Source organism: Streptomyces sp. NPDC107538, from assembly GCF_055657445.1.
This window is the reverse complement of sequence record NZ_JBVKAY010000005.1, coordinates 57672-99985: the sequence shown is the minus strand read 5'-3', so window position 1 is coordinate 99985 and position 42314 is coordinate 57672. Positions and strand designations below refer to the sequence as shown.

33 protein-coding genes, 1 tRNA gene, 1 pseudogene and 1 riboswitch (1 of these 36 only partly in view) are annotated in these 42314 nt (G+C 72.1%); of the genes and pseudogenes, 21 read left to right on the top strand and 14 right to left on the bottom strand.

The window, feature by feature from the left end:
- Nucleotides 1-187: 187 nt before the first annotated feature.
- The 10 genes from ACZ7MG_RS18835 (at nucleotide 188) to ACZ7MG_RS18790 (ending at nucleotide 12304) form a co-directional block, all read left to right on the top strand.
- Entirely contained in the window at nucleotides 188-1207 is a 1020-nt protein-coding gene (locus tag ACZ7MG_RS18835; RefSeq protein WP_471394894.1) for a nucleoside triphosphate pyrophosphohydrolase, read from the top strand.
- 89 nt (nucleotides 1208-1296) lie between these two features.
- A complete protein-coding gene (locus ACZ7MG_RS18830; protein WP_471394892.1) occupies nucleotides 1297-2700 on the top strand; it encodes a cytochrome P450 family protein in 1404 nt (467 codons plus the stop codon).
- Between the two features lie 126 nt (nucleotides 2701-2826).
- A complete protein-coding gene (locus ACZ7MG_RS18825) occupies nucleotides 2827-3894 on the top strand; it encodes a LysM peptidoglycan-binding domain-containing protein (RefSeq protein ID WP_471394889.1) in 1068 nt (355 codons plus the stop codon).
- Nucleotides 3895-4076: 182 nt separating this feature from the next.
- Nucleotides 4077-4258: riboswitch (cyclic di-AMP (ydaO/yuaA leader) on the top strand.
- A gap of 4 nt (nucleotides 4259-4262) precedes the next feature.
- On the top strand, nucleotides 4263-4970 hold the full coding sequence (locus ACZ7MG_RS18820; RefSeq protein ID WP_471394886.1) for a transglycosylase family protein: 708 nt from the start codon (nucleotides 4263-4265) through the stop codon (nucleotides 4968-4970).
- A 360-nt stretch (nucleotides 4971-5330) separates the two neighbouring features.
- On the top strand, nucleotides 5331-6611 hold the full coding sequence (gene eno, locus ACZ7MG_RS18815) for a phosphopyruvate hydratase (protein WP_471395037.1): 1281 nt from the start codon (nucleotides 5331-5333) through the stop codon (nucleotides 6609-6611).
- Between the two features lie 122 nt (nucleotides 6612-6733).
- On the top strand, nucleotides 6734-7231 hold the full coding sequence (locus ACZ7MG_RS18810) for an FtsB family cell division protein (protein WP_471394884.1): 498 nt from the start codon (nucleotides 6734-6736) through the stop codon (nucleotides 7229-7231).
- A gap of 70 nt (nucleotides 7232-7301) precedes the next feature.
- Nucleotides 7302-7853 (top strand): DUF501 domain-containing protein, encoded by a 552-nt coding sequence (locus tag ACZ7MG_RS18805; protein WP_471394882.1) that lies wholly within the window; start codon nucleotides 7302-7304, stop codon nucleotides 7851-7853.
- Nucleotides 7850-8791: a Ppx/GppA phosphatase family protein gene (locus ACZ7MG_RS18800; protein WP_471394879.1), complete on the top strand. Its 942-nt coding sequence runs from the start codon at nucleotides 7850-7852 to the stop codon at nucleotides 8789-8791. The genes ACZ7MG_RS18805 and ACZ7MG_RS18800 overlap by 4 nt, the downstream gene beginning before the upstream one ends.
- Before the next feature lie 482 nt (nucleotides 8792-9273).
- A complete protein-coding gene (locus ACZ7MG_RS18795; RefSeq protein ID WP_471394876.1) occupies nucleotides 9274-10656 on the top strand; it encodes an NAD(P)/FAD-dependent oxidoreductase in 1383 nt (460 codons plus the stop codon).
- Nucleotides 10657-11002: 346 nt separating this feature from the next.
- On the top strand, nucleotides 11003-12304 hold the full coding sequence (locus ACZ7MG_RS18790; protein ID WP_471394873.1) for a class I SAM-dependent methyltransferase: 1302 nt from the start codon (nucleotides 11003-11005) through the stop codon (nucleotides 12302-12304).
- A 71-nt stretch (nucleotides 12305-12375) separates the two neighbouring features.
- Here ACZ7MG_RS18790 and ACZ7MG_RS18785 read toward each other — a convergent pair whose 3' ends face one another.
- Together ACZ7MG_RS18785 and ACZ7MG_RS18780 are read right to left on the bottom strand one after the other, a co-directional pair.
- A complete protein-coding gene (locus ACZ7MG_RS18785) occupies nucleotides 12376-14916 on the bottom strand; it encodes an ABC transporter permease (protein WP_471394871.1) in 2541 nt (846 codons plus the stop codon).
- Between the two features lie 89 nt (nucleotides 14917-15005).
- Nucleotides 15006-15776 (bottom strand): ABC transporter ATP-binding protein, encoded by a 771-nt coding sequence (locus ACZ7MG_RS18780; protein WP_471394868.1) that lies wholly within the window; start codon nucleotides 15774-15776, stop codon nucleotides 15006-15008.
- A 421-nt stretch (nucleotides 15777-16197) separates the two neighbouring features.
- Between ACZ7MG_RS18780 and ACZ7MG_RS18775 the strand changes: the two genes are divergently transcribed.
- Both ACZ7MG_RS18775 and ACZ7MG_RS18770 read left to right on the top strand, forming a co-directional pair.
- Nucleotides 16198-16280: transfer RNA gene (locus tag ACZ7MG_RS18775), tRNA-Leu, on the top strand.
- 214 nt (nucleotides 16281-16494) lie between these two features.
- Nucleotides 16495-17376, top strand: coding sequence for a Bax inhibitor-1/YccA family protein (locus ACZ7MG_RS18770; protein WP_471394865.1), 882 nt, complete (start codon nucleotides 16495-16497; stop codon nucleotides 17374-17376).
- An 87-nt stretch (nucleotides 17377-17463) separates the two neighbouring features.
- Here the strand turns inward: ACZ7MG_RS18770 and ACZ7MG_RS18765 are convergent, their stop codons facing one another.
- Nucleotides 17464-17694 carry a DUF4287 domain-containing protein gene (locus tag ACZ7MG_RS18765; protein ID WP_033524870.1) on the bottom strand — a complete coding sequence of 77 codons (231 nt, stop codon included), beginning with the start codon at nucleotides 17692-17694 and terminating at the stop codon, nucleotides 17464-17466.
- A gap of 104 nt (nucleotides 17695-17798) precedes the next feature.
- Here ACZ7MG_RS18765 and ACZ7MG_RS18760 point away from each other — a divergent pair, with 104 nt between their 5' ends.
- The gene (locus ACZ7MG_RS18760; RefSeq protein WP_471394862.1) at nucleotides 17799-18110 is read left to right on the top strand and encodes a hypothetical protein; all 312 of its coding nucleotides are present in this window, start codon (nucleotides 17799-17801) and stop codon (nucleotides 18108-18110) included.
- 148 nt (nucleotides 18111-18258) lie between these two features.
- Here ACZ7MG_RS18760 and ACZ7MG_RS18755 read toward each other — a convergent pair whose 3' ends face one another.
- The 3 genes from ACZ7MG_RS18755 to ACZ7MG_RS18745 form a co-directional block, all read right to left on the bottom strand.
- Entirely contained in the window at nucleotides 18259-19041 is a 783-nt protein-coding gene (locus ACZ7MG_RS18755) for a hypothetical protein (protein WP_471395035.1), read from the bottom strand.
- Between the two features lie 258 nt (nucleotides 19042-19299).
- Nucleotides 19300-20517, bottom strand: a complete 1218-nt coding sequence (locus tag ACZ7MG_RS18750) for an acetyl-CoA C-acetyltransferase (protein WP_471394860.1) — start codon at nucleotides 20515-20517, stop codon at nucleotides 19300-19302.
- A 364-nt stretch (nucleotides 20518-20881) separates the two neighbouring features.
- Entirely contained in the window at nucleotides 20882-21976 is a 1095-nt protein-coding gene (locus tag ACZ7MG_RS18745) for an SGNH/GDSL hydrolase family protein (protein ID WP_471394857.1), read from the bottom strand.
- 158 nt (nucleotides 21977-22134) lie between these two features.
- On the opposite strand from ACZ7MG_RS18745, the gene ACZ7MG_RS18740 reads away from it, so the two are divergent.
- Complete coding sequence (locus tag ACZ7MG_RS18740) at nucleotides 22135-23529, top strand: cystathionine beta-synthase (protein ID WP_471394854.1); 1395 nt, start codon at nucleotides 22135-22137, stop codon at nucleotides 23527-23529.
- A 367-nt stretch (nucleotides 23530-23896) separates the two neighbouring features.
- On the opposite strand, the gene ACZ7MG_RS18735 is transcribed toward ACZ7MG_RS18740, so the two are convergent.
- The gene (locus tag ACZ7MG_RS18735; RefSeq protein WP_471395033.1) at nucleotides 23897-24337 is read right to left on the bottom strand and encodes a hypothetical protein; all 441 of its coding nucleotides are present in this window, start codon (nucleotides 24335-24337) and stop codon (nucleotides 23897-23899) included.
- Nucleotides 24338-24552: 215 nt separating this feature from the next.
- Between ACZ7MG_RS18735 and ACZ7MG_RS18730 the strand changes: the two genes are divergently transcribed.
- The 3 genes from ACZ7MG_RS18730 (at nucleotide 24553) to ACZ7MG_RS18720 (ending at nucleotide 27827) form a co-directional block, all read left to right on the top strand.
- Entirely contained in the window at nucleotides 24553-26136 is a 1584-nt protein-coding gene (locus tag ACZ7MG_RS18730) for an aromatic amino acid ammonia-lyase (protein WP_471394851.1), read from the top strand.
- Nucleotides 26133-27119, top strand: coding sequence for a MurR/RpiR family transcriptional regulator (locus tag ACZ7MG_RS18725; protein ID WP_471394848.1), 987 nt, complete (start codon nucleotides 26133-26135; stop codon nucleotides 27117-27119). The genes ACZ7MG_RS18730 and ACZ7MG_RS18725 overlap by 4 nt, the downstream gene beginning before the upstream one ends.
- A gap of 135 nt (nucleotides 27120-27254) precedes the next feature.
- Entirely contained in the window at nucleotides 27255-27827 is a 573-nt protein-coding gene (locus ACZ7MG_RS18720) for a hypothetical protein (RefSeq protein ID WP_471394845.1), read from the top strand.
- Nucleotides 27828-28171: 344 nt separating this feature from the next.
- On the opposite strand, the gene ACZ7MG_RS18715 is transcribed toward ACZ7MG_RS18720, so the two are convergent.
- The 6 genes and pseudogenes from ACZ7MG_RS18715 to ACZ7MG_RS18690 all read right to left on the bottom strand — a co-directional run bounded on the left by ACZ7MG_RS18715 (nucleotide 28172) and on the right by ACZ7MG_RS18690 (nucleotide 33855).
- Nucleotides 28172-28885, bottom strand: a complete 714-nt coding sequence (locus ACZ7MG_RS18715; protein WP_471395031.1) for a lipoprotein — start codon at nucleotides 28883-28885, stop codon at nucleotides 28172-28174.
- Nucleotides 28886-29016: 131 nt separating this feature from the next.
- A complete protein-coding gene (locus tag ACZ7MG_RS18710; RefSeq protein WP_005485738.1) occupies nucleotides 29017-29391 on the bottom strand; it encodes a roadblock/LC7 domain-containing protein in 375 nt (124 codons plus the stop codon).
- Between the two features lie 16 nt (nucleotides 29392-29407).
- A complete protein-coding gene (locus ACZ7MG_RS18705; protein WP_471394841.1) occupies nucleotides 29408-30055 on the bottom strand; it encodes a roadblock/LC7 domain-containing protein in 648 nt (215 codons plus the stop codon).
- 808 nt (nucleotides 30056-30863) lie between these two features.
- Nucleotides 30864-31616 (bottom strand): annotated as a pseudogene (locus tag ACZ7MG_RS18700) (hypothetical protein); the annotation flags it as partial.
- On the bottom strand, nucleotides 31613-32011 hold the full coding sequence (locus ACZ7MG_RS18695; protein ID WP_159768310.1) for a hypothetical protein: 399 nt from the start codon (nucleotides 32009-32011) through the stop codon (nucleotides 31613-31615). The gene ACZ7MG_RS18695 and the pseudogene ACZ7MG_RS18700, both read right to left, overlap by 4 nt.
- 410 nt (nucleotides 32012-32421) lie before the next feature.
- Nucleotides 32422-33855: a type III PLP-dependent enzyme domain-containing protein gene (locus tag ACZ7MG_RS18690; protein WP_471394839.1), complete on the bottom strand. Its 1434-nt coding sequence runs from the start codon at nucleotides 33853-33855 to the stop codon at nucleotides 32422-32424.
- Nucleotides 33856-34036: 181 nt separating this feature from the next.
- On the opposite strand from ACZ7MG_RS18690, the gene hutU reads away from it, so the two are divergent.
- From hutU to hutI, 4 genes are all read left to right on the top strand, one after another.
- Nucleotides 34037-35725 (top strand): urocanate hydratase, encoded by a 1689-nt coding sequence (gene hutU / locus ACZ7MG_RS18685; RefSeq protein WP_471394837.1) that lies wholly within the window; start codon nucleotides 34037-34039, stop codon nucleotides 35723-35725.
- Nucleotides 35726-35802: 77 nt separating this feature from the next.
- Nucleotides 35803-37017 carry an allantoate amidohydrolase gene (locus tag ACZ7MG_RS18680; RefSeq protein ID WP_471395030.1) on the top strand — a complete coding sequence of 405 codons (1215 nt, stop codon included), beginning with the start codon at nucleotides 35803-35805 and terminating at the stop codon, nucleotides 37015-37017.
- Entirely contained in the window at nucleotides 37014-38369 is a 1356-nt protein-coding gene (locus ACZ7MG_RS18675; protein WP_471394834.1) for a formimidoylglutamate deiminase, read from the top strand. The genes ACZ7MG_RS18680 and ACZ7MG_RS18675 overlap by 4 nt, the downstream gene beginning before the upstream one ends.
- Nucleotides 38366-39673, top strand: coding sequence for an imidazolonepropionase (hutI, locus tag ACZ7MG_RS18670; RefSeq protein ID WP_471394831.1), 1308 nt, complete (start codon nucleotides 38366-38368; stop codon nucleotides 39671-39673). Before ACZ7MG_RS18675 ends, hutI begins: the two co-directional genes overlap by 4 nt.
- A 24-nt stretch (nucleotides 39674-39697) precedes the next feature.
- Here hutI and ACZ7MG_RS18665 read toward each other — a convergent pair whose 3' ends face one another.
- Nucleotides 39698-42314: the 3' portion of a ricin-type beta-trefoil lectin domain protein gene (locus tag ACZ7MG_RS18665; RefSeq protein ID WP_471394828.1), read on the bottom strand. It continues 425 nt past the right edge of the window; the window shows 2617 of its 3042 coding nt (coding positions 426-3042); its start codon lies off the right edge, out of view; it ends in the stop codon at nucleotides 39698-39700.

Genomic DNA, 42314 nt, shown 5'->3' with positions numbered 1-42314 from the left:
GTCACGACGACCCAGCAAAAGCCGGCGTAGCGGGCAAGCCCGCCCGGCCTGTGGAAGGGGGCGCGCGCGTCGCGGTTTGCGGAGCCGGGGGATTCAGCCCTCCCCGGTCCGTGGGCACGCGGACGGTCGCATCCCCGGCCTGTGGATAACTTCGGGGGTCGTCCGTGGCGTGGGTTACGTTCGTCGTGTGAACGCACATCGCCCCGACGGCGCCCCCGCCCCCACGGCCCCCGAGACCTCACCCCCCTCTCCGGGCCGAGTCGTCCTGCTCACCACCAGCCACCGGGTCGCGCCCGGCCTGCTCTCGTGGCCGGCCTGGCAGGCGCTGCACGGTGCGGATCGCGTCCTCTGCGCGGACGAGGCACATCCCCAGCTGCCCTATCTCCGCGAGGCGGGCATAGCGGTGGAGCAGGCGACCCCGACGGCCGAGGAACTGGTCGACGCCTGCGCCGGCGACCGCACCGTGGTCGTCGTGGCCACCGCCGAGGGTGAACCCCGCCTCACCGACGGCCTCGCCCGCCTCGCCGGCTCCGGCCGCGTCCGGATGCCGTCCCTGGAGCTGCTCCCCGCCTCCTACGACCTCCCCGGCGCCCGCCTCCTCGACCTCGTCCAGGTCATGGACCGCATCCGCGCCGAATGCCCCTGGTCCTCCCAGCAGACACACAAGGGCCTCACCAAGTACGGCATCGAGGAGGCGTACGAACTCGTCGAGGCCATCGAGGAGGGCGACCGCGACGAGCTCCGCGAGGAACTGGGCGACGTCCTCCTCCAGGTCGTCTTCCACGCCCGCATCGCCGAGGACGACCCCGACGCCCCCTTCTCCGTCGACGACGTCGCCGCCGGCATCGTCACCAAGCTCATCCACCGCCACCCCCACGTCTTCGGCGACGCCACGGCCACGACCCCGGAGGAGGTCAAGGCCCACTGGCTCCGCACGAAGGCCATAGAGAAACGCCGCGAGTCCGTGACCGACGGCATCCCCCTCGGCCAGCCCGGCCTCGCCCTCGCCGCCAAACTCTCCTCCCGCGTCCGCACCGCCGGCCTCACCGTCCCGCTGCCCCCCGCCGACGACATCGGCCACAGACTCCTCGCCCTCGCCGCCCAGGCCGAATCCGAAGGCACCGACCCGGAAGCCGCCCTACGCGCGGCGGCCCGCACCTACCGCGACGCGATCCGGACCGCGGAAGGGCTCGGCACCACCGAGTAACACCTGCACGACGAGGTCGAGGGGGAAGCAGCAGAGGGAGGAGCAGCAGACGGAGGGAGGGGCACCGAAAGGCCGGATACCGTCGACTAGTGACCAACCTGCCCGCACCTCCTCCCACCGGCACCCCCGAAGGCACCCCCACCGGCGATCCCGGCGGCACCCCCACGGGAGCCGCCGCCCCCGCGCTCTTCACCTGGGAGTTCGCCACCGATCCGTATCCGGCGTACGCCTGGCTCCGGGAGCACGCGCCCGTGCATCGGACGCGGCTGCCCAGTGGCGTGGAGGCCTGGCTGGTGACGCGGTACGGCGATGCCAAGCAGGCGCTGGCCGACGGGCGGTTGTCCAAGAACCCGGCGCATCACGACGAGCCCGCGCACGCCAAGGGCAAGACCGGTATCCCCGGTGAGCGCAAGGCCGAGTTGATGACGCATCTGCTGAACATCGATCCGCCGGACCACACCCGGCTGCGCCGTCTCGTCTCCAAGGCGTTCACCCCCCGCCGGGTCGCCGAGTTCGCCTCCCGGGTCCAGGAGTTGACCGATCAGCTCATCGACCGGTTCGAGGAGAAGGGCGAGGCCGATCTCATCCACGAGTTCGCCTTCCCCCTGCCCATCTACGCGATCTGCGACATGCTCGGCGTCCCCCGGGAGGACCAGGACGACTTCCGGGACTGGGCGGGGATGATGATCCGGCACGGCGGTGGGCCCCGGGGCGGCGTCGCCCGGTCGGTCAAGAAGATGCGCGGCTATCTCGCCGACCTGATCCACCGCAAGCGCGAGAGTCTCACCGAGCACCCCGCCCCCGGCGAGGACCTCATCTCCGCACTCATCCGCGCCTCCGACCACGGCGAACACCTCACCGAGAACGAGGCCGCGGCGATGGCGTTCATCCTGCTGTTCGCCGGGTTCGAGACCACCGTCAACCTCATCGGCAACGGCACCTACGCCCTCCTCACCCACCCCGAGCAGCGCGCCCGCCTCCAGGCCTCGCTGGCCGCCCAGGAGACCGAGCTGCTCGAAACCGGCGTAGAGGAACTCCTCCGCTACGACGGCCCCGTCGAACTCGCCACCTGGCGCTTCGCGACCCAGCCCCTCACCATCGGCGGCCAGGACATCGCCCCCGGCGACCCCGTCCTCGTCGTCCTCGCCGCGGCCGACCGCGACCCGGCCCGCTTCGACGACCCCGACACCCTCGACCTCTCCCGCCGTGACAACCAGCACCTCGGTTACGGCCACGGCATCCACTACTGCCTCGGCGCCCCCCTCGCCCGCCTCGAAGGTCAGACCGCGCTGGCGACACTCCTCACCCGTCTCCCCGACCTGCGACTCGCGGTGGATTCGGCCGATCTGCGATGGCGAGGAGGGCTCATCATGCGGGGATTGCGCACGCTTCCGGTCGAATTCACCCCGCGGCAGCGGCCCCTGGGAGCCCGTGAGCGACCCGTAGCACTACCCCATTCCGCGGCAGAAGATGACGCTCCCTCAAGTCTGTGATCTTCACGTGATCTGCGCTGCATTAACTTGTGACAACTGATCGACTGCGGCTACGTTCACACGTCAGTGCGAAGGGGGCACCACACCCTTCGCACGGGTCACTGCTGTCGTGTGAAAGGCAACCGCATGCTCTCCGGGAACGGTCGTCACCGTCGCCCCCGTCAGGCTCCGGCCCTGCTCGTCGCGGCCGGAGTGACCGGATCGGCCATCGCCATCCCCCTCCTCGGCGCCACCGGCGCGAGCGCGGCCAGCGGAACCACCTGGGACCAGGTCGCGGAGTGCGAGAGCGGCGGCTCATGGAGCGCGGACACCGGGAACGGACGCTACGGCGGCCTCCAGTTGACCCAGGCCAACTGGGAGAAGTACGGCGGTCTCGACTACGCGACGACCGCCGACCAGGCCAGCCGCTCCCAGCAGATCGCGGTCGCCGAGAAGGCGCTCGCCGACCAGGGCGTCGGCGTCTGGGCCACCTGCGGACTGCTCCACAATCTCGGCGGCGACTCCGGTTCCGCCGACGTGGACACGGGCGTGACCGACGGCTCGACGAAGGCGGACGGTTCGTCCGACGGGTCCGACACCGCAGGTACCTCCGGTACTTCCGATTCGTCCCCCTCGGCCGACGAAAGCGGCAAGACCGGCGAGACCGACAAGACCGGCAAGGCCGACGGAACCGACTCGGCCAAGTCCACCGATGCGGACGCGTCGGCCGATTCGGCCGATTCGACCGACTCCAGCGCGAACGCCGAGGGCGCCGAGGGCTCTGACGGTTCCATCAAGGTCGAAACCGGAACGAACTCGGGCAAGTCGTCACAGAACGACAGCTCTTCGACCGCCGACGACAGTGACGGCGGCACCGGCCGCCACCGTGGCGCCAGCGCCGACGAGAGCTCCGAAGCCGGCACAGAGACCGGCACCGGCACCGGCACGGACGCGGCCGGCGACGACTCCCGCTCCGCCGACTCCAAGTCCTCCGGCCGCCACGCCTCCCGCGGCGCCGACGCGGCGCGCGAGGCCGTCGACGGCGCGTACACCGTCCAGGCGGGCGACAGTCTGACGGGCATCGTGAACTCGCTCGGCCTGGACGGCGGGTGGCGCGGGCTGTACGCGGAGAACGAGGACACGGTCGGAACTGACCCGGACCTTATCCTTCCCGGTCAGACCCTCGAAGTCGGTGCCGAAACGGGCGAAAAGTAGCGACAGTTCAGGTCATGGTTCGCACCTGAATGCCCGTTTTGATCTATGTGGGAGATGAATCACAGACCCCGTGATCGTCTTTGAAATTCGGGCAATCACCTGTTTACGGTCGTGACCGCTCGCCACAGCGGGCCCCTGCGGTCGTACGCCGAATCCTGCCAACGGCCGTGAGGGAACAGTCGTCGCGTCAAGCGCCGTAGGCAGGAGCGGGGGACCCAAGGTAAGTGCCGGGCCCAGCGGTTCACGCTGGACCGGCTCGGGGTGAAGCCGCGTGATGCGAGCCGAAAGGCGAGCGTCCCGCGGCCGGGCAACTCAACCGGCCCGAACCCGACAGCTCACCTCGCAGGCGTCGGTGAGGGGATCTCTCCATGCTGTTCTCCAGCAAGGGCAAGCACCGTCGCCCGTCCAAGGCCGCTCGCGCCATCGCCGTCGCCGGTGTCACCGGCGCCGCCGCCATCGCCGCCCCGCTGATGGCCGCCGGCAGCGCCTCCGCCGCCACCGCCTCCGAGTGGGACACCGTCGCCCAGTGCGAGTCCGGCGGCAACTGGTCCATCAACACCGGCAACGGCTACTACGGCGGCCTGCAGTTCTCCGCCTCCACCTGGGCCGCCTACGGCGGTACGCAGTACGCCTCCACCGCCGACCAGGCGAGCAAGGCCCAGCAGATCGCGGTCGCCGAGAAGGTCCTCGCGGGCCAGGGCAAGGGTGCCTGGCCGGTCTGCGGCACCGGCCTGTCCAGCGCCTCGTACGACGGCGCCGCCGCCTCCAGCGGCAACTCGAACTCCGGCTCCTCCACGCAGCAGAACACGCAGAAGAGCACCCAGGAGAGCACTCAGAAGAGCACCGAGGACACCCGCGCCTCCCGCTCCTCCGAGCGCGCCACCGTCGAGACCCCGACCGGCAAGAAGGTCAAGAAGGGCGACGGCGAGTACAAGGTCGTCAAGGGCGACACCCTCAGCGCCATCGCCGAGAAGGAGAACGTCAAGGGTGGCTGGGAGAAGCTCTTCGAGCTGAACAAGGACATCATCGACGACGCCGACTTCATCTTCCCGGGCCAGCAGCTCCACCTGAGCTGACCCGTCGCAGCCCGGTGGGACGGGTCAGGCTGGGCCGAAAAATCCGGCCGCTCCCCAGCTGAACCACAGCCCGCTCACATCCGTGTCCTCCATAGTGAAGACCTCGTGAGGGCCGTCCCCCCGTCCCCACGGGCTCCCCGCCTCGGTGCGCATTCCCCCGTACGCACCGGGGCGGGGCTTTTCTTTGTTCTGTTCACTTTCTCGCCCACCCCCCCTTTGTTCCGGACTGAAACAATGGGTACCGTCTGTCTGTCCACGGGACGGTCGGTCGGCTGCCGACGGCCCGGGGGCGGTTAGGCTCTAGTCGCAAGGCCCGCGGGCCCCGCACTTTCAGCGTCACATTCCATGAAGGAGATGCTCGTGCCGTCCATCGACGTCGTCGTAGCCCGGGAAATCCTCGACTCGCGAGGCAACCCCACCGTCGAGGTCGAGGTCGGCCTCGACGACGGCAGCACGGGTCGTGCCGCCGTTCCGTCCGGCGCCTCCACCGGTGCCTTCGAGGCCATCGAGCTGCGTGACGGTGACCCGAACCGCTACCTCGGCAAGGGCGTCGAGAAGGCCGTCCTCGCGGTCATCGAGCAGATCGGCCCGGAGCTCGTCGGCTACGACGCCACCGAGCAGCGCCTGATCGACCAGGCGATGTTCGACCTGGACGCCACCGACAACAAGGGCTCCCTCGGCGCCAACGCCATCCTCGGCGTCTCCCTCGCCGTCGCCCACGCCGCCTCCGAGGCCAGCGACCTCCCGCTCTTCCGCTACCTGGGCGGCCCGAACGCGCACCTGCTGCCCGTTCCGATGATGAACATCCTGAACGGCGGCTCGCACGCCGACTCCAACGTGGACATCCAGGAGTTCATGATCGCCCCGATCGGCGCGGAGTCCTTCTCCGAGGCCCTGCGCTGGGGCGCCGAGGTCTACCACACCCTCAAGAAGGTGCTGAAGACCAAGGGCCTGTCCACGGGCCTCGGCGACGAGGGCGGCTTCGCCCCGAACCTGGAGTCCAACCGCGCCGCCCTCGACCTCATCATCGAGGCCATCAAGGAGGCCGGTTACACCCCCGGCGAGCAGATCGCCCTCGCCCTCGACGTCGCCGCCTCCGAGTTCTACAAGGACGGCGTCTACACCTTCGAGGGCAAGGAGCGCTCCGCCGCCGAGATGACGGAGTACTACGCCGACCTCGTCGCGGCCTACCCGCTCGTCTCCATCGAGGACCCGCTGTTCGAGGACGACTGGGCCGGCTGGAACACCATCACCGAGAAGCTCGGCGACAAGGTCCAGATCGTCGGCGACGACCTCTTCGTCACCAACCCCGAGCGTCTCGCCCGCGGCATCGAGGAGGGCTCGGCCAACGCCCTGCTCGTCAAGGTCAACCAGATCGGCTCGCTGACCGAGACCCTGGACGCCGTCGAGATGGCCCAGCGCAACGGCTTCAAGTGCATGATGTCCCACCGCTCCGGCGAGACCGAGGACGTCACCATCGCCGACCTCGCCGTCGCCGTGAACTGCGGTCAGATCAAGACCGGCGCCCCGGCCCGCTCGGACCGCGTCGCCAAGTACAACCAACTGCTGCGCATCGAGGAGATCCTCGACGACGCCGCGGTCTACGCCGGCCGCAGCGCCTTCCCCCGCTTCAAGGGCTGACTCCCGGCGGTCGGCAAGTAGGAAGCGTCGTACGTACGTCCCCGTACTCGGTCCCGTACCGTGTGCGGGGACGTACGCACATGCGCGCAGGAGACAGGCAGAGGCGGAAGGGGAAGCGGGACATGGCCGTGAAGGACCGGGACCGGGACCGTTTCTCCACCGCGACCCGGCTGAAGGTGCTCGGTGAGCAGACGGCCGCCCGGGTCTACCGCTCCCAGGCCAAGCGCCAGGTCCGCCGCTCCCGGCTGACCGGCCGGGCCGCGCTGCTCGCCCTCGTCCTCTGCTCGATGATCGTGGCGCTCGCCTATCCCATAAGGCAGTACGTCTCCCAGCGCGCCGAGATCGCCGACGTACGGCGGGAGCGCCAGGAGGCGCGCGAGCGCGTCGAGGAGTTGCGCGACCTCAAGGCGCGCTGGCAGGACGACGCGTACGCCGAGCAGCGCATCCGGGAGCGGCTGCACTATGTGATGCCGGGCGAGACCGGCTACACCATGATCGACCCGGACGCGGCGAAGCAGTCCCGTACGACGCAGGGGGCGGCCGACCGTCCCTGGTACACCAATGTCTGGGACGGGGTCGACAAGGCCGACGCCGCCGACAGCCGAACGGTCACCCCGTGACCGTCAGGCCGTGACCGTCACCCCGTGACCGTGAACCGATCAGCCACACCGAGGACTTGAGTAGCAGGTTATGCAGACCCCTCCGCCGCCCACCGAGCGCACCGAGCCGACCGACGCCGATGTCGAGGCCTTCCAGCAGCAGTTGGGCCGCCCGCCGCGCGGGCTGCGCGCGATCGCGCACCGCTGCCCCTGCGGACAGCCGGACGTCGTCGAGACGGCGCCGCGCCTGCCGGACGGGACGCCCTTCCCCACGACGTACTACCTGACGTGCCCGCGCGCCGCCTCCGCGATCGGCACGCTGGAGGCGAACGGCGTGATGAAGGAGATGACGGAACGCCTGGCGACGGACCCCGAACTGGCCGCCGCCTACCGGGCCGCGCACGAGGACTACATCGCCCGCCGCGACGAGATCGAGGTCCTGGAGGGCTTTCCCAGCGCGGGCGGCATGCCGGACCGGGTGAAGTGCCTGCACGTCCTCGTCGGCCACTCGCTGGCCGCCGGCCCCGGCGTCAACCCGCTGGGCGACGAGGCGATCGCGATGCTGCCGGAGTGGTGGGCCAAGGGCCCGTGCGTGGTGCCGGCGTCGGCGCCCGAGAAGACCGGGCAGGAGGACGCCCGGTGACCCGGGTCGCCGCCGTCGACTGCGGTACGAACTCCATCCGGCTCCTCGTCGCCGACGCGGACCCGGCCACCGGTGAACTCGTCGAGCTGGACCGGCGGATGACCATCGTCCGGCTCGGCCAGGGCGTCGACCGTACGGGCAGACTGGCCCCCGAGGCGCTGCAGCGGACCTTCGCGGCCTGCCGGGAGTACGCGGCCGTCATCAAGGAACTGGGCGCCGAGCGGGTCCGCTTCGTCGCCACCTCCGCCTCCCGCGACGCCGAGAACCGGGACGAGTTCGTGCGTGGGGTGTTCGACATCCTCGGCGTCGAGCCCGAGGTGATCTCCGGTGACCAGGAGGCCGAGTTCTCCTTCACCGGCGCCACCAAGGAGCTGACCGGGCGCACCGACCTGACCCGGCCGTATCTGGTCGTGGACATCGGCGGCGGCTCCACCGAGTTCGTCGTCGGCGACGACCACGTGCGCGCCGCCCGTTCCGTGGACATCGGCTGCGTCCGGCTGACCGAGCGGCACCTCGTCCGGGACGGCGTGGTCGTCGACCCGCCCGCGCCGGAGCAGATCGCGGCGATCCGCGCCGACATCGAGGCCGCGCTCGACCTCGCCGAGCGGAGCGTGCCGCTGCGCGAGGCGCACACCCTGGTCGGGCTCGCCGGATCGGTCACCACCCTGTCCTCGATCGCCCAGGGCCTGCCCGCGTACGACTCGGTGGCCATCCACCACTCCCGGATCTCCCACGACAAGGTCCGCGAGATCACCGAGTGGCTGCTGCGCTCCACCCACGCCGAGCGGGAGGCGGTCCCGTCGATGCACCCGGGCCGGGTGGACGTGATCGCCGCCGGGGCCCTCGTGCTCCTCTCGATCATGGAGCGGATCGGGGCGGCGGAGGTCGTGGTGAGCGAACACGACATTCTGGACGGCATCGCCTGGTCCATGGCGTAGCTCGCGGGTGGCTGCCGGGGGTCCTCCCGGCGGCCCGCGGGCGCTTGTGAGCAAGTGTTAACTACTCGTCGGTAGCCTCGCTTGAGCTGTTCGGATAACGTATGAGCGCGTCCGAGGGGCGCTCCGGCACCTCTCGCCGACCCCGCGTCGAGAAACTTCGTGAAGTTCTTCACAAGAGAATCGCCCCTGTTGAGCGATGTTTTGAGGCTCCGCAGAGCGTTCCGGGGCTCCGGGAAGTCAACAGGGCGTCCCCGAAGGGTTTTCGCGGGGGTCTCGTCCGTGTGAAACCGGAGGGTGGTCCAGGGCCCTCAAGAGGCCGGAACGGCAGTTCACGCGGCCTTGACAACGGTCAAACCCCCCGGCTGGTTCCCTGGTGAGGTGTGGGTCCGGTCAAAGGGGTCGCGCAGTGTAGCAGAGGGTGTGAAGAAGCTTGTGAAGGGGCGCACGAGCGACCCCCGTATGGCGGGTACATACTCGATGGCATGAGCACCACGGAGCGTCCCAGGATCCTCGTAGTAGGCGGTGGGTACGTAGGCCTGTACGCAGCTCGGCGCATCCTCAAGAAGATGCGCTACGGAGAGGCGACCGTCACGGTCGTCGACCCCCGGTCGTACATGACCTACCAGCCCTTCCTCCCCGAAGCCGCCGCCGGCAGCATCTCCCCCCGGCATGTCGTCGTCCCGCTGCGACGCGTGCTGCCGAAGGCGGAGGTTCTCACCGGTCGGGTCACCACCATCGACCAGGACCGCAAGGTCGCCACGATCGCCCCGCTGGTCGGCGAGGCGTACGAGCTGCCCTTCGACTACCTGGTGATCGCGCTCGGCGCGGTCTCCCGCACCTTCCCGATCCCCGGCCTCGCCGAACAGGGCATCGGTATGAAGGGCATCGAGGAGGCCATCGGCCTGCGCAACCACGTCCTTGAGCAGCTCGACAAGGCCGACTCCACGACCGACGAGGACGTCCGCCGCAAGGCGTTGACCTTCGTCTTCGTGGGCGGTGGCTTCGCCGGCGCCGAGACGATCGGCGAGGTCGAGGACATGGCGCGCGACGCCGCGAAGTACTACAAGAACGTGTCCCGTGAGGACATGCGCTTCGTGCTCGTCGACGCCGCCGACAAGATCCTCCCCGAGGTCGGCCCGAAGCTCGGCAGCTACGGCAAGGAGCACCTGGAGGGCCGTGGGGTCGAGGTCTACCTCAACACCTCCATGGACTCCTGCGTCGACGGCCACGTCGTGCTGAAGAACGGCCTGGAGGTCGACTCCAACACGATCGTCTGGACCGCCGGCGTCAAGCCGAACCCGGTCCTCTCGCGCTACGGCCTTCCGCTCGGCCCCCGCGGTCACGTGGACGCCTCGCCGACCCTCCAGGTCACCGGCACCGACTACATCTGGGCCGCCGGCGACAACGCGCAGGTCCCGGACGTCGCCGCCCGCAAGGCCGGCGTCGAGAACGCCTGGTGCCCGCCGAACGCGCAGCACGCGCTGCGTCAGGCGAAGGTCCTCGGCGACAACGTGGTCTCCGGTATGCGGGGCTTCCCGCAGAAGGAGTACGCGCACTCCAACAAGGGTGCGGTGGCGGGCCTCGGCCTCCACAAGGGCGTCGCGATGATCGTCATGGGCAAGATGAAGATCAAGCTCAAGGGCCGCCTGGCGTGGTACATGCACCGTGGCTACCACGGGCTGGCCATGCCGACCTGGAACCGCAAGATCCGCGTCTTCGCCGACTGGACCCTCGCGATGTTCCTCAAGCGCGAGGTCGTCTCCCTGGGCGCCATCGAGACTCCCCGCGAGGAGTTCTACGAGGCGGCCAAGCCGGCGCCGGTCGCTGCCGCGAGCTCGGCCGGGGAAAAGGCCAAGGCCTCCTGACCCGCTGATCCATCCGAAGGGCCCTCCGCCATCCGTGGTGCGGGGGGCCCTTCGGCGTGCGCGGGGGGTTCGGTGTGTTGTTCGGGTGCGGGTGCGTGGGGCTTCTCGCGCAGTTCCCCGCGCCCCTGAAAAGCAGGGGCTGCGCCCGCTGCTTTTCAGACCCACCGCCGGTCGCCTTTCAGGGCCGCCGGGGCCTGGGCTTTCAGGGGCGCGGGGAACTGCGCGGCCAGCCCCCACTCACCCGCACTCGAACAACACACCTCGCACGGGGAATACGGCTGGGCCCCGCAGGTGATTACGTATGGCGTTGGACATTCCGGGATCTCTTGTCACGGAGGTGTGCGCCATGCAGGACGCCGCGTCGCGGCTGAAGACCCTGTTCGAGCAGGTGTCGGGGGCCCCGCTCCCGCTCCGGCTGCGGGCCTGGGACGGTTCGGAGGCCGGCCCGCCGGAGGCCCCCGCGCTGGTGGTACGGAACCGCAGGGCCCTGCGCCGGCTGCTGTGGAAGCCCGGCGAGCTGGGCCTCGCCCGCGCCTGGGTCGCCGGTGACCTCGGGGTCGAGGGGGACCTGTACGCCGTACTGGACCTGATCGCCGGCCATGTGTGGGAGCGGGACGAGGACGCCCGGAGCCTCACCGACGCCCTGCGCGACCCGGACGTACGGGCGGCCGTCAGGGACCTGCTGAAGCTGGCCGGACCGGCCGTCCTCGTCCCGCCCGAGCCGCCCCGCGAGGAGGTCCGTAGCCGCCACCGGCACACCCGGCGCACCGACAGACGGGCCGTCAGCCACCACTACGACGTGGGCAACGACTTCTACGAGACCGTCCTCGGCCCGTCGATGGTGTACTCCTGCGCCTACTGGCCCGCCGCCGACGGCACCGCCGACCTCGAAGCCGCCCAGCACGACAAGCTCGACCTGGTCTGCCGCAAACTCGGCCTGACCCCGGGCGCCCGGCTCCTCGACGTCGGCTGCGGCTGGGGCTCGATGGCCGTGCACGCCGCCCGGGAGTACGGCGTCCGCGTCGTCGGTGTGACCCTCTCCCAGGAGCAGGCCGCGTACGCCCGTAAACGCGTCGCCGAGGAGGGTCTGACCGACCGCGTGGAGATCCGTGTCCAGGACTACCGCGACGTCGGCGACGGGCCGTACGACGCGATCTCCTCCATCGGGATGGCCGAACACGTCGGCGCCGACAAGTACTTGGCGTACGCCGAGGACCTGTACCGGCTGCTCGCCCCCGGCGGACGGCTGCTCAACCACCAGATCTCCCGGCGCCCGCAGCGCGACGAGAGCACGTACGCCGTCGACGGCTTCATCGACGCGTACGTCTTCCCGGACGGTGAACTCGCCCCGATCGGCACCACCGTCACCCAGCTCGAACGCGCCGGGTTCGAGGTCCGCGACGTGGAGTCGCTGCGCGAGCACTACGCCCTCACCCTGCGCGCCTGGGTCACCAACCTCGAAGCCCGGTGGGCTCAGGCGGTCGCCCTCGCCGGACCCGGCCGCGCCCGCGTCTGGCGCCTCTACATGGCCGCCTCCGCGCTCGGCTTCGAACGCAACAGCCTCGGCGTCAACCAGGTCCTGGCCGTACGGCCCCCGGAAGGGGGTGCGTCGGGCCTCCCGCTGCGGGCCCGGACCTGGGGGGCCTGAACGCCCGTACGGGGGCGTGTGCGGCCATGCACACGCCCCCGTACTCCTCGCATACGCCTCCGCCGCCGCGGCTACTCCGACTTGATCGCCGCCAGCATGTTCAGCTTCGCCGCGCGGCGGGCCGGCCACAGGGCGGCCAGGATGCCGACCGTGGCGGCGAGCAGGAGGAAGACGGCCATCCGGGCCCAGGGGATGACCAGTTCGTACGTCGGCATCCGGCTGGCGATGAGTTCGCCGGCGGCCCAGCCGAAGAAGACGCCGAGGCCGATGCCGAGGACGCCGCCGAAGAGCGAGATGACCAGGGACTCCAGCCGGACCATCCGCTTGATGCCGCGCCGGTCGAGACCGATCGCGCGGAGCATGCCGATCTCCTGCGAACGCTCGAACACCGACATGGCCAGGGTGTTGATGACCCCGAGGACGGCGACGATCACGGCCATGGCCAGCAGGCCGTAGAGCATGTTCAGCATCAGCGTGAACATCTTCGCGATGTCGTCGGAGAGGTCCTGGCCGCTCTGGACCTTGATCGCGGGGTTCTCGCCGAGGGCCTTCTCCAGCCGGTCCTTGGTGGTGTCGGAGGCACCGGCCGAGGTCTTGACCATGACCATCATGTCGGCCGGGTCGGCGGCGGCCGGCAGCCGCTTCGTCAGCGTCGCGTTGTCCAGGAGGATGCCCCGGATCAGCTCGTTGCTCTCGTAGACCCCGGCGACCGTCAGCTTCTGCTTCTCGCCGCCCTCGAACGCGGCGGTGAACTCCGAACCGGCCTTCCAGCCGCGCCGGTCGGCGGTCTCCGCGTCCACGACGACGTCCGGGCCGCCCACCTTGAACGTCCCGTTGTCGACGGGGAAGTCCGTCAGCTTGCCGATGGCCGAGCCGTTGACCCCGGTGAGGTACTCGGTCTCGTCGCCTATCCGGGACTCCGCGTTGCGCAGCGGCGAGACGGCGGTGACGCCCTCGGTGGCGGCGAGCTTCTTCTCCACGTCGGGGGAGAGCATGTTGCCGTTGGCCATCGAGACGACATAGTCGGCCTTGATCGCGTCGGCGGCCATCCTGGCGATGGACTGCTGCAGACTGCCCGCCATCACCGTCATCCCGGTGATCAGCGTCAGACCGATCATCAGCGCCGAGGCGGTCGCGGCGGTACGGCGCGGATTGCGCACCGAGTTCTGCCGGGCGAGCTTGCCGGAGATCCCGAAGACGCGCATGAGGGGCGAGGCCGCCGCGATCAGGGGGCGGGAGAGCAGCGGGGTGAGGACGAAGACACCGATGATCAGCAGGACCGCGCCGAAGCCCATCGGGGCCTGACCGTCCGAGCCGTCCATCGTGGTCGCGTACAGGACGGTGGCGACGCCGGCGCCGGAGAACAGCGCGCCGATCGTGTTCCGTACGACGAGCGACTTGGTCGTGGCCTTGGCGTGGACGCTGCTCATCGCGGCGACCGGCGGGATCCTCGCCGCCCGGCGGCCCGGCAGCCAGGCGGCCACCATCGTGATCAGCACGCCGACGAGCAGGGCGGTGGCGACCGTGCCGGGGGAGACCACCAGCGGGCCCTCCGGGACGGTCTCGCCCAGGGTGCCGATCAGGGCCCGCATCCCGGCGCCGATACCGACACCGGCGGCCAGCCCGGTGACCGCGGCGATCAGGCCCACCACGAACGCCTCGATCAGCACGGACCGCGTCACCTGACGGCGGGAGGCGCCGACCGCGCGCAGCAGCGCCAGCTCCTTGGTGCGCTGGGCGACCAGCATCGTGAAGGTGTTGGCGATGATGAACGTGCCCACGAACAGGGCGATCCCGGCGAAGACCAGCAGCCCGTTCTTCAGACCGCTCATCTCGGCGGCGATCTGCGTGGCCTGGTCGTCGGCGAGCTCCTGGCCGGTGGTGGTGACGGCGGTGTCCGCGGGCAGGATCCGGTCGACGGCCTTCTGCAGCTGGGCCTGGCTGGTGCCGGCCGCCGCCGTCACGGCGATCTCGTCGTACTCGCCCTCCCGGTGGAACAGCTTCTGCGCGGTCGCCGTGTCGAACAGGGAGAGGCTGCCGCCGGCCGCGACATTGCCGTCGTTCGTGGTGAAGATCCCGGTGATCGTGGGGGTGAGGACCGGGCCGTCGACGGACATCCGGATGGTGTCGCCGACCTTGTACCCGGCGCGGCTCGCCGTCTTCGAGTCGATGGCTATCTCGTCCGCGCCCTCGGGCGCGCGGCCGCCGTCCCGGATCGGATACCGGGGGTCGTCCTTGCCCCAGAAGTTGCCGCCCTGCGACTGGAAACCGCCGCCGATCAGCTTGCCGTTCTTGTCGGCGAGGGCGGTGAACCCGCTCACCACACCGATCGCCGACTCGGCGCCGGGCGCCCCCTCGACCTTCTTCAGCACCTGAGGCGTCAGCTTCGGCTGCTCCATGACGCTGTCGCCCTCGTTCGGGCGGTACCCCGGCCCGATCGAGACGTCCACATGGTCGAAGCCCTTGGCCGAACTCTTCTGGAGTGCATCGGAGATGGTGTTGGTGAAGACCAGCGTGCCCGACACGAAGGCGACGCCGAGCATCACCGCGAGCACGGTCATGAGCAGCCTGGCCTTGTGCGAGAGCACGTTGCGCAGGGCGGTACGGAACATGAAGGGGTCCCTGTTTCGGGGTCGGGGTGAAAGAGGTCGAAAGAGGTCGAGGGTGAGGTGCGGCCAAGTGGTGGCGGGGCCGAACTCCCCTAGCTGGTACGGGCCTTGGTGTCGAACCTCTTCATGCGGTCCAGGACGGAGTCGGCCGTCGGCTCGTGCATCTCGTCCACGATCCGCCCATCGGCGAGGAAGATGACCCGGTCCGCGTACGCCGCGGCCACCGGGTCGTGCGTCACCATCACCACGGTCTGCCCCAGCTCCCGTACGGAGTTGCGCAGGAAGCCCAGCACCTCGGCGCCCGAACGCGAGTCCAGGTTTCCGGTGGGCTCGTCGCCGAAGATGATGTCGGGCCGGGAGGCGAGCGCCCGTGCCACGGCCACGCGCTGCTGCTGGCCGCCGGAGAGCTGGGCGGGGCGGTGGCTCAGCCGGTCGGCGAGGCCCACCATCCGGATCACGGTGTCCAGCCACTGCTTGTCCGGCTTACGGCCCGCGATGTCCATCGGGAGGGTGATGTTCTCCAGCGCCGTGAGGGTCGGCAGCAGGTTGAACGCCTGGAAGATGAAGCCGATCTTGTCGCGGCGGAGCTTGGTGAGCTGCTTGTCCTTGAGCGAGCCCAGCTCGGTGTCGCCGATGCGGACGGAGCCGGCGGAGAAGGTGTCCAGGCCGGCGACGCAGTGCATCAGCGTGGACTTGCCGGACCCCGAGGGGCCCATGATCGCGGTGAACTGGGCCTGCCGGAAGTCGACGGAGACCTGGTCCAGCGCGACCACCCGGGTCTCGCCCTGTCCGTAGACCTTCGACAGTTCCATGGCGCGGGCCGCCACGGCGGTGGACCGGTCGGCGAGGGGAGTGGTGGTCACGGGTGGGAACTCCTTGCGGGGCGACGGCGTTTCAGATGTCTCCATCGTCGCGATGCGGGGGCTCCGTGTAGTCAGCCGCTGTTCCGGTTCCGGGGGCAGACCTACGACGGACCGGCGGGCGTCGCGTCATACCTGGGTATGACGGCGGGCTCCGACCCGTCCCGAGGGATCCTGACGGACACGAGTCACCGCGTCACCGCGCGTGTACGCGGCGGGGCCGCCCGTTCGGGCGGTGAAATTCCGTCATTCCGCATACAGCCGGTCGCGCCGTCCGAAAGGCTACTGGCAAGTGCGGATGGCGTGTTCCGTGGGCTGATGCACCCTCAGACGTCAATAAAATAAGACAACATCGGTCCGTGCTTCGACTGTTCGGGGGAAGCGCCCCGATAGGCTCAGGACCTCATTGCGGAGCCCATGGCCTGCCCGGATGGTGGAATGCAGACACGGCGAGCTTAAACCTCGCTGCCCCTCGCGGGCGTACCGGTTCAAGTCCGGTTCCGGGCACCTCCGACCAAACCCGAACATTTCTCCCCATGTCCTTACATATCGCCCCTGGGGGCCGGCATGGGTTGAGGGGGGTGGGGCGGGGAATCACGGAGACGCGTAGCGTGTTCGATGACAAGGCAGGGAAAGATCCTCCCCAAGCACTAGAGTCAATCCCTTTGCCTACCTATTACTCTTGAGCCAAGGCCACGCAGGGTGGCCATGGAGGAGTGAAATGAGGAGCAGCAACCCGGTCTTCTCGCGACGGGGGTTCAGCCGCGACAACGGCTACGCGGGCTTCAACACCGCGCCGCAGGCCGGGGGAGCAGCTGTCGGTACCCAGGGCAACCCCTACGCCCAGCAGGGCGGCAACCCGTACGCGACGAACCCGTACGCCCAGCAGGACGTGCAGCACGGCGTCCCGCCGCAGGCCCCGGCCCGCACGGGCGCCATGACCATGGACGACGTGGTCATGCGTTCGGCCATGACGCTCGGCACGGTCGTCGTCGGCGCGGTCCTCGCCTGGGCCCTCCTGCCGGTGTCGCCCACGAGCTACGGCCTCGCCATCGGCGCGGCGCTCATCGCCTTCGTCCTGGCGATGGTGCAGTCCTTCAAGCGCAAGGCCTCGCCCGCGCTGATCCTGACGTACGCCGCCTTCGAGGGTGTCTTCCTCGGCGTGCTCAGCGAGATGTTCAACACGCAGTGGAGCGGCGCGCCCTTCCAGGCGGTGCTCGGCACCATGGCCGTCTCCGGCGCCACCCTCCTGGTCTACAAGGCGGGCTGGATCCGGGTCACCGCGCGGTACGCCCGTATCGGTATGACCATCGCGATCGCCTTCATCCTCGTCATGGCGGTCAACCTGCTCCTCGTCGTCTTCGGGCTCGCCCCCGACGGCGGACTGCGCAGCATGGGCCCGCTCGGCGCGATCGTCGGCATCCTCGCGATCCTGCTCGGCGCGTTCTTCCTGACCCTCGACTTCAAGCAGATCGAGGACGGCATCGCCTACGGCGCCCCGCGCGACGAGGCCTGGCTGGCCGCGTTCGGTCTGACCATGACCCTCGTGTGGATCTACGTCGAGATGCTCCGTCTGGTCGCCATCTTCAGCGGCGACGACTAGGACGGCCACCCGGGTCCGACCCCGGAAAGCTGTTGAAGGGCCCCCGAACCTCGCGGTTCGGGGGCCCTTCGTAGGTTCTCGGCGGCTTCAACGGAGCTTCCGCGCGGCCCTCCTCAGGTCGTACTCGTGAATGATCGCTTTGGCGTGTCCGTACGCGAGGTCGTACTCGTGCCGGAGCCAGCTGACCTTCTCCTCGAAGTTGAAGAGAGCGGGGCCTTCGTCGACCTTGCGGATCCAGTCGGAGACTTCACGACCGGTGCAATGGGGGATGCGGGCGAGCAGGTTGCGATGGGTCTCCTCGGAGAAGACTTGGGACATCGGCGCCTCCGGACGAAAGGGAAATGTAAGCCGGTCCTTCAGGTCACGTTGCCTGAGTGGCGGCCTGTTGGCAACAGTCCGGCCCGGGCGCGTACTCTCGCGGCGTGCTTGATACGACGCCGCTGACCCGTGCCGTGGACCATTTCGCCGACCGGTTGCGGGCCGCGCCGCAGAGCCGGCTGCAGCGGGGGGCCGCCGCGGAGGCGCTGGCGCTGGCCAGGGAGATGGTGGTGCGGGCGCAGCGGTTGGAGTCGCCCGGGGGGCCGGTTCACGAGATGCCGGACGCGGGGATGTTCGCTGCGGCGGATCAGGTGACGGTCGCCGGGAACGATCTTGCGCTGGTGTTGGCCGATGAGGGCGCGCTGGCTGATGCGGTGGCGTTGGTGGAGGAGGCTCAGCGGCGGGCCGGGGTGTGAGTTTTGGGCGCCTGACAGCTCGGGTGTGCCTGGTTTGTTGGCGGGTGCCGGTCCGGTGGGGCTTCTCGCGCAGTTCCCCGCGCCCCTTCAGGGCGCGGCCCCACTCGGCGGCGGAGAAGGCGCCCGCCGTAGCGCCCCTGCGTCGCCTCTAGAGCGACGCGATGACCCGGTCCGCCAGGATGTAGACCATGTCGTCGCCGCACTCGAAGGTGAGGGTGTAGGCGCCGGAGATGCCCGAGCCGCCCAGGAGGACCGGGGTGTCGCCGGTCTGGAGGGCCGTGGCGAGGCGTTCGGCGGTCTCGCGGTGGCCGGGGGTCATACAGAGCGTGGTGCCGTCGGCGAAGACGTAGACGTCGAGGGTGCCGAGGGGGCCGGGGCGGACGTCGGCCAGCTCGGTGCGGGACGCGGCGAGGTCCTCCAGGCAGGCGACCGTGCGCTCGTGGTCGTTGGTGACAGGTGACTGCACCGGCACGAAATCGGGGTGCGAGGGGTGCCGGCGGCGGGCCGCGGCCAGCTCCGCGGAGTCCCCGGCGAACTCGTCGCCCTCCAGGCTCGGCTCGATCACCGGCTCCAGGTGCTCCAGGCCCGCGAAATCGGACTGCCGGGGCAGGAACAGGTCGCTCTCGGGCAGACCCAGCAGGGAGGGTGCGTCGGAGACGTCACGGGACTCCTGGGCGGCCCAGAAGGCCCGCGCCTCGGCCAGCTCACGCTCCCGCTCCTCGGCGAGCGCCTCGGCGACGGCGGCGCGTATCTCCTCGGTGTCGGCGGCCGGACGGGCCGCCGGAACCGGGGCGCGCACCCCGGCGGTCCGGCTCTCGGCCAGCTCGGTGCGCAAGGCAGCGACCTGTCGGCGCAGCCCCGCGAGGGTGCGCAGGACGGCGACGCCCACGGCGGCGGTGGCGGCCGTGGTGAGCAGCAAGGCGATCGGCATAGCGCTCACTGACGTACTCCCGGTTCAAAGTCGACCCCCGACTTCCTACATCAGCTTGAAGGGCGGACTAACCAGCTGTCAGTGCGTAACGTCACGAATCGGGCAGGATCTTTGCCCCGATGTTTGGTGCTGAAACGGCTCTGACCTGCGTATATCGCTCCCCGGGGGGAGATAGGTCACATCCTGGGGGAGATTGGATCACAAAACGGCCCGGAGTCCCGTGGAATCGGGGGATTCCGGGCCGTCTTCCGCTCCCGGTCAGCTGAGGCGTTCGATGACCATGGCCATGCCCTGGCCGCCGCCGACGCACATCGTCTCCAGGCCGAACTGCTTGTCGTGGAACTGGAGGGAGTTGATCAGCGTGCCGGTGATGCGGGCGCCGGTCATGCCGAAGGGGTGGCCTACGGCGATGGCGCCGCCGTTCACGTTCAGCTTGTCCAGCGGGATGTCCAGGTCGCGGTAGGACGGGATCACCTGGGCGGCGAAGGCCTCGTTGATCTCGAACAGGTCGATGTCGTCGACGGTGAGGCCGGCGCGGGACAGGGCCTGCTTCGACGCCTCCACCGGGCCGTAGCCCATGATCTCGGGGGAGAGGCCGGAGACGCCGGTGGAGACGATCCGGGCGAGCGGGGTGAGCCCGAGCTCCCGCGCCTTGGTGTCGGACATGATCACCAGGGCGGCGGCGCCGTCGTTCAGCGGGCAGCAGTTACCGGCGGTGACCAGGCCGTCCTCGCGGAAGACCGGCTTCAGGCCCTGCACGGCCTCCAGGGTGACGCCGGCGCGCGGGCCGTCGTCCTTGGAGACGACCGAGCCGTCGGGCAGCGTCACCGGGGTGATCTCGCGCTCCCAGAAGCCCTTCTTGATGGCCTCCTCGGCGAGGTTCTGCGAGCGGACGCCGAACTCGTCCATGTCCGCGCGGGTCACGCCCCACTGGCGGGCCAGGTTCTCGGCGGTCTGCCCCATCGCGATGTACGGGTCGGGGAGCAGGCCGTCCTCGCGCGGGTCGTGCCAGGAGGCGCCGACCGACTTGGAGACGGTCTCCGTACGGGCCTCGGCCTCGGCGAAGAGGGGGTTGCGGGCGGTGGGGATGTCGCTGGTGCCGCGCGCGGTGCTGCTGACGACCTCGACGCCGGCCGAGATGAAGACGTCGCCCTCGCCGGCCTTGATGGCGTGCAGGGCCATGCGGGAGGTCTGGAGCGAGGAGGAACAGTAACGGGTGACCGTGCAGCCCGGCAGGTGGTCCATGCCCAGCTGTACGGCGACGATACGGCCCAGGTTGTGGCCCTGCTCGCCGCCGGGGAGGCCGCAGCCGAGCATCAGGTCGTCGATGTCCTTCGGGTCCAGCTCCGGGACCTTCGCGAGGGCGGCGGCGACGATGGTGGCGGTCAGGTCGTCGGGGCGCAGGTCCTTCAGCGAGCCCTTGAAAGCGCGGCCGATGGGGGAGCGGGCGGCTGAGACGATCACGGCTTCGGGCATCACGGCTCCATTGGCATGCGTACGCGTTCGGATAAGCAGGGCTGTGGGGGAAGTTACCCGTACGTATGGGCGGGGTCACGGGATGGAGGGTGTGACACCGGCCGCACTTTTCTAAGCGCTTGCTTTTTGGGTGGGGCGCGTTGGGGGGGTGGGGGTCTGGGTTCGTGGGCGGGTGCGGCTCCGGTGGGGCTTCTCGCGCAGTTCCCCGCGCCCCTGAAAAAGCGGGGCTACGCCCCTGCCTTTTTCGGCCCGAAAGGGCCGTAGGCCCTTAAGGGGCGCGGGGAACTGCGCGACCAGCCCCCACCGGGCCCGCGGTCGCCGGCGCACCCGCACCCCCGAGTCGTCAGGCGCCCGGCCGCAGCCACTACGCGCCCGGCTGCGCCTCCGCCGCCGCGTTGGGGGCCGGGTCCGACACAGGCACCCGACGCCGCCGCCGGCGCTTGAGGAGGGCCCAGGGACCACGCGGCCCCGTAGGCATCGCGGCCGTCACCTCGGTGCCGGCTTCGGACGCGGCCTCCGCGGCCGCGCGGGCCACCGGCAGGAACCCCTCGCGACGGCTGACGTCCGGCCGCTCCTCGTCCGCCGGCCAGAGCCCCAGCGCCGCGCACACCGTCGGCAGTACGGCCATCGCCGCGGTCGCGTACCCCTCCGCCGAGGGGTGGTAGTTGTCGGGGCCGAACAGCTCACGCGGGTTCTGCTCGAACTCGGGACCGAGCAGGTCGCCCAGCGACACGGTGCGGCCGCCCTGTTCGACCGTTCCGATCGTCTGGGCGGCCGCCAGCTGCCGCGAGGCCCGGCGGGCGAGCCAGCGCAACGGCTGCTGCACGGGCTCGATCGTGCCCAGGTCCGGACAGGTACCGACCACCACCTCGGCCCCGGCCGTCCGCAGCCGCCGTACGGCCGCGGAGAGATGACGGACCGAGCGGGTCGGCGGCATCCGGTGGGTCACGTCGTTCGCACCGATCATGATCACGCAGACGTCGGGGACCAGCGCCGGATCCTCCAGGACCAGGGCCACCTGCCGGTCGAGGTCGTCCGACTGGGCGCCCGGCAGCGCCACGTTCCGCAGCCGCACCGGGCGCTCGGCCACCGCCGCGAGCCCCGAGGCGATCAGGGCACCCGGGGTCTGCCGGGCCCGGTGGACACCCTGGCCGGCGGCGGTGGAGTCACCGAGCATGACGAGCCGGAGCGGGGGATCGACGGGGGCGCCGTACGTGTCGCCGTACGCGCTGTACGGGTCGTGCGACCGGCCGTACCGGCTGCCGTACGCGCGGCCGTACAGGCCCTCCGCGCTCGGCGGATGCGGGCTGTGCCCGTTGCCCACGACCCGTTTGGCCATCCGTACCTCGGCCAGCAGCACCCCCATGGCCGCCGCGCCGACCAGCCCGATGCCACCACCGCCGTACGCCGCGCCCGCCGCGATGCGCCGCGCCACCCTCGCCCTGGACATGCTCGACATAGGCCGCCGCCACCTCCTTCTAGCCGTACACCCACTCATTGCCCCGTACCGGCCCTCGGCCAATCCCGGCGGGAGGTGAACAGGGGGGAGAAGGGTGAGGGCGGGGCTTAGGCTGGCGGGACATTACGACCATCCCTTTTGCGGCTCCGGAGACAACGGTGCAATTTCACGACTCGATGATCAGCCTCGTCGGCAACACCCCGCTGCTGCGGCTCAACAGCGTGACCGAGGGTATCCAGGCAACCGTCCTGGCCAAGGTCGAGTACTTCAATCCCGGCGGTTCCGTGAAGGACCGCATCGCGCTGCGCATGATCGAGGCGGCGGAGAAGAGCGGCGAGCTGCAGCCCGGCGGCACCATCGTCGAGCCCACCAGCGGGAACACGGGCGTCGGCCTCGCCATCGTCGCCCAGCAGAAGGGGTACAAGTGCATCTTCGTGTGCCCCGACAAGGTGAGCACCGACAAGATCAACGTGCTCCGGGCGTACGGCGCGGAGGTCGTCGTCTGCCCCACCGCCGTCGACCCCGAGCACCCCGACTCGTACTACAACGTCTCCGACCGGCTGGTCCGCGAGACGCCCGGCGCCTGGAAGCCGGACCAGTACTCCAACCCCCACAACCCGCTCTCCCACTACCACTCGACCGGCCCTGAGCTGTGGGAGCAGACGGAGGGGCGGATCACCCACTTCGTGGCGGGCGTGGGCACCGGCGGGACCATCTCCGGCACCGGGCGGTACCTCAAGGACGCCAGTGACGGCCGCGTCCAGGTGATCGGCGCCGACCCCGAGGGGTCCGTGTACTCCGGCGGGTCCGGGCGGCCGTACCTCGTCGAGGGCGTCGGCGAGGACTTCTGGCCGACCGCGTACGACCGGACCGTCGCCGACGAGATCGTCGCCGTGTCCGACAAGGACTCCTTCCAGATGACCCGCCGGCTGGCGAAGGAGGAGGGCCTGCTCGTGGGCGGCTCCTGCGGCATGGCCGTCGTCGCCGCGTTGGAGGTCGCCGAGCGGCTCGGTCCGGACGACGTGGTCGTGGTCCTGCTGCCCGACAGCGGACGCGGCTACCTCAGCAAGATCTTCAACGACGAGTGGATGGCCGACTACGGCTTCCTGGAGGACGAGGGGCCGAGCGCGCGCGTCGCCGACGTCCTCCGTCACAAGGAGCACGGCGCCATCCCCTCCCTCGTCCATATGCACCCGGACGAGACGGTCGGTCAGGCGATCGAGGTGCTGCGCGAGTACGGCGTCTCGCAGATGCCGATCGTGAAGCCGGGCGCCGGGCACCCGGACGTCATGGCCGCCGAGGTGGTCGGGTCCGTCGTCGAACGGGAGCTGCTGGGCGCCCTGTTCACCCAGCAGGCCTCGCTCGACGACCCGCTGGAGAAGCACATGTCGTCCCCGCTGCCGCAGGTCGGCTCCGGTGAGCCGGTCGGCGACCTGATGTCCGTGCTCGGCTCGGCGGACGCGGCGATCGTGCTGGTCGAGGGCAAGCCGACCGGTGTCGTCAGCCGGCAGGACCTGCTGGCGTTCCTCGCCAAGGGCGGGGCGAAGCAGTAGGGGGAGCCGTGGGGGAGCCGGAGGCGGGGGGAAATCCCCGCAAAGGGCTCTCTCCGTCGAAAATTTGCCCGGCGCGAGCGTTTAACTTCGCAGAAGTGGTACGAGCGCGTCACGTCCGCGCAGCACCCGCTTAACACGGGTCCGGCACATTAGTGGGTGTCGGCAGGGCGGGAGCGGCTCCCCGCCCGGGCCGGCAACCGAAACGGCGTCAAGGACCTCCGGAGCGGCTCCCGGACCTCCATGGACGCCAAGGACGCGTCAGCCCGGTCTCGACCCGGCCCGCGTCCCTCGCGGGGACCGCCGTCGTCCCGCCCCCCGTCACACGGGGGTGCGGCGGTCCCCGCGCATATCTCACTCCTGCCAGTTCTCACTCCTGCCAGTCCGAGTCCCCGCCCTTGCCCCGGCGGCGGCCCAGGTTCGGTGAGTTGCGCAGGGCCCACGCCAGGTTCACGCCCACGATGCCCGCCCAGGTCACGAAGAGACCGGGGAGTTCGGCCACGCCGCCGCCGATCCCGGACAGGGGGATGGCGGCGACGAGGGAGACCACGCCGAAGCCGTAGCGCTCGCCCCAGGAGTCGGTGGACTTGTCGGGGGAGCGGCTGCCACGGGCCACCACCATCTGCTGCTCGGCGACCTGACGCCGGACCCGGCGGTCCACCGCGCCGTCGATGCGCTGGTCGACCTTCTCCAGGAACGAGTCGACGAGCGCGGACTCGTAGTCCTCGCCCAGCTCTCTGCGGGCGTGCAGGGTGGCGGCGAGTTCCTTCTTCAGCTCGGTGTCGCCGAGCTGCGCGTCACGGGCATCCATACCGGTCATACCGTTCACGGTAGGGAGCCGGAGGTCGCTTGGCACTGGGGTTAGCCCCCCTGTTGCCCGGGCCGTGCGCCGCCTAGCCGCCGGCCGCCGGTCGGTCCGTCCGCGGGCCGGTCCGCCCGCTGTCCCTTGCCGGGGCTGTATAACCTCATGCAGAGTTCTCGGTGTCTGAATATTCGGAGTCTGCTCGGGGCTGGAGGCCGTGGGTGATGTCCTCTCGGATCGTGGGCGCGTCGGACGCCCCCGCCGTCGCGGTGACGGCCGTCCCGACCGGTCTCGTCGTCCTCGACGGGCACGCGCTCGGGGTCGCCGGCCTCGTCCGGCTGGCCGACGGGACCGCGCGGCCCGTGCCCGGCAGCGAGGCGATGCGGCGGGTCGAGGAGTCCTGGGACGCGGCCCGGCAGATCGCGGCGACCGGACGCGTGTACGGCCGCTCCACCGGCGTCGGCGCCAACCGCACCGAGGACGTGCCCACCGAGGCCGCCGCCGAGCACGGTCTGCGGCTGCTGCGCAGCCACGCCGGGGCCATCGGGGAGGAGCTGCCCGCCCGGGAGGTCCGGGCGATGCTCGCCGTACGCGCCAACCAGCTGCTCGCGGGCGGCGCCGGGCTCCGCCCGACCGTGGTCACCGCGCTCTGCGAGGCACTGGAGAGCGGGGTCCACCCCGTGGTCAACGAGTTCGGGTCCGTGGGCACGGGCGACATCGCCGCGCTGGCCCAGATGGGGCTGGCCCTCGCGGGGGAGCATCCGTGGCGGGGGCGGGTCGGCGAGGGGCCGTTCGCCGTCGGCCCCGGGGTGCCCGAGGCGCAGCCGCTCGACAACAACGACGCGCTCGCGCTGATCAGCAGCAACGCGCTCACGCTCGGACAGGCCGCGCTCGCGCTGCACGAGCTGCGGGGGCTGATCGCCGCCACACAGGTCGTCGCCGCGCTGTCGCTGCTCGCCGTGGACGGCTCGCACGAGGCGTACGCGGCGCCCGTGCACCTCGCGCGCGCCCACCGGGGGTCGCGCGAGGTGGCCCGGCGCATGCGGGTCCTGATCGGCTCCGCCGACCGGCCCACACCCCCGCTGGGGCGGATCCAGGACCCGTACGGCTTCCGGTGCCTGCCGCAGATCCACGGGCCCGCCCTGGACGCGGCGGACGCGCTGGAGGGCGTGCTGGAGGTGGAGATCAACGCGGCGGCCGAGAACCCGCTGATCGTCCCCGAGGACATGGCCGCCTACCACCACGGCGGCTTCTACCAGGCCCAACTCGCCCTCGCCCTGGACCACTTCAGACTCGCCGTGACTCAGGTGGCCCGGCTGTCCACGTCCCGGCTCTCCTCCCTCAACGAGCCCGCGTACACCCGCCTCAAACCCTTCCTCGCCGATCAGGAAGCCGCCTCGTCGGGGGTGATGATCCTGGAGTACGCCGCCGGGGCCGCCCTCGGTGACCTGCGGGCCTTCTCCGCGCCCGCGTCGCTCGGCCACGCTGTACTCTCCCGGGGCGTCGAGGAACAGGCCAGCTTCGCCTCGCTCGCCGCCCGGCAGACGCTGCGGGCGTGCGGCGCGTACCGGCTCGTCGTCGGCTGCGAACTCGTCGCCGCCGTACGGGCGTTGCGCCAGCGCGATCTGAGGCCGGATCCCGAACTGCCCGTCGGACGGGCGCTGGAGCTGGCGGAGGCCGTGCTCGACCCGGACCCGGCCGACCGGCCGCTGACGGGCGACGTGCGCGCGGCGGCCGTACTGCTCGACCGGTTCACCGAGATCTGGACGGACGTCCAGGACGACCTGCGGAGGGGGAGCGCTTCATGAGCGCGGAGAACGGCACCGGCGTGACGTCCGGTTCGGGCGGCACGGGCGTGACGTCCGGTTCGGGCGGCACGGGCGTGACGTCCGGTTCGGCCGGGGGTGTCGCGTCCGGTGCGTCCGGGAGGGCGGCGTCCGGTGCGTCCGGGGGCGCGGCCGACAGTCCCGCCGCGCGGCTGCAGACGCTCTTCGAGGGGCACCGGCTGACGCCCACCCAGCGGCGCATCGCCCACAGCATGGTGCGGCGGGCGGCCGACGTGCCGTTCCTGTCGAGCGTGGAACTGGCCGAACTGGCCGGGGTCAGCCAGCCGTCCGTGACCCGCTTCGCGGTGGCGCTGGGCTTCGACGGCTACCCGGCGCTGCGCCGGCATCTGCGGGACGTCGCACCCGCCGAACCGACCCCGGACACCACCGCGTACAACGAGTACCAGCAGGCCGTCGAGGCCGAGATCGAGAATCTGCGGCATCTGGCCGAGGTGCTCGCCGACCCCGCCCCGGTGGAGCGGGCCGGACGGCTGCTGGCCGCGTCCCGCCCGCTCCCGGTCCTCGGACTGCGGGCCGCCGCCTCCCAGGCGTACGGCTTCGCCTACTTCGCCGCCAAGGTCCACCCCGAGGTACGGCCGCTGCACGAGGGCGGCAGCATGCTCCACGACCGGATCGACTCGGCCGTACGGGCCGGGGCGACCGCCCTGCTCTGCTTCGCGCTGCCCCGGCATCCGCGCGAGGTCGTCGAGGCCCTCGCGTACGCCAAGGAGGCGGGGCTCTTCGTCGTCACCGTCGCCGACTCCGCGTTCGCGCCCGTCGCCAAGGTCTCCGATCTGCTGCTGCCCGCCGCCGTCGGCACCGGGCTGGCCTTCGACACCGCCTGTGCCCCGATGCTGCTGGGCCGGGTGCTGCTGGAGGCCATGTGCGACGACCTGCCCGAGGCGCAGGCCCGGCTGGAGGAGTTCGACGCGAAGGCGGCGGCCAGGGGCTTGTTCGTCGAGTAGCCCTGCGGGAGGCTCTCCGGCTCGGGAGGGTCGTGATTCCAGGGTTCTCAGGAGCGTTTCACGTTCGCTGGGTACCGTGCCCGCGACTGTCGGACGAGAGGTCGTACGACCTCGGGATTGCGGGAGGCGGGGAGCGTGGCGCGCGGAGGGCAGGGGCTTGCTCGGGTGGCCGTCGTGGTGCGGGCCGGGGCGGCGCCGTGGTGGTGGCTGGGAGTGGTCGCGGCGGGGGTCGGCGTCCTGCCGTCGGGGCTGACCGGGCGGCGGATCGGGGTGCTGACGGGGGCCGCGCTGTTCCTCGTCGCCGTCGGCGTGGTGGCGTGGACGGGGCGCAAACGGTATCTCGCGCCGGTGCGTGGCGCCGTGCGCGCCGGTAAGCACGATGTCCTCCAGGACCGTGCCGTGACCCTGCGCACCTGGCGCCGGGGCCATCGCTGGTGGCTGCTGCTCGGCTTCGCAGCCGCCCTGGGCTCGTCCTTCGCGCTCCCGGCGGCGGGCGGCCTGCTCCTCGCCGGCCTCGGCACCGGCCTCCGCCTCAAGGCGGCCTGGCTCGGCCGCCGCGAACTCGCCGCGGGACAGCTCTTCTGGGTCCGCGTGGACTGGCTGTCCGCGCGGGGCGGCCGGCCGACGGGCAAACGCGTGGCCGGGTACCGGGTCACCGGCATCGGAGCGGGGGACGCGGCGCCCGGGGGCGGGCGGCGGCGGGGGTAGGGCTGCAGCTCTCCTTCCGGGGCGTGCCGCTACGCGCCCCGTGTCCATAGGACCAGCTTGTTCACCGCCCACAGGGCGATGCCGATGGCCAGGAGTACGCCCTCCTCGGCGGGCGCGGGTGTCGCGGCGATGCCTTCGGTGGTGGACAAGGAACCTCCCCCGGTCGGTGATCCGACGGCTTTCCGTTCAGGGGAGTCCTGCCCGGTCGCGGGCCTCGGATGCGTTCGCGACCGATTGTCGAGGCGTTCAGGTGACGGTCGAGCGGTGCCCAGGCTGTGCTCCGACGAGCATCGGCCGTGCTCCGACGGGGCTCAGGACCTGCTGAGGTGGTCTTCAGGGCCTGCTCAGGTGGTCTTCAGGGTCCGCTTGGCCAGCTCGTACGCCGGGAGCATCTGCTCGTGTTCCGCGGTGTCGAGGCCGCCGAGGTGGACGACCACGGGCCCGTCCGGGGTGACCGTGACGAAGGCCCGCTCCTGCTTGGTCTCGTCCAGGGCCTCGCTGGTGTAGAGGTACGCGACCTCGCTGCCGGAGACGCCGGTCTTCGAGGTGAACGCGCTGTACTTCGCCTTGCTGGTCCCGCCCTCGGCCGCCACGAACTCCTTCAGCAGCGCCTCCGCGTCACCGGACTTCGCACCGGCCTCGCCGGTCCAGACACGCAGGAAGCCGATGTTCCCGGCCGGCTTGGCGTCGATCTCGCACGCGGCCGTGAACGGGCCCTGGCGGAGCAGCCCCTCGGCCAACTCGGCGGCGAGGTCGTCCTCCTCGGAGCCGCTCCCGCCGCCCGCCCCGGTCTCGACGGCCTCCGGCTGCCACTTCTCGGCAGTGTCGAAAGTGACCGGGAGTTCGCAGGCGGAACCGGCCGCGCCGACGCTGCCGCCGCTCTTCGCGGCCTCGTCGGTGGTGGCCTTGGCGTCCGCCGTCGCCGTCCCGCCGGCGCTCGCCGACGGCTTCGCGCCGCCGCCGTCGTCGCTGTCGTCCGCCGCCTCGGAGCATCCCGTCAGGACCCCGGCCAGCAGAGCCAGCTGCGCCAGCACCGTCCCCCGTACCGCTCTTCCCACAGTCACCCTCAACTCTCGGTTCAGGTCTCGGTTCAGGGCGGACACGGTAGCGGGGGCCACGGCGGCGCTCCCCGGGCGGGGTGCGCGGCCGTGGCCCCGGTGCCGGGTGGGTGACCCCGGTGCCGGGTGGGTCAGACCTCCAGCTCCGCCTCGATCCGCTTCAACTGGTGCCTGGCCATGGCCAGGTTGGCCCGCTTGGCGTCGAGGACGAGGTAGAGGAAGAGACCGTTGCCGCCGCGGCCGGTGATCAGACGGATCAGGTGGTAGGCGTCGGACAGGGTGATCAGGATGTCCTCGATCTCGCCCTTGAGGCCGAGGTGTTCCATGGTGCGCAGCTTGGCGCGGACGACGTCGGTGTTGCCGGCGGCGGCGACGGTGAGGTCGAACCCCTTGCTGCCGCCGATCGTGCCCAGTGCCATGCCGCTGGTGTAGTCGACCAGGGCGGCGCCGGTCGCGCCCTCGATGGACGCGAGGGCCTCTTTCAACGCGGTCTCGGTGTTGGCCATGGTGTGCGGTGTCCTTTCAACTCTCACTGGTGGTAGGTGCGTTGGGAGTGGTTCGGGGGGTGGGGCGTGGGGTGCTGGCACGCGGCGTCCGGCGCGGCATGGTCGACCTGACCGTGGTCTTGGCCGGTGTCTGGGCCTGGGCGGCGGGCGTGGCCGGGGTGGCTGACGTGGCCGATGTGGAGGGCGTGGAGGGCGTGGTGGGCGTTGGGGGCGTGCCCGTGGTCCTCGCCACGGACCGGGCGGAGTTCCTGGTGGCCGCCCTGGCGCCCGCCGCGCCCGGGGCGTCCGGCCGGGGCAGGGCGTCCATCAGCTCGCCTATCCGGCCGCCGGCGCGCCGGCCCTCCAGGTGCAGCCGGCCCACGTTGACCCGGTCCTGGGCCAGCAACGTCAGCACGGCGGAGGAGCCCGCCGCGTACGTCGCCACATAGCCGTGATCGCCGCGCAGCAGCAGTTCGCGCAGTTCGCCCCGGCCGGCGGCGTCCGTCATCCGTACGGCGACACCGAGCGCGGCGGCGGTGAGCGCGGCCAGGCCCTCCGGCTCCACGCCGGGGGTGTCGTGGGCGAGGACCAGCCCGTCCACGCTGGCCGCGAGCGCGCCGGTCAACTGGGGTACACGGGCCCTCAACCGGTGCAGTTCGTCGAGGACTTCGGCCTCCGCGGCCATGAGCAGTCTCCTCTCGGCGGGACGCTCCCGCTGCCGCTCAAAGGGCCTCCAGCGCATCCCTGAGCCTTTGCAGTAGAGCCACGTCGGGGTCTGTGGTGATGAGCGGCCAAGGTGGGGTGGGCGGCGGCGCCGCGCCGCCGCCCGGAAGCCCGGCCGCCGGGTGGTCGTGGCCCGGGCCGGTCGAGGGGACGGACGCCGGGTCGATCGGTGGGACGGGGTGCGTCGGGCCGCCGCCGGGCGGGACAGGGTGTGCCGGGCCGCCTGGCGGGAGGGGGCCCGCCGGGCCGCCTGATGGGACGGGGTGCGTCAGGCCGCCCGGCGCGGTGGGGCCGGGGGCGGTGGACGGGAGGGGGCTGAGGTGGGCCGGTGCGGTGGAGTCCAGGTCGGCCGATGGGGTGGGGCTCGGGGCGGCTGGTGCGGCGTGGCCCGGGGCGACCGATGGGGCATGGCCCGGGCCGGTCGGCGCGGCGTGGGCCGGGGCGGCTGGTGGAGCGTGGCCCGAGGCGGCCGGTGAGGCGTGGCCCGGGCTGGTTCGTGTGGCGTGGGCGGGGGCGGCCGGTGTGGCGTGACCCGGGGTGGCCGATGAGGCGTGGCCCGGGTCGGTCCGTGCGGCGTGACCCGGGGTGGCCGATGAGGCGTGGCCCGGGCTGGTCCGTGTGGCGTGGGCCGGGGCGGCCGGTGAGGCGTCGCCCGGGGTGGCCGATGAGGCGCGGCCCGGGCTGGTCCGTCCGGCGTGGCCCAGGTCGGACGGTGGGCCGATGTGGAGCGGGGTGCCGGGGCCCGGGCCCCGGTGGGCGGTGGGGTCGTGGTCCGGGGCGGCCGGGATCGGTGGGGTTCTCAGTGGCCTCGGCGGGCCGGGTCGGGCCGTGGATATGAGGCCCGCGGCGGCCAGTCTTCGGACGTCCACGAGGGTGTGGAAGGCGGGGCGCCCCAGGGTCAGGGAGATCTCGGCGGCCGTGCGGAAGCCGTCGACCTGGCCGAGCACGGCTCCCTGGCGGGCCGGGACCGGCGGCCCCTCCAGACCTGTGGCCCTGATCAGCGGGGCGTCGTCCGTCGCGGCGTCGGGCCAGATCCGGTGCAGCAGATCCCGGCGGCGCCGGGCCTCGCGCTCCACGGCGGCCACCGGCACCGGACGGATCGGCCCCAGCCAGTGCGCGGCCCCGTAACGGAAGCTGGCCGGCGCGGTGCTCGGGCCGAGGACGAAGTACGCCGCGTCGAACAGCGCCCCCGCGTGGCACAGCTCCAGCGCGCCCCGGGCGACCCGGCCGCTGTCCACGAGGAACCGCCCGACCCGCAGCCCGGCCCCGGCCGTGTCGACCGCCTCCCGCCAGCCGTCGGTGTCCAGGATGCCGCCGGTGGTGAGCAGCACGTCCAGGCCGGGGGAGCGGGGGCTCTCGGCGTGCACGACCTCGCCGTCGGACAGATACAACGCACCGGTCTCGCGCAGCAGGACACCGGTGGCACGCTCGGCGGCGAGGCGGCTCAGCATCGGGGCGACGGCCTGCCGGAAGTGCTCGCCGCGCACGGGCAGCGGGGGCGCCGGGGTGGTGATCACGCTCATGCCAGCACCAGCCGTCCCGCCATCTCACCGAGCCGGATCCGGGCCAGCGCCAGATTGCCGTCCGCGCGGGCCAGCCACAGATGCAGGAACACACTGCTGTCGAACGTCGTCCGCACGAACCGCAGCACGTGGTACGTGTCCCGGTTGCTGACGATCAGGTCCTCGACCGGCAGATCCGCCCCGGACCAGTCCGAACCCTCCTCCGGCGCGAACGCCCGGTGCTCCGCCGCGAGCCGCGCCAGCTCCGCCGCCTCCGCCGCGGTCGTCTCGTGGTCACCGCCGGGTGCCTCGCCGACCGTGCCCAGCGCCAGTCCGCTGGTCCAGTCGACCACCGCGGCGCCCAGGGCACCGGGCAGCCTCATGGCCTCCACCAGACACTCGTCGATTCCGGGCACCGTGGCTCCCCTCCTGCCTGCGGTTCGGCTGAGTGACGCAGACGCTACGCACCGTGTGCGCGAGGGGTGAGGGATCTGGCATTTTCCAGCGGAACATGCGGACAGGTGACTAAGGTGGGTCGACTTGCCTGCTTTTCACCGCTGTTGAGGTCGGGTAGACGCGCTGGCGCCCCGAAGTGGGCTTATGCGGCTGCCCCGCATCCCGGGCGCGCTCGTGGCGCCGGGCGTTCATCATTCTGGGGGTGGTGAGGGGCGTACGAGTGGGAGCGGTTGTCACTGCCCCGCGCCCCCCGGGCAACCCAGGGGCGCGGGGCAGTGCTGAATATGCGGCTACTGCCGCGTGGGCGCCCCCAGCCACGGACAACCCGCAGCCGCCACCCCACAGTTCCCCGCGCCCCGGAAGGTGACTCTCAAAGCCCCAACAGCCCCGCCCTCTCGGCTCCCCCCGCCTCGGCCACGATCTCCTCCACGCTCTGCGCCCGCCGCACCACCGCGAACCGCATCCCCCGCTCCCCGGGCGCATACCCGTAGATCCCCGGCCGCGGCAGCGAGTTGTACGCATAGTGGTGCGCGAAGTAATACGCCCCGGTGTCCAACGCGGCCGCGTAGTCCCCCGGTTCGAGCAGCGGCAGTGCCCGCCCCTCCGCCAGCAGATCCCCCGCGAAACAGGCGGGCCCGGCCACGTCCTGCACCACCACCGGCCCCTCCTTCACCCGCCCCTTCGCGTCGTACGGCGCGATCCGCAGCGGCCACGACCCCGGCGCGTACACCGTCCGCGTCGCCACCTGCACCCCGGCGTGGGTGACCGCGATCGCCCGCCCGCCCGCGCTCTTGGTGTACTCCACCCGCGCGACGACCGTCCCGTGCTTCGCCAGCAGCGACCGCCCGAACTCGGTCACCAGCCCGTACCGCCCGTCGAACAGCCCCGGCACCGCCTCCGCCAGCAGCCGCGCGTACTGCTCGTACGTCGGTGTCGCCGCCTCCGACGCGAAGTTCACCGGCAGCCCGCCGCCGATGTCGATCGTGTCGATCTGCCGCCGCCCGATCCGCCGGTTGATCTCCTCCGCCAGCTCGTACGTCTCCGTGATCCCCCGCGTCATCAGCGACAGCGGCATCCCCTGCGACCCGGTGTGCGCGTGCAGCCGGCTCAGCCAAGGGCGGTCCAGGTACGCCCGGACAACCCACTCCCGGGCGCCCTCGTCGCGGAGCGCCACCCCGAACTTCGACGTGGCCGTCGCCGTGGACAGCGCGTCGATCGCCCCTCCGCCGACCTGCGGATTCACCCGGATGCCGATTGGCGAGCGGGTGGTCGCCGACCGGACGAGCGCGTCGATACGGTCCAGCTCCTGCGGATTGTCCGCGTTGACGGCGATGCCCAGCGCCAGCGCCTCCCGCAGCTCGGCCGGGGTCTTGGCGGGCGAGTCCAGCACGGTCCGCCCCGGCGTCACCCCGGCCGCCCGCGCCAGGGCCAGCTCCCCGGCGCTCGCCACCTCCGCGCCGATCCCGGCCTCGCGCAGCAGCCGCAGCACCGGCACCAGCGGTGTCGCCTTCACCGCGAACGCGTGCAGCACGGGCGTCCCCGGCGCCGTCACCGCGTCGAACGCCCTGCGCAGCGCCCCCGCCGAGGCCCGGATCCCGGTGACGTCCAGCAGTGCGACGACCGGTGTGCCGGGGCCGAGCAGCCCCCGCTCCACCGCCGCCCGCACGGCCTCGTCCCGCCGGGCCGCCCGCTCGCCGTCGGTGTCGAACAGCCGCAGCGTGCGCTCGCCGTCTTCCTCGTCCTGCGGGTGGGCCCGGCCCCCGGCCGGCCCCTCCCCGACGGTCCCGTTCGTCACGTCTCCCATCTCTTCCCCCGCTGTCGTGTCGTCCGTCGTTTCACTGTCGCGCCCTCGGTCGATCCCGGGAGGGCCGATGTGTCCAGCCAAACATCCACGGCCCGCCGTCGCTGGCGCTACGGCCGTATTGACTAGCTCTATTCATCGGGCCAGGATGTGAATAGTTGCTGTAAAGCGAGGAGGCAGACCCGTGTCAGGACCCCGCCCCGTCCGAGCACCGCGAGGTACGGAACTCAGCGCCCTGGGCTGGCAGCAGGAAGCCGCCCTGCGCATGCTCCAGAACAACCTCGACCCCGAGGTCGCCGAGCACCCCGACAAGCTCGTCGTCTACGGCGGCACGGGCAAGGCCGCCCGTGACTGGCGCTCCTTCGACGCCATGGTCCGCACCCTGCGCACCCTCAAGCAGGACGAGACCATGCTCGTCCAGTCCGGCCGCCCCGTCGGTGTCATGCAGACCCACGAGTGGGCGCCCCGCGTCCTCATCGCCAACTCCAACCTCGTCGGCGACTGGGCCAACTGGGAGGAGTTCCGCCGCCTGGAACAGCTCGGCCTGACCATGTACGGCCAGATGACCGCCGGTTCCTGGATCTACATCGGCACCCAGGGCATCCTCCAGGGCACCTACGAGACCTTCGCCGCCGTCGCCGCCAAGAAGTTCGGCGGCACCCTCGCCGGGACCATCACCCTCACCGCCGGCCTCGGCGGCATGGGCGGCGCCCAGCCCCTCGCCGTGACCATGAACGACGGCGTCGCCCTCTGTATCGACGTCGACCCGCGCGCCATCGAACGCCGCATCGAGCACCGGTACCTCGACGTCAGGGCCGACAGCCCGGAGCACGCCCTCCGACTCGCGGTCGAGGCCCGGGACGCCCGCCGCCCGCTCTCCATCGGCCTGCTGGGCAACGCGGCCGAGCTGCTGCCCCGCCTGCTCGCCGAGGGCGCCCCCATCGACATCGTCACCGACCAGACCTCCGCCCACGACCCCCTGGCGTACCTCCCGGTGGGCATGGACTTCGACGACATGGCGTCCGCCGCCGCCAAGGACCCGGCCGGTTTCACCACCCGGGCCCGTGAGTCCATGGCCCGGCACGTCGAGGCCATGGTCGGCTTCATGGACGCCGGCGCCGAGGTCTTCGACTACGGCAACTCCATCCGGGGTGAGGCCCAACTCGCCGGGTACGAGCGGGCGTTCGCCTTCCCCGGCTTCGTCCCCGCCTACATCCGGCCGCTGTTCTGCGAGGGCAAGGGCCCCTTCCGCTGGGCGGCCCTCTCCGGCGACCCCGCCGACATCGCCAGGACCGACAAGGCGATCCTCGACCTCTTCCCCGAGAACGAGTCCCTCCACCGCTGGATCAAGATGGCCGGGGAGCGGGTCCACTTCCAGGGCCTCCCGGCGCGCATCTGCTGGCTCGGCTACGGCGAGCGGGACAAGGCGGGCGAGCGCTTCAACGACATGGTCGCCTCCGGTGAACTGGCCGCGCCCCTCGCCATCGGCCGCGACCACCTCGACTGCGGCTCCGTCGCCTCCCCCTACCGCGAGACCGAGGCCATGCTCGACGGCTCCGACGCGATCGCCGACTGGCCGCTGCTCAACGCGATGGTCAACGTGGCCTCCGGGGCGTCCTGGGTCTCCCTGCACCACGGCGGCGGCGTCGGCATGGGCCGGTCCATCCACGCCGGTCAGGTGACGGTCGCCGACGGCACGAAGCTCGGCGGGGAGAAGATCCGCCGGGTGCTGACCAACGACCCCGGGATGGGCGTCATCCGCCACGTCGACGCCGGCTACGACATCGCGGAGACCGTCGCGGACGACCGGGGCGTACGGGTGCCGATGCGCGAGGGCGGCCAGGGTGAGGACGGCCAGGGTGAGGACGCGTGACCCGAACCCAGCCCGCGGCGGCCGAACGCGGTCCGCGGCCCGGCAGCACCGACGCGGGCGGCGCCTCCTTCCATGAGATGTGGCGGGAGCTGAGGCCCATCGGGCGGCACCCCGACTCCGGGGGGTACCGGCGGTTCGCGTGGACCGGGGCCGACGCCGAGTGCCGGGCCTGGTTCGAGGAGCAGGCCCGCGACCGTGGCCTGGATTACGAGGTCGACCGAAACGGGAACCAGTGGGCCTGGCTCGGGGACCCCGCCGCCGGGGACGCCGTGGTCACCGGCTCGCACCTCGACTCCGTCCCGGACGGCGGTGCTTTCGACGGCCCCCTCGGCGTCGTGTCGTCCTTCGCCGCGCTCGACGAACTCCGCGCCCGGGGCACCCGTTTCGACAAGCCCCTCGCCCTCGTCAACTTCGGCGACGAGGAGGGCGCGCGGTTCGGGCTGGCCTGCGTGGGGTCCCGGCTGGCGGCCGGGCACCTGACCGTCGAGCAGGCGGCACGGCTGACCGACGCGGACGGCATCACCCTGCCGCAGGCCATGGAAGCCGCCGGCCACGACCCCGAGGCCATCGGGCCGGACCCCGAACGCCTCGCCCGGATCGGCGCGTTCGTCGAACTCCACGTCGAACAGGGCCGCGCCCTGGACCTCTCCGGGGACGCCGTCGGCATCGCCAGCGCCATCTGGCCGCACGGCCGCTGGCGGTTCGACTTCCGGGGCGAGGCCAACCACGCCGGCACGACCCGGCTCGTCGACCGCCGCGACCCCATGCTGTCGTACGCGGAGACCGTGCTCGCCGCCCGTCGCGAGGCACGGCTCGCCGGGGCCGTGGCCACCTTCGGCAAGATCTCCGTCGAGCCGAACGGCGTCAACGCCATCCCCTCCCTCGTCCGCGGCTGGCTCGACTCCCGCGCCGAGGACCAGGCGACCCTGGACACGGTCGTCGGCGCGATCGAGGAGGCCGCCCGTGACCACGCCCGTGAGCACGGGATCGAACTGGACGTCGTCCGGGAGTCCTTCACCCCCGTCGTCGAGTTCGAGCACGCGCTGCGGGACGAGATCGCCCGCATTCTGGGCCGGGACACGGCCGGTGCGGCCGACCTGAAGGTGCCGGTGCTCGGGACCGGCGCCGGACACGACGCCGGGATCCTCTCCGGGACCGTCCCGACCGCCATGCTGTTCGTGCGCAACCCGACAGGCGTCTCGCACTCCCCGGCCGAGCACGCCGCCGAGGACGACTGCCTGGCCGGGGTGACCGCGCTCGCCGACGTACTGGAAGGGCTGGTCCGCAGGTGACGGAGACGACCTACTGGCTCGAACACGCCTGGCTCGGCACGAACGTCGAGCCGGGCGTGACCCTGACCGTCGCCGGCGAGGGCACCCCCCGGGCCGGCCGCATCACCGAGGTGCGGGTCGAGACGCCCACCCCGCCCCCGGGCGCGGTCGTCCTGCGCGGCCTCACCCTGCCCGGCCTCGCCAACGCCCACAGCCACGCCTTCCACCGGGCGCTGCGCGGCACCGTCCAGGTCGGCTCGGGCACCTTCTGGACCTGGCGCGAGGTCATGTACCGGGTGGCGGACCGGCTGACCCCGGACACCTATCACGCCCTCGCGCGGGCCGTGTACGCGGAGATGGCGCTGGCCGGGATCACGGCCGTCGGCGAGTTCCACTACGTCCACCACGCCCCCGGCGGCACCCCCTACGCCGACCCGAACGCCATGGGGGAGGCGCTCATCGAGGCCGCCGCCGAGGCGGGCATCCGGATCACCCTCCTCGACACCGCCTACCTCTCCGCCGGCTTCGGCAAGGCACCCGACCGCCATCAGCTCCGCTTCTCCGACGGCACGGCGGAGGCCTGGGCGGAACGCTGTTCAGTTCTCAAGGACCGGGATCACGTGCGGATCGGTGCGGCCGTGCACTCCGTACGGGCCGTGCCGGCCGGGCAGTTGGCGACCGTGGCGCGGTGGGCCGAGGAGCGGCGGGCACCGCTGCATGTGCACCTGTCGGAGCAGACGGCGGAGAACGACGCCTGCCACGCGGCCCACGGCTGTACCCCCACCCGGCTCCTCGCCGACCACGGCGTGCTGGGCCCCCGTACGACGGGCGTCCACAACACCCATCTCACCGACGAGGACATCGCCCTCCTCGGCGACAGCGGCACCGGCACCTGTATGTGCCCCACGACCGAACGGGACCTCGCCGACGGCATCGGACCGGCCGTCGCCCTGCAACGCGCGGGCTCCCCGCTCTCCCTCGGCTCCGACAGCCACGCCGTCGTCGACCTGCTCGAAGAGGCGCGCGCGATGGAGCTGAACGAGCGGCTGCGCACCCGTACGCGCGGTCACTGGACGGCGGCCGCCCTCCTGCGGGCCGCCTCGGCCGACGGCCACGCGGCGATCGGCTGGGACGACGCCGGCGCCCTGGAGACGGGCGCGCTCGCCGACTTCACGACGATCGCGCTCGACTCGGTCAGGACAGCGGGGCCGCTTCCACGGCTCGGCGCGGAGACCGCGGTATTCGCCGCGTCGGCAGCGGACGTGTCGCACACGGTGGTGGGAGGTCGGCACGTCGTACGGGACGGGGCGCACGCGCTCGTACCGGATGTGCCGCGCGCCCTCGCGGACGCCGTCGCGGCGCTGCGCGGATGACCCCCGGCCGGCCGCCCACGCGACCGGCCCCCGGGCCGGACTCGGCCCCCCGACCCGACCCGACCGCCGACCAAGCAACCAAGGACGCCATGAGCAGCCCGACGACCGTCAGCCCCGCCGACCCGGCGAGCACCGCGAGTACGCTCATCACCAACATCGCTGCCCTGGTCACCAACGACCCCTCCCTCGGCGACGGTTCACCACTCGGACTGATCCAGGACGCGGCCGTCGTCATCGACGGTGAACGCATCGCGTGGACCGGTGATCAAAGCAAAGCACCCGCCACTGACAATCGGGTCGACGCCGGTGGACGGGCGGTGATGCCGGGCTTCGTGGACTCCCACTCCCACCTCGTCTTCGCGGGCGACCGGACCGCCGAGTTCAACGCCCGGATGTCCGGCCGGGCCTACAGCGCGGGCGGCATCCGTACGACCGTCGCCGCCACCCGCGCCGCCGGCGACGAGGAACTGGAGGCCAACCTCACCCGTTACCTCCGTGAGGCCCTCCGCCAGGGCACGACCACCTTCGAGACGAAGTCCGGCTACGGCCTGACCGTCGAGGACGAGGCACGGGCGCTGCGGATCGCCGCCCGGCACACGGACGAGGTGACGTATCTCGGCGCCCACGTCGTCTCCCCGGACCATGCCGACGACCCCGCCGCGTACGTGGCGCTGGTGACCGGCGAGATGCTCGACGCCTGTGCCCCGTACGCCCGTTGGATCGACGTCTTCTGCGAGAGGGGCGCCTTCGACGGCGACCAGGCCCGCGCGATTCTCACGGCGGGCCGGGCGAAGGGCCTGCACCCGCGCATCCACGCCAACCAGCTGTCGTACGGCCCCGGCGTCCAGCTCGCCGTGGAACTCGACGCGGCGAGCGCTGACCACTGCACCCACCTCACCGACGCCGACGTGGACGCCCTGGCGAACAGCCGTACGGTCGCCACGCTGCTTCCCGGCGCCGAGTTCTCCACCCGCGCCCAGTGGCCGGACGCCCGGCGGCTGCTCGACGCGGGCGCCACCGTCGCCCTCTCCACGGACTGCAACCCGGGGTCGTCCTTCACCTCCTCCGTCCCCTTCTGCGTCGCGCTCGCCGTGCGGGACATGGGGATGACGCCGGACGAGGCGGTCTGGTCGGCCACGGCCGGGGGCGCGCGGGCGCTCCGCCGCGAGGACATCGGCCGCCTCACGCCGGGCGCGTACGCCGATCTCGCGCTGCTGGACGCGCCCAGCCATGTCCACCTCGCCTACCGGCCGGGCGTTCCCCTGGTCACGGGCGTGTGGCGGCGGGGCGTACGCGTGGTCTGACGGGCTGCCCCGGACACGGCGGCCTCAGGTGTGGACCCGTCCGGCGCCCGCCCGCCACCGCTGGCCGTCGCGCCCCGACACCTCGGTGAAGCTGACGGAACCGAGCGCGTCCGGGGTCACGGCGTGCCCCGGCGCGATCGCCGGGCGGATCATTCCCTTGGAGTCGACCTCGAACCTGAGGTTCTCGCCGTTCTCCCCGTCCAGCGAGTCGCAGTCCCAGATGCCCACGCCGTCGTCGGTCGCCCCGCGGCTGTCGAGGCACAGATCGGGGTCGGCGAACGACTGGAGGGCGTCCCGCTGGGAGTCGACGCGCCAGCGCTGGGTGGCGCGCGAGGAGCAGGTCGCGGTGACGACGTCCGTGCCCTTCTCCAACTCGCCCCGGATGTCCAGACACAGCCCCGAGCCGACGTTCACCACCTGCGTGTAGGAACCGTTCAGCGGCGGTCCGTACGGCAGTTGCGGCGTCGGCGGGCCCGACGTCGACGGGGTCGGACTCGGGCTCTTGGTGGGTTTCTCCTTCTCCGGCGGCTTCGAGGGGCTTTCGCTCGCCGAAGGGGTCGGGGACGGCGTCGGGCTGGCCGGGGCCGTCGGGGTCACGGGCCCTGCGGGCGGTGCGGCGGGCGTACCGCCGGAACCCGCGTTGTCGTCGGACGACGACGAGCCGACCGTGCCCGAGAACACGAGGAACGCCAGCAGCGGCGCCAACGCCACGCCCAGAGCCACCGAGGTCAGCACAAGCCGCCGCGCGGGCGTCCACTTGCCCCCCACCGCCGCGTCTTCCGGCCCGCCCGCCCCGCCGTCGACGCTTGCCGCCGCCCAGGCCCCGGCCCCGCCGTCAGGAATGCCGCCACCACCGATACCGCCGACCATCGCGGCTGCCGCCCCGGCTCCGGCGGCTCCCGCTCCGGTCCCGGACCTGTGCCCGGCCCCGTTTTCCGCGTCGGCCGCAGGACCGGTTGCCGTCCAGGCCCCGTCGGGGGAGGGCCCACCTCGGGGTACGCCCCAAGCCTCCACGCCGGGACCTCCCCACGCTTCGGCCCCGGCGAAGGCGTCGCTCCGGGGCTTCGTCTCCGCTCCGCTCCAGCCGGTGGTGTCGGAGCCGGACCCGCGCTCCGGGTGCCGACCGCGCTCCGGCCTCGGCCCGCGCCCGGAGGCGGAGCCGGTACCGGAGTTGGAGTCTGCGGCGGGTTCGAAGCCGCTATCGGGGCCGCCCCCGAAGCGGCCATCGAAACCGGAGCCGGAACCAAGACCGGCGCCGCTGCCGGTACTGGCAGCGGAGTCAATCCCTGCGCCGGAACCGGAACCCACGCCGGAACCGGAACCCGCGCCGAGACCGATGCCAGCACCGGGGCCAGAGCCGCCACCCTCGCCCGCGCCTCCGCCAGCACCGAAGCCCGTGTCGGCTCCGGCCCCCGCCCCTGCGCCGCCACCAGCGCCAGCACCAGCACCGAAGCCCGAGTCGGCCCCCGCCCCTGGGCCGCCGCCAGGACCAGCACCGAAGCCCGAGCCGAAGCCAGCGTCGGCCCCGGCCCCCGTCCCTGCGTCGGAATCGGTACCGAAGCCGGAGCCAAAGTCTGCGCCGATGCCCGAGCCAGCGTCGGCGTGGGGACCCACAGGCCCACCCGCACCCGCACCCGCACCGAAGCCCGAGCCGAAGCCAGCGTCGGCCCCAACCCCTGCGGCGTCGCCGGAATCGGCCCCGAAGTCGGAGCCGGTGCCGAGGCCCGACCCAGCGCCGGCGCGGGCACCCGCACTCGCACCGCCGCCAGCACCAGCACCCGCACCCGCACCGAAGCCAGAGCCAGCGTCGCCCCCGGCATCAACCCCGCCCCCCACCCCGACCCCAGCTCCGGCGTCGCCGCCCGCGCCGGCCTCGGGCGTGGATCCGAGGCCCGACCCCGCCCATGCCTCCGCCGCCGCGGCCGTCGCTCCGGCCCAGCCTCCCGCTCGGGAACTCGCCCACGGCTGCCCCGGCTGCGGGCGCCCCGGCTGGGCCTCCGGCTCGGCGAAGTGCTCCGCCGTCCCCGCTCCCGCTCCCGTTCCCGCGCTCGCCCGGTCGTCACCCCGCGCGCCGGTCCCGCCGTACCTCGTATCGGCCCGCGCGTCGGTCTCGCCCCAGGCCCGCGTACGGTCGGAACCGTCGGGCGCCCCGGCGCCGTCCTGCGTGGCTTCGCCGTCCCATGCGCCCGCACCGCTTCGGGCCGCGCTCACGCCCCGCGTGTACGCCGTACCGCCCCAGGGGAGCAACCCCTCCGCGAGGGCCGTACGCGGGCTGTCGCGCAGGGCGCACAGCTCCTCGTACGCGCCGGCGCAGTGCGCGCAGTGCTCCATGTGGGCCCGCAGATCGGCGCTGTGACGGGGGGTGTCCGGGCGTACGGACTCCTCGATCAGACGGCGGAAGTCCTGGCAGCGCGGGTCGTCGGAGGCGGCGAGGCGCGCTCGGAGACAGGCCTGGCGCAGGGCGTGGACCGCGGACTCCCGCTTGTACGTGACGTCGTCGGCGGTCAGGCCGAGCAGGACGGCTGTACGGTCGTCCGGTTCCTCCTCCACGACGCCGTACCAGATGAGGCCCTGCGGGCGGGGCGGCAGAGACTGGAACGCCGCGAGCATGGGCGGGACGGGACCGTCCGGGCCCGCCGCG

Bases quoted from the DNA above. Each gene is read 5' to 3' on its own strand.
- ACZ7MG_RS18785 (WP_471394871.1), bottom strand. From the start codon at position 14,916: ATGTTCCGTACCGCCCTGCGCAACGTGCTCTCGCACAAGGCCAGGCTG.
- ACZ7MG_RS18730 (WP_471394851.1), top strand. From the start codon at position 24,553: ATGTCCTCTCGGATCGTGGGCGCGTCGGACGCCCCCGCCGTCGCGGTG.
- ACZ7MG_RS18795 (WP_471394876.1), top strand. From the start codon at position 9,274: ATGAGCACCACGGAGCGTCCCAGGATCCTCGTAGTAGGCGGTGGGTAC.
- ACZ7MG_RS18765 (WP_033524870.1), bottom strand. From the start codon at position 17,694: ATGTCCCAAGTCTTCTCCGAGGAGACCCATCGCAACCTGCTCGCCCGC.
- ACZ7MG_RS18820 (WP_471394886.1), top strand. From the start codon at position 4,263: ATGCTGTTCTCCAGCAAGGGCAAGCACCGTCGCCCGTCCAAGGCCGCT.
- ACZ7MG_RS18680 (WP_471395030.1), top strand. From the start codon at position 35,803: ATGTGGCGGGAGCTGAGGCCCATCGGGCGGCACCCCGACTCCGGGGGG.
- ACZ7MG_RS18805 (WP_471394882.1), top strand. From the start codon at position 7,302: ATGCAGACCCCTCCGCCGCCCACCGAGCGCACCGAGCCGACCGACGCC.
- ACZ7MG_RS18690 (WP_471394839.1), bottom strand. From the start codon at position 33,855: ATGGGAGACGTGACGAACGGGACCGTCGGGGAGGGGCCGGCCGGGGGC.
- ACZ7MG_RS18710 (WP_005485738.1), bottom strand. From the start codon at position 29,391: ATGGCCAACACCGAGACCGCGTTGAAAGAGGCCCTCGCGTCCATCGAG.
- ACZ7MG_RS18790 (WP_471394873.1), top strand. From the start codon at position 11,003: ATGCAGGACGCCGCGTCGCGGCTGAAGACCCTGTTCGAGCAGGTGTCG.
- ACZ7MG_RS18705 (WP_471394841.1), bottom strand. From the start codon at position 30,055: ATGGCCGCGGAGGCCGAAGTCCTCGACGAACTGCACCGGTTGAGGGCC.
- hutI (WP_471394831.1), top strand. From the start codon at position 38,366: ATGACCCCCGGCCGGCCGCCCACGCGACCGGCCCCCGGGCCGGACTCG.
- ACZ7MG_RS18745 (WP_471394857.1), bottom strand. From the start codon at position 21,976: ATGTCGAGCATGTCCAGGGCGAGGGTGGCGCGGCGCATCGCGGCGGGC.
- ACZ7MG_RS18770 (WP_471394865.1), top strand. From the start codon at position 16,495: ATGAGGAGCAGCAACCCGGTCTTCTCGCGACGGGGGTTCAGCCGCGAC.
- ACZ7MG_RS18810 (WP_471394884.1), top strand. From the start codon at position 6,734: ATGGCCGTGAAGGACCGGGACCGGGACCGTTTCTCCACCGCGACCCGG.
- ACZ7MG_RS18725 (WP_471394848.1), top strand. From the start codon at position 26,133: ATGAGCGCGGAGAACGGCACCGGCGTGACGTCCGGTTCGGGCGGCACG.
- ACZ7MG_RS18750 (WP_471394860.1), bottom strand. From the start codon at position 20,517: ATGCCCGAAGCCGTGATCGTCTCAGCCGCCCGCTCCCCCATCGGCCGC.
- ACZ7MG_RS18735 (WP_471395033.1), bottom strand. From the start codon at position 24,337: ATGGATGCCCGTGACGCGCAGCTCGGCGACACCGAGCTGAAGAAGGAA.
- ACZ7MG_RS18755 (WP_471395035.1), bottom strand. From the start codon at position 19,041: ATGCCGATCGCCTTGCTGCTCACCACGGCCGCCACCGCCGCCGTGGGC.
- ACZ7MG_RS18825 (WP_471394889.1), top strand. From the start codon at position 2,827: ATGCTCTCCGGGAACGGTCGTCACCGTCGCCCCCGTCAGGCTCCGGCC.